A 56,400-nucleotide genomic window follows, 5' to 3' on the forward strand; every position below is an offset into this window, starting at 1 on the left:
GGTGATATGGCTATTTTGCTGGTTGAGCAGTTTTACGATTTTGCCGCTGAACTGGCCGACAGCTATTTACTGATGTCGCGTGGAACCATCATTCAGCGTGGTCGTGGCGAAAATATGGAGCAGGAAGGCGTTCGCGGACTGGTTGCGATTTGAAATGTTATATTATAACATTCTTATTCTTATAAAACGGAGTGAGGGTATTGTTTTGTCTGCACATATTGGAAAATTTGCGATGACTCTGGGGGCGCTGCTGGTCAGCGGCCAGCTTTTTGCTCATTCACATGGTCACCAGATGACGGAAGCTGAACAGAAGGCGGCGAACGGCGTTTTTGCTGACAAAGATGTGAAGGACCGAAAACTGTCCGACTGGGACGGCACCTGGCAGTCTGTCTATCCGTTCCTGCTGGACGGCTCGTTGGATCCGGTCTTTAAACAGAAAGCCGCAAAGGATAAAAGCAAAACGTTTGACCAGGTCAAAGCGTATTACCGCACGGGCTACGCCACGGATGTCGACAGCATCGGCATTGAAAATAACGTCATGGAATTCCACAAAGGCAGAGAGGTCAGCAGCTGTCACTACGACTACAGCGGCTACAAAATCCTGACCTACGCCTCAGGCAAGAAAGGCGTTCGCTATCTGTTTGAGTGTAAGGATGCCAGCAGCAGCGCGCCGAAGTTTGTTCAGTTCAGCGACCACATCATCGGGCCAAAAGCGTCCTCTCATTTCCATATCTTTATGGGCAACACCTCCCACGAGGCGCTGCTGAAAGAGATGGATAACTGGCCAACCTATTATCCTAACGAGATGTACAAAGATCAGGTGGTAGACGAGATGTTGCACCACTGATGCTTTATCGCCGGGTGGCGACTTCGCCTTACCCGGCCTACATAGTTACGCGACTTTTGGCGTTTCGCACCACGCTTTCACGCTCATCCCGCGCAGGATCATCAGCCAGGCCACCACAATCGCGGCCATCATAATGGCAAACAGTGACCAGTGCGGCAGATGGCTCAGGATGATACCGGTGATCATCGGGTTTGCTGCAGCACCCAGCCAGCCCAGCGCCTGAGCCGAGAAATAGCTCGCTTTCATTCCCGGCGGGGCAATGTTATCGATGAGCATGTATTCACCAGGTGCATAAATAATCTCACCGAGCGTAAAGATCCCTGCGGCGATACCCCAGTAAACAAGGTTCTCGCCAGAGAACATAAACCCGCCGAGACCGAGCACAAAAAAGAGCGTGCCAACCGCCATTAAGGGGCGAATGTTCGCCGCGGACAGCTTGCGCCCGATGGCATATTGCAGCGTCACCACCACGGCGGCATTCACCGGTAACACCACCGCAACCACATTCTGCGCAAAATCGCTGTCGGCATTAGCGGCCAGCACGTACTGAGAGATACAGGTAGCGAATGAACCGCCCACGTAGGAGGCGAGCAGACCGGAAAGCGTATACCACATCAGCGCCCGGTCTTTCAGCAGGATCGAGGGTTGCCACGGGGTGGTATCCTGCGGTGTGTCAGAGGCAATGCTCTTCTGGACGTAAAACTGAATAAAGACCAGCGGCAGCGCGGCGCAAATGGCGGCCAGCCAGAACGGCAGTTGCAGGCTGTACATCACAAGCCAGGTACCAATCGGCGGCCCGACCGTCCAGCCGATGTTGAGAAAACTGTAGTTCAGCGAGAAAACGCGGGCCTTTTCGCTCGATGTCAGCACATCGGCAAACCAGGCTTTCAGCACCGTTGAGAATACCGAGTAGGCGCAGTTGATAAGTGAAAAGAACAGCACCACCAGGGTGACGTTATCCACCAGCGGGATCGCCACAAAGCCCACAATAAAGGCCGTAATGGAGATCAACATGTAGCGTTTCTTATCGAATTTATCCGCCAGGATGCCAAATCCCATGCTGAACACCACGCCGATAGTCAGCGCCACGGTCAGTGCATAACCGATATTCTCTACGCTCATGTTATACATACGCGTCAGATAGATGGTCATAAATGGCAGTGTTGCCCCACGACCGATGGTTAATAACAATGACGATGCCAACAGCGCTGCGGTTGAGCGCCTGAGAGATGGTTTCATATTCCTGCCCGACATTAGCTTATGATTTATTGTTGTGTATTATCAGGATTATCACGCCATAAGGGGCTTGTATAGCACCTAATTTATCCGTAAGTGCTTCCACTGACTGCCAGAATTAATGATCTTTTCCTCCGTGCTTTTTTTCGTTACCTTGAATCTGTTTACAAAAATTTAATAATCAGGGGCAGGGTATGACGCGTAAAGACGGGCTACTGGCGTTGCTGGTAGTGGTAGTGTGGGGGCTAAATTTCGTCGTAATCAAAGTCGGTTTGCACAACATGCCGCCATTAATGCTGGCGGGGTTGCGCTTTCTGCTGGTGGCCTTCCCGGCAATCTTCGTTGTTGCCCGTCCTAAAATTCCGTTCACCTTACTGCTGGGTTACGGCCTGACTATCAGCTTTGGTCAGTTCGCCTTTCTGTTCTGCGCCATCAAATTCGGGATGCCCGCCGGACTGGCATCGCTGGTGCTCCAGGCGCAGGCCTTCTTCACCATTATTCTGGGCGCCTTTGTCTTTGGCGAACGTTTGCAGGCCAAGCAACTGGCGGGGATTACCCTTGCCGTGTTTGGTGTACTGGTGCTGGTTGAGGCCAGTCTGAACGGGCAACATGTGGCGTTGCTTGGTTTTATGCTGACCCTGGCGGCGGGGCTGAGCTGGGCCTGCGGTAATATTTTCAACAAGCTGATTATGCAGCACGAGGCGCGCCCGCCGGTGATGTCGCTGGTGGTCTGGAGTGCGCTGATCCCTGTCATTCCGTTTATGGTGGCATCAGCTATTTTTGATGGCCCGGCCGTCATGCTGGACAGCCTGGTGAATATCGACCTGACCACGATTTTGTCGCTGGTTTATCTGGCCTTTGTGGCCACCATTATTGGCTACGGTATCTGGGGATCGTTACTTGGCCGCTATGAAACCTGGCGTGTGGCGCCGCTCTCTTTGCTGGTTCCGGTCGTTGGTATTGCCAGCGCCGCGGTATTGTTGGGGGAGAAACTCAGCGCGTTGCAGTTGCTTGGCGCGGTGCTGATTATGGCCGGACTGTATATCAACGTGTTTGGCTTGCGCTTGCGTCGGGCGACGCAGGTGAGAAATTAAGACAAAAAAAAGCCCCGCATCAGCGGGGCAAAACGAATCAGTGGTCGTGCTGGTTGTAATACGGCACGCCTAATTCGTCGGATTTGTCGCTACCAGCACCCATATGGTTGAAATCGAAAGGTGTCTGATTATTGGCAGAGGGCATGATCATCGCATCGCGATTGTTCTGCTGAGCTGCCTGTGGGGTTTGCTCCGCGAAGGTCTGGCTGGAGACAAGCACCAGCAAGGCGAGGGCGGCGGAGACGGTGAATTTCATGATTTCCTCGGTTACGTCTTAAAGGCGATGTTTAGCTACAGTGATTCAACTGCAATGTTTCAGCGGATACAGGTATCGGGATTCACCCGGCATACTGGTGATTCGGTACTTATGAGGCGGCACGTCGAAGTAGTTCTTAAACGTACGCGTTAAGGTCTGTTGTGATTCAAACCCATACCGCTCCGCCAGATAAAGGATCGGTTCATTGCTTTCTTTGAGCTTCTGGGCAATTTCCGTCAGCTTACGGCTGCGAATGTATTGTCCTAATGAATGACCGGTCTCTTTTTTAAACATCCGTTGCAGGTGCCATTTTGAGTAACCTGAACGCTCTGACACTTTCTCAAGGGAGAGCGGCGATTCCAGGTTATCTTCGATCCAGTCCAAAATGCTATGAATAGTGATAGCGTCAGTATTGCGTCTGGACATCGTCATACCTCTTTCTGTATTACGGCAGTATTTTCTTAAGCAAGTGCTCAAGCGTTGCCACTTCATCCGCCGTTAAGTTTTTTGTTAGTTCCTGGTGCGTTGTTTGTCCTACTAATTGATGACATTGCTCACACATCGCCGCGCCGTCGCTGGTCAGTTTCACCAGTACGCCGCGTTTGTCATTCGGGTTAGGGCTTCGTTCTATCCATCCTTTGCAGACGAGTCGATCCAGCATTCGAGTCAGGGCACCGAGATCTACAGAGAGCACCTTTTTCAGCTCTACCGGCGTGATACACACTTCGCAGCGAATGGAACACAGCACTTTGAACTGTGTTGCGGTGATATCCAGCGGAGACAGGTATTCATTAAGCAGGCGATCTTTTTTCTGATTAACCATATGAATAAGGCGACCCAGCGGAATAATTTCGTTAAAGAGATCACTGGTGCTTTTCACAATGGTTGCCCTGGCAAGTAGTTAGTCACGGCAGATATTATTGCTCAGGCAAGTATAAGTCAACTGAATGAATCAGCCGATGCCACGAATTGCTAAAACGTTTCATGAACTTTTTTTTGTGGCTTTCAAATCAAAAACATAACGGATAGTTATGATTAAGCAGCGAAAATAATCCTTACGTTGTGCTAATGGCTGAAATGCCCTTTTTCACCTTATAATTGCGGTGTTGAATTATGGATAAGGACGACGACGCACGATGTTGGATTTGATTAAAGCAATAAGTCTTGGGCTGGTGGTTTTACTGCCGCTGGCTAACCCGTTGACGACGGTTGCGCTGTTTTTAGGGCTGGCAGGGAATATGAACAGCGCAGAGCGCAATCATCAGTCGATGATGGCTTCTGTGTACGTTTTTGCGATCATGATGGTGGCGTATTACGCCGGACAACTGGTGATGAACACCTTCGGGATCTCGATTCCAGGTCTGCGTATTGCGGGTGGGCTGATTGTTGCGTTTATCGGTTTTCGGATGCTGTTCCCGGCGCAAAAAGCGCATGAGTCGCCGGAAGCAAAAAGTAAATCCGAGGAGATGGAAACGGAGCCTTCCGCCAACATTGCCTTCGTCCCCTTAGCGATGCCAAGCACCGCAGGGCCAGGAACGATAGCGATGATCATCAGTTCTGCCTCAACAGTGCGTGATGGCGGCACGTTCCCGGAGTGGGTTATCACGGTCGCACCGCCCATTATTTTTGCGCTTATCGCAATTATTGTATGGGGATCTTTGCGCAGCTCTGGCGCGATTATGCGTTGGGTGGGCAAGGGCGGTATTGAAGCTATTTCTCGTCTGATGGGCTTCTTACTGGTCTGTATGGGCGTGCAGTTTATTATTAACGGCGTACTGGAAATTATTAAAACCTATCATTGATGTTTTGCCCGGCGGCGCGTTGCTTGCACGGGCCTACGGGTTTTGTAGGCCGGGTAAGGCGAAGCCGCCACCCGGCACAAACAAACGTCACCCATGCTGGCCTTGTTCTTCCATCGCCACCGGCCATTTGCGGAAAATCAGCACCGACCAGATAAACGCCGCCAGCGCCGGGATTGCGCCAATATAACCAATCGATGCCATCGAAAAGTGCAGGCTTATCTGATTGCCCACCAGCGCACCTGCACCGATCCCAATGTTAAATATCCCGGAGAACAACGCCATGGCCACGTCGGTGGCGTCGGGGGCAAGCGCCAGAACTTTAACCTGCATTCCCAGGCCGATAATCATGATCGCCACGCCCCAGAAAATACTCAGCACGGCAAGATACATTTCGCTGTCTGCCGCAGGCATCAGCAGAAGCAGGCACGCCAGCAGCAGGCCAATGGCACTGCTCACCAGCAGCGACGCGTGCTGATTACCCAGTTTCCCGAACAGCACGCTGCCGATGATGCCTGCTCCACCCAGGATCAGCAGTAACACGGTGGCAAAGTTTGCACTAAAACCGGCCACAGTCTGCACAAACGGCTCAATATAGCTGTAGGCCGTATAGTGCGCCGTCACCACCACCACGGTGAGTAGATAGATACTCATCAGCGCAGGACGGCGGAATAGCAGCGGCAGACTTTTCAGTGAACCAGAGTGTTCGCTTGGCATTTTTGGCAGCAGTTTGATCAGGCACAGCAGCGTAACCAGGGCGCCCACGCCAATGGCGAAGAAGGTGGTACGCCAGCCAAAGTATTGCCCCACCACACGACCAATCGGCAAGCCTAAAACCATGGCCAGCGCGGTACCGGTTGCGATCAGGCTTAATGCCTGGGCGCGCTTACCGGCAGGGGCGAGTCGGATGGCTAATGAGGCGGTGATTGACCAGAAGACCGCGTGGGCAAAGGCAATCCCGATGCGGCTTATCACCAGCACGGTAAAGTTCCAGGCCATAAACGACAGCACGTGGCTGGCGATAAATAAGGCGAACAACCCAATCAGCAGTTTGCGCCGCTCCATCTGGCTGGTCAGCAGCATAAACGGCAGCGACATCATGCCTACCACCCAGGCGTAAATGGTCAGCATGATGCCAACCTGAGCGGTCTCCATCTGGAAACTCTCCGCAATGTCGGACAACAGCCCAACAGGGACAAATTCAGTGGTATTGAAGATAAACGCTGCGATGGCAAGCGTGACCACACGTAGCCACGCGACCTTGCGGGAAACTGTGTTTGTTGTCATAGGGATGTCTGGAACCGTTGCCTGGAGGATGTGACGGGGATCTTAAAGCGTTAAATGGCTAAAACTCAATCATTATGTGACTCAGATCTCAAAATTTACCTTATGACAGCGGTAGCGAAGGCGGGTGTTTTCATTGAATATAAAGAACAACACAATAATAACAGGGGGTATGACAATGCAGGAGATTGATTTTTATCTGGTTGATGCGTTCAGTGATACCGCGTTTGGGGGCAATCCGGCGGCAGTCTGCCCGTTAAAGGAGTGGCTACCGGATGAGACGTTACTCAAGATGGCGCAGCAGCATAACCAGTCGGAAACCGCGTTTTTTGTGTGCAGCAAGGGCGGTATCGAACTTCGCTGGTTCACCACCGTAACGGAGGTCAATCTCTGCGGTCATGCAACGCTCGCCAGCGCGTATGTATTGTTTAACGAACTGGGTTACCCCGATTCACGTATTCATTTCGATACCGCCTCTGGCCGTCTGACCGTCAGCCGCGAAGGTGACTGGATGACGCTGGATTTCCCGGCCTGCCCAACCCAGGCACAAACCCCGCCGCCAGAGTTGCTTTCGGCACTTGGGATAAGCCACTATGTTGAAGCGCGCAAAGGCCGGGCCTGGGTTATTGTGCTGGAAAACCAACAGCAGGTGGAAGCGGTCACACCGAACATCTCAGCGATGAAACCAGGTGAACATAAGGTCGCCGTTACTGCACGCGGCAACGGGCAATACGATTTTGTCAGCCGCTTTTTCTCGCCGGGCGTTGCCGTCTGGGAAGATCCCGTCACCGGTTCATCGCACACCATGCTTATCCCATACTGGAGCGAGAAACTGGGGAAATCCTCGCTGTTCGCCCGCCAGATATCAGCCCGCGGCGGTGATGTCCGCTGTGAACTGAATGGGCAACGCGTACTGATGGGTGGCCAGGCGTCGCTCTATCTGAAAGGCACCGTATTTTTGCGCTAAAAACATATAACAACAGAGGAAGAGACAATGCAGGAAATTGATTTTTATCTGGTAGATGCCTTTAGCGACACCTCTTTTGGCGGCAACGCAGCAGCCGTTTGCCCGCTGGAAGCGTGGTTGCCGGACGAAACACTGCTCAAAATGGCGCAACAACACAACCAGTCGGAAACCGCGTACTTTGTGCACACGGATGACGGATTTGAACTGCGCTGGTTCACCACGCTGGACGAGATTAACCTCTGTGGGCATGCTACGCTGGCGGCCGCCCATGTCATTTTTGAATATCTCAACTATCCGCATACAGAAATCAAATTCTCCACCCGTTTTGTTGGCAACCTGACGGTAAAACGTCACGGTGACTGGCTGACACTGAACTTCCCGGCATGGTCTACGGAGGGGGTGGACAACCCTCCGGCATTACTCTTCAGCGCGCTGGGTATCAGCAGTGCAAAAGAGGTGCGTGTAGGGCGTGATTACATGGTGGTGCTGGAAAACCAGCAGCAGGTGGAAGCCATTACGCCGGATATCCCGGCGATGATCCCGCTGGATAAAATGGTCTGCATCACCGCGCCGGGCGACCAGTACGATTTTGTCAGCCGCTTTTTCTGCCCGGGAGAAGGGGTGCCGGAAGATCCGGTGACCGGTTCAGCGCACAGTATGTTAATTCCATACTGGAGCGAGAAACTGGGCAAAACCCAGTTAAACGCCCGCCAGGTATCCCGGCGGGGCGGGGATTTGCGCTGCGAATTGCAGGGCGATCGTGTGTTGATTGGCGGACAAGCCACGCTGTATCTGAAAGGCCGTATTTATCTGCGCTAACTAAGTGATGCTCCGCCGCATATCACCATTTCCTGCCCGGTGATGGCGGCGGCTTCTTCGCTCAGCAAAAAACTCACTAACGCAGCCACTTCTTCAGGTGCTATCAGGCGCCCGATCGGCGGGCATTTCGGGGGCGATGTTTCCCGCCCGGGGGCGCTTAGCATCGGGGTTTGCGTCGCGCCCGGTGCCACCACATTGGCGGTAATGCCGCGAGGTGCAAGTTCTGCCGCCCAACTTTTGACCATCCCGACCATCGCCGCTTTGGTGGCAACATACTGTGAGCGACCAGCCGCGCCGCGGGACGTCCTGCTGCCGATGGCGATAAGCCGACCGCCAGTATCCATCCGGGGCGCGAAATGGTTAAACAGCACTTCACATGCCTGAACATGCAGACGCCACAGGGAATCGCTTACCCCGCTATCAAGACTCCCCAGCGGTGCTGCCGCCATCATACCGGCGGCGTGGATCACCGCCTGTGGCACGGGGAGTTCCTGTAACGCGCCGAGCAGGGCTTCGGTATCGCTGATGTCGACGCTCAGGCTGGTAAATGCCGGGTGATCCCGCAAAATGTGTCTGCGGCTCAGCCCCGTAACCTGCCAGCCCTGTGCCAGAAGCCGGGACACCATGGCTTCACCAATTCCTGAACTGGCACCGGTGACAATCGCATGGCGCATATCATACCTCCAGCATGGCACGCGGAATTTTAAACACCGCTTTGCGAATGGTCATGGGGTTATCTACCGCACACAGCGCCTGATGCGGCTCGCCGGGTAAGAAAATGGCGAACGATCCCGCAGCAAGACGAACGCCAACGCTGTGCCTGGCCTTTGTCGTAATAAAGAGATCCGGTTTGCGCTCCTCATCGTCCGGCCGGGCGACGGATTCGGTACCAGCATGGATAATCTCCTCGCCCGACAACACAATCTGGATATCTGCCCACTGATGATGGTATTCCGTATGACGAAGTGCTTGCGGTTGGGTTTGCACCGGGCCGATATGGCAAAACCAGGTGCAACCTTCAGGCTGCCAGCGTCCGTCATCGCGTGCGCTGAGTGCATCCAACGCGCAGTCCGGGCGAGAGAGTATCGTGTAAAGCGCTGACGGAAGCCCGGCCAGCGGCAGGGTGTTCAGATGTCCAATAATCATACCGACTCCTTGACCCATTCCGGCGTTACGCGCACGTATTTAATAGCCTGGCGAAAATAGGTATAGGCAATATGCAATGCGCCATCCTGACCCTGTTTAATGCTCGGATAGGAGAATTCGCGGTTCAGCTTTTCCAGCGAGTTGTTGGTCATGCAGTAGCCGTCACCTTCATCCAGATGGCGCTGCCACGGCCAGCTTTTGCCGCCGTCTGGCGAGATAGCCACCGTCATTGGTGCACGCGGCGCACCCCAGAAGGCTGCCCGTCCGCTGGTCACTACTGGCTCTTTGCGTCCGTCGCCATCGTCGATCTCATCGTATAAAGAGGCACGTCTTTCCAGCGCACCGGCAGCACTCATGTGGTTAAATACCAGCGCCAGTTCGCCGCTTTCAAGGGTTGTCACCTGAACAGATGAATTGTTGTTTGGCAGCACCGTTGGCTCGGGTACAGACCAGCTCTCGCCATGGTCGACTGACTGGCTGTAGTAAATGTTGTCTGCCCAGCGACTACGGAACAGTGCAACCAGGTTGCCGTTTTTGAGTGGCGTGATGTTCATGTGCACGCAACCCAGGCTTTCAGGTACCTCGACATCACGCCAGGTTTTCCCCTGATCCTCAGAGATTTTTACCGCACTGATATCGTCGTTACCCACCCATTTCTCGCCCGGCTGAGTGCGGCAGTAGAACACCGGCAACAGCCAGTTGCCGTTATTCAGCACGGTGATGGGCTGGCGAATAAAGGTACCCGGCTTGTCGAGCAGGGTGGCAATCTTGCCCCAGCTGTTTCCCAGGTCATGAGACTGACGATAGCGCACAATGGCCGTGTCCTGATTACCCGATACCTGCGCCGTCCATAAAAGCCACAGCACGTTATCCGGGGCCAGGAACAGCACCGGGTTTTGCTCAGAGCGTGTCGCGTCCTCAGACAGTTTGACCGCCTCGCTCCACTGCTGGCTCCCCCGGGCAAGACGCGAGCCCCACACGGAGATATCCGCGATCCCTTCCTGCGTGCCGCCAAACCAGACGCACATCAGTGAGCCATCCGGCAGTGGCAGCAAATTGGCCGCATGGTTTTGTGGGCAGGATGAAGGCAGCATGGCCGTCTCCACTCGAATATCCTGCAGTTGTGGGCGAACAATACCGTCGCGGGTTACGGTTACAGACATATCAGACTCCATTATTTTCAACAGGGGTGGGCGCTTTGGTGCTGGCTTTACCCGGAATTAAGCGGTCGATCACCATAATGACAGCAGGGGTCAGCAGGGCGATGTACATGTTGTTGATACCAAACGGATCGCCCAGCAGATACCACACCGAGGTCACCACGCAGGCACCAATCAGGCCAGCGTTAGCGCCACGGGTGCTGCGGAAGAACGGGGCGTAGAAGGCAATGACTGCGACCACTGAAATCGACAGTCGAATGGCGCGGGTGAAGAATGAGAGTTTGAGAACTTCAGGCACCAGCAGCACAAATATCAGTGGCAGGAAACCAATCAGCAATGACAGCCAGCGCGTTGCCTTAAATTCCTGTTCCGGGGTTGGGTTGCGGTAAGGCACGTAAAAATCTTTCACCACCAGTGAGGCGATAGCCAATGCAACGGTACTCACACTGACGAAAATAGAGGCTACAAGTGACGTTGTCACAAGCCCCGCCAGCCACGGATTCATATCCTGCAAGAAGATAGGCATGGCGTACAGGCTGTTAATTTCCGGGTGCAGGTATTTTGCCGCCACGCCAATTACCGCAATCGCCAGCGCAATCGGCAGGCAGAAGAAGAACGCCACCCAGGTCGAACGTTTCGCAGATTTCACATCTTTGGTCGATGAAATCGCCTGAATGACGAACTGCGTACAGAAGATGGAGCCAATGGTGCCGATAAGCCACGCGAAGATAGTTGTCGCGCCGATATTACCGTCCCAGGTCCAGTAGTAGTGCGGCATTTGTTCGATCATTGGCGTAAAGCCGCCGGTTTTGGACAGCGCAAAGCCCATGATGACCAGGATGCCAAAGTATTTCAGTCCGCTGTGTAGCAGGGTTACCCACGCCACACCTTTCATCCCGCCAAAGGCGAAATAGAAGGTACTGACAATGGCGGTGATAAAGGCCGCAACCGGCAGATTCACCTTCAGCACCGTTGAAATCGCTGCCGCACCGCTAACGTAGTTCCCGACGTTAACCAGCAGCAGAGCGTAGATCATGATGATGGAGATGATGTTTTTGGTACTATTGCCGTACTTCTCGGCAATGGCGCCGGAAATGGTGATTTTCCCGGTGTTATAGATGCGTTTGACCAGCAACAGGCCAAACAGCGGGAAGCCAATGGCCGCGCCAATAACTGACCAGGACGCAGCAAAGCCGTCTTCGAATGCGGCCTGCGCCGTGCCAATCGTGGACTTCGCGCCAATGTATTCCGACATCAGCAAAATCCCGACGATAAAGGCAGGCATTGCACGGGAGCCTTCCATAAAGTCGCCGGAGTTCTTACTGCGCAGACGAAAGGTCAGCCAGGTAGTGAACAGGATGTAGGCAATGACAATGCCAACAATGATGAGGGTATCTTCAGCGGTAAAATTATTCATCTTTGCCTCTCTTCAGGGCGAGTGAATCCTGGGCGCCAGCGGCACCCGGTATTCTTATTGACGAAACCAAACGCCGGTCAGTTAAGTGACGCTGTCACAATTCGGCGTATCTGTTGTAGTTGTTGTTCGTTAAATGCCACGGCGTAACGGCTTTCTCCAACATCTTCACCCATGATCTGCAACGCTTTTTTGACCGCTGCGGGTGAAAAGGCCACGCTGTACAAATCGGTGCGAAGCTGAGTGACGCTTTCCTGCGCCCGGCGTGAACCGTCGATATCACCGGCCTTAAAGCGTGACCAGATGGCGTTAATGGCCACAGGGGCGACGTTTGCCAGCCCGGAAATACAGGTGGAACAGCCGTCTACATACCCCTGATGAATTAGCGAGTCCGGGCCGTTCAGCACATCGAAACCGTCGATATCGCGTACCGCATTAAGAAATCCGCTCAGGCTCTCGTAGCTGCCCGCGCTATCCTTGATGCCGATAATGTTTGGGTGCTCCGCCAGCATCCGGGCGGTGTCGGGTTCAATGGTGTTGCCAGTTCGCGCGGGGATGTTGTACAGAAATACCGGCACGCTCAGGGCATCGGCAATCGCCGTGTAGTGGGTGATAAGTTCGGCCTGTTTTAGCGGTACAAACCAGGGGGTAATGACCGACACGGCATCCACGCCGAGTGCCGCAATCCGTTTCCCCAGGCGCAGGGTTTCGCGGGTGGAGATCTCCCCGATGTGCGCCACCACGGGGGCGCGCCCGGCTACGGTTTCCACGCAGGTACGGGTGACGGACACTTTTTCCTCTTCGTTCAGCACAAAGAACTCGCCGTTTGTTCCCCCGCAAAAAATGCCGTTCCCGGCATCCAGCTGGCGTGTAACCTGGCGCGCCAGACCGGGCAGATTAAGGGCACCTTCAGCGTCAAAGGGGGTGACGATTGCCGTCAGCACACCCTCGATTTTGTTACGCATTATTCACTCCTTCGATTTCAATTTTGCGGAAACAGAGTCCGGTAGATGGCCTGCACCTCGTCGTGGTTAACCTGACAAGGCGCGTTATTCATCAGTCGCTTGACGTTAAGCGCGGCATCGCTCAATGAGGCGATGTCATCTCGCGGTACGCCAAGTGTTTCGAGGTTGTCTGGCAGGTTGAGCCTGCGGACCAACGCCGCAAAGTAGTCCACCAGAGCATGAGATTTTTCCTCTGCCGAAAGGCGGGTATCCGCGCCCGGCACCAGATCCCAGACCTGAGCGAACTTTTCCACGGCGTGAGGGCGGACAACACGCATACACGGTGCCAGCAAAATGGCATTCGCCACCCCATGTGGCAGGTGATATTTGCCCCCGAGAGGATAAGAGAGCGCGTGAACCAGATGTGTCCCTGCATGGGCAATAGCAACGCCGCCGTAGTAAGACGCCCATAGCATCTCCAGCTTCGCTACCAGGTTGCCCGTCTCAGCACAGGCGGTTTCGATATTATTTAGCAGTTTATGCAAGCCAATCAGGGCCGCATTGTCACTCACCGGGTTGGAGACCGTTGCCGTAAAGCATTCAATCAGGTGGCACAGCGCATCAATCCCGGTCGATGAAGCAATGTGCGCCGGCATACTGGTGGTCAGTTCCGGCAGCAAGGCCACGTAGTCCGGCAGCAGCACCGGCGAAATAATTCCGACTTTGGTGTTCTGCTCGGGGATCGCCAGAATGGCATTCGGTGTGGCTTCTGAGCCGGTTCCGGCGGTGGCCGGGATCAGTAAAGAAGTCAGGCGCTCGGTAGGTTTCGTTCCTGCCAGCAAGCTATCAAGCCCAGGAGACTGCGGATGACACAGCACAGAAAGCAGTTTTGCCACATCCAGAACGCTACCGCCGCCAATGCCCACCACCAGATCAAACCCGTTGGTATCGAGTGTGTTCAGCACGTGACTGACATCGTGGTGAGAAGGCTCGGGTGGAACGTTGTCGATAAGGGTGACGCTACGGTTGTCCTCTTTGAGGATTGTCTGGATCTGTTTCGCGGCGTCCAGACGCGCAATATTGCCGTCTGTCACCAGTAAGAGGCGGTGTTTTCCTGCCAGCAGCGGTCTGATAGCAGGAATTGCACCCGCGCCGCTGATGATGGTGCTGTTGATGGTTACCACATTTTTCTCCTGTCGCTGTGTCTGTGATTGATTTCGCTCACTGGTATGCAATCACAGTCATCGTGTGGCTAAATTTATAATTTATTCGCAAACTGAATAACTTGATCTTGCTCACATATAATCAATCATGATTGAATATAATCATTCACAGGAAAAGTAAGCCCGGAGTGGGGATGAAAGAGAACAACCTGTACAGAGAAGTGGTGGTTATCGCCGATGACTTTACCGGTGCCAACGATGCGGGCGTCAGCCTGGCGCTCTGCGGCAAGACGGTGAGTGTGGCGTTTGATACCCCTTTTACGGCCTCAACCGATGTTCTGGTGATCAATACCGATTCCCGGGCATTAAAGGCATCAGATGCGGCTGAAAAAATTACCCGTCTTGCCCTGGATATCGCAGGGGCGCAGTGGCTGGTGAAGAAGATTGATTCCACGCTGCGCGGCAACGTTGCGGCGGAAACCACAGCCCTGCTGGCAATTAGCGGTAAACGACAGGTGATTGTCGCGCCGGCGTATCCCGCGGCCGGGCGCACCACACAGCAGGGGAAGTGTCTGGTAAAGGGGATCCCGGTCAATGAAACCGAATTTGCCAGCGACCCGAAAACGCCGGTGCCGCGTGCAGATATTGGCGGCCTTTTCGGCGAAAGCCACGCCGCCGTGGTGACGGTCGATACGCTGACCACCGCGCTGGCGCAAGGCACTGAACTGCTGATTGTGGACGCCGCGAGTGATGACGAGCTGAATAGCATCATTGCCGCTGCACAGCATTGCGACCCGATGCCGCTGCTGGTGGGCTCGGCAGGGTTATGTGATGCCCTGGCGCGTCATCTGTCACCGGTGCGCCGTAAACAGGTGCTGGCGGTGGTGGGTTCGATGAGCGAAGTTGCTCAACAGCAAATCGCACTGGCGACCAGCCAGCCGGGCGTGTCGTCCGTTTTCATTGACGTGAGTGATGTTTTTACCGGGTTGACGGCGGGATATCTCGCGCGGATCACCCAGGCGCTGGAGGCGGGCAATCACTGCATTGTCCACACCAGTGCGACAGAGGCGGCACGGCATCAGGTTGAAACGCTGTGCCAGCAGCAACAGTTAACCCGCGCCCAGCTTGGCGAAACGATCTGCGCGTTTCTGGGCGAACTGACTCGCCAGGCACTCGCGGCACGCGCACCGGATGCGTTGTATGTCTCGGGGGGCGATGTGGCCATCGCGGTCGCCAGGGCACTTGGGGCGAAAGGGTTTGAAATCACAGGGCGCGTCGCACAGTGCGTGCCGTACGGCAAATTTCTGGGTTGTGCCTGGCTCCGGCCGGTAATGACCAAAGCAGGGGGCTTCGGAAAGGAAGAGACGCTGCGTGAGGTTTTGCATTTTATCGAGGAGAGACTGAGTGACTAATATTATTGCTGTAACCATGGGTGACCCGGCTGGCATTGGCCCGGAAATCATTATCAAATCCCTGACGGAGGGTGAGCTGTCAGGCTCGCCGGTGGTGGTGGTGGGCTGTGCCCGCACGCTGCAACGGGTACTGGAAAAAGGGATCACGACTCAGGCCGACATTCGTATTATCGAAAAGGTCAGTGACGCGCAATTTGCACCGAAGGTCATTAACGTACTGGATGAACCACTGGCAGAACCGGATGCGCTAAAGCCTGGCGTTGTTCAGGCTCAGGCTGGCGATCTGGCTTATCGCTGCGTGCGTCGTGCCACCGAGCTTGCGATGGCTGGGGACGTAAAAGCCATCGCCACGGCACCGCTGAACAAAGAGGCGCTGCATCTGGCGGGGCACCACTATCCGGGGCACACCGAATTGCTGGCGCATCTGACTGACAGCAAAGATTACGCCATGGTGCTGTATACCGACAAACTGAAGGTCATTCATATCACCACGCACATTGCCCTGCGTAAATTCCTTGATACCCTCAATCAGGATCGGGTAAAAACCGTGATTGGTATTGCCGATACCTTCCTGAAACGCGTCGGGTTTTCAAACCCGCGCATCGCCGTTGCCGGGGTTAATCCACATGCGGGCGAAAACGGGTTATTTGGCGATGAAGAAATCAAGATAGTCGGCCCGGCGGTAGAAGCCATGAAGGCGCAGGGGCTGAACGTCAGCGGACCGTGCCCGCCGGATACGGTATTTATGCAGTGTCACGAAGGAATGTACGATATGGTCGTTGCGATGTATCACGATCAGGGGCATATTCCATTAAAATTACTCGGTTTTTATGACGGGGTGAATATCACCGCCGGATTACCGTTTATCCGAACCTCTGCTGACCACGGGACGGCGTTCGACATTGCCTGGACTGGCAAAGCGAAGTCCGAAAGCATGACGGTATCTATCCAGTTAGCTATGCAAATCACACGGGAATAATATGAAGGGATATAACCGGTTAGAGCAGATAATGGATTACCTGAAAGGGCACAATCTGGTGACGGTCGATCAACTGGTGGCGGTCACGGATGCCTCCCCGGCGACCATTCGCCGCGATCTGATTAAGCTCGATCAGGAGGGCGTCATCAGCCGCACTCACGGCGGCGTCACGCTAAACCGGTTTATCCCCTCGCAGCCAACCACGCACGAGAAAATGCAGCGAAGTCTCGCCGAGAAACACGCCATCGCCAGTGCGGCTGCGGGTTTTGTCAAAGCGGGCGATGCCATTGTGCTGGATGCGGGAACCACGATGATTGAACTCGCGCGTCAGTTAACACATCTGCCGCTGCGCGTGATTACCAGCGATCTGCACATTGCGCTGTTTCTTTCCGAGTTTAAGCAGATTGAAGTGACGATTATCGGCGGGCGTATTGATGATTCCAGTCAGTCCTGTATTGGCGAGCACGGGCGTCGTTTATTGCAGAACGTCTGGCCTGATGTGGCGTTTGTCAGCTGTAACGGCTGGGACATTACCCGGGGAATTACCTCGCCAACGGAAGAGAAAGCCGCGCTGAAACGCGATCTGATTGCCAACGCCCGACGCCGCGTGTTGCTGGCAGACAGCTCTAAGTACGGCGCCTGGTCGTTGTTTAACGTTGCCCACCTCAATACCCTGACAGATATCGTGACGGATAACCGGCTTGATGACGATATTCAGCAACAACTGGGCCAGCTCGATACCCGGCTGACCCTCGCGCCGTAATGCCCGCTATGGAAGACGGGCGATATTGTTTTTAATCACCTCAACAGAGTGGCGGAATTTGGTCTGTTCTTCTTCCGCCAGCTGCAATTCAATAATCTGCTGCACGCCACCCTGCGCCAGTACCGCAGGCACACCAATCGCCACGCCATCTACGCCGTACTCACCGTCCAGAATGCAGGAAATCGCCAGCGCGCGGTGGCTGCCGGTAAAAATGTTGCGGCAAATCTCGGCAATGGTCCCGGCGATCCCGTATTCCGTGCAGCCCTTGCGGTTGTAAATCTCAAACCCCAGCTTGCGGACTTTCTCCGCCAGTTGCTCTTTATCGAGTACTTTCCCGGTATGGCGCTGGTAGACCCCGGCAATGGGGGAACCGTAAACCGACGAGTGCGACCAGACCGGGAACTGGGTATCCCCATGCTCGCCCAGAATAAAGGCATCAATACTTTGCGCGCCAATATCCAGTTCCTGCGCCAGCGTGCGGCGAAGACGAGTGGTATCAAGCCACACGCCGGTACCGATCACCTGGTTGCGCGGCAGGCCAGACAGCTTCCACACCTGCCAGGTAATGATGTCACACGGGTTGGTGGCAATCAGGAAAATCCCCTTAAAGCCGTTTTCCATCATCTGCGGGACAATGTTTTTCACAATACGCGCGGTACTGTTCAGTTCATCAAGACGGGTTTGCCCTGGCTTTAATGCGCCGCCAGAAACGGTGATCACCGCGATATCGACATCGGCACACTCGCTGGCATCACGGGTTGAAATCGTCATCATCCCTGGCATATAGGCGGCCGCATCGCTGAGATCCTGTGCATGGCCCTGGGCCCGCTCGCGGTTTAAGTCTACAAGTATCAGCTCTTCACAAATGTTCTGGTTGAGCAGGGCATAAGCGGCAGAAGCGCCGACATTGCCTGCGCCAATAATCATCACTTTACGGGCTTTGGTGTTCATTCGTTTTCCACTGTGATTAAACGGCTTCTGTACACAAAATTACTGCCGGACGGGGTGGCGTGCAACAGGTGAAGAGACGCATAAGTTAATCCTATGAAGCACCCTTAAGTGGCTGCGCTATTTTGAAATAAAGATGAAATAAAAAGATAAGGATCCTGCCATGTACTCTATTACCTCTGAATCGTCACACCACCCTGACATCATCAATCTGATTGCGGCGCTTGATCGTTATCAGAGCGAACTCTATCCGGCGGAAAGCAACCATCTGCTTGATTTATCAGAACTGACAGAAGAGAACCTGATCCTGATGGTCATTCGCGACCAGCAGCTGACGGCTGTGGGTTGCGGCGCGGTGGTGCTGAACGGTGACGGCACCGGCGAAATGAAGCGGGTGTACATTGATCCAACCCATCGCGGGCAACATCTGGGGGAAACGCTGTTAGCCGCGCTGGAAGATGAAGCGTTGAGCCGCCACTGCCATACCGTGCGGCTGGAAACGGGGATCAAACAACTTGCGGCGGTGCGGCTTTATGAGCGCTGCGGCTACGAAATGCGCCCGCCGTTTGCCCCGTATACTGCCGATCCCCTGAGCCTGTTTATGGAGAAGGCGCTGGTGGTTGACGTTCGCTTAGCAGCGCTATAAACGCCTCCAGTTGGCGGGTCATTGCACCGCGTCGCCACACCAGCCAGGTGGTGAGCCAGCGCCAGTTTTCCGCCAGCGGCCACGCCTCAACCTGATGATGCCCCGGCATACTTTCCAGCATTGAACGGGGCATCAGTGCAATACCTGCGCCAGCGATAACGCAGGCCAGCATCCCGTGATAGGACTCCATCTCATGAATACGCCCGGGCATTGCCCGGTCAGCATGGAACCAGCTTTCCAGATGTCGCCTGTAAGAGCAGTTGGCGCGAAATGCATACACATCACGGCCGCTCACCTCTGTGGCCCGCGAAACCTCAGGATGTCCTGCCGCGGCAACCAGCATCATCTCTTCCCGGTAGACCGGCATTCCTTCCAGCTCCGGGTGCGATAACGGCCCGTCGACAAAGGCGGCGCTGAGCGTACCCTCCAGAACACCGTCAATCATGGTTCCGGATGGCCCGGTAGAGAGGGCAAACTGAATGCGCGGGTAGCGTTGGTTAAACTGGGCCAGACTTTCAGGAATACGCACGGCGGCGGTGCTTTCCAGTGCGCCGAGCGCAAATAATCCCTGGGGCTCATCGCCCGCCACGACCATGCGTGCTTCGTCAACCAGCGCCAGGATCTGCTTGCTGTAGCGCAGGAAGTTGTGCCCGGCGGGCGAAAGCCGCAGGCGCTGGTTCTCACGAATAAACAGCTCAACGCCCAGATCCGCTTCAAGCTGACGGATACGGGTGGTGAGGTTAGACGGTACGCGATGCACCTTTTGCGCGGCCTGGGTAATGCTGCCGGTCTGCGCAACGGCGTTAAACATTTCAAGCTGAGTTAAGTCCATGCCATTCTCGATTCGTGAATAAGGTGGTTAGTATTATTCATTTTTAAGAAATAGCAGAGTGGGCCACAATGAATCAACTGTTATTGCATGGAGATAATCATGACACATTCACCTGCCACACATGCGCTGTCTGTAAACCCGGCCACCGGCGAAACCCTGGCGACTTATCTCTGGGCATCGCAAGACGACGTCGATCAGGCGATTGCGCTGGCCGATGCGGGTTTCCGTCAATGGCGCAACGAAACGGTCGCTCACCGTGCGCAAAAACTGCGTGACTTAGGTGCCGCACTTCGCCAGCGCGCCGAAGAGATGGCGCAAATGATGTCCCGCGAGATGGGTAAGCCCATTGCTCAGGCTCGCGGTGAGGTGACCAAATCCGCCAACCTTTGTGACTGGTATGCCGAACATGGCCCGGCAATGCTGAAAGCGGAAGCCACTCAGGTCGAAAACCACAACGCGGTCATTGAGTATCGTCCGCTGGGGCCGATCCTGGCCGTGATGCCGTGGAACTTCCCGCTCTGGCAGGTTCTGCGTGGCGCAGTACCCATTCTGCTTGCCGGTAACAGCTATCTGCTAAAACACGCGCCGAACGTGCTCGGCTCGGCTTCGCTTATTGGCGAAATTTTTGCCGATGCCCGCTTCCCGCAGGGTGTGTTTGGCTGGGTTAATGCGACCAATGAGGGAGTAAGCCAGGCGATTAACGATCGTCGTATTGCTGCCGTCACCGTGACCGGCAGCGTGCGTGCCGGGGCGGCGATTGGTGCGCAGGCAGGGGCGGCACTGAAAAAATGCGTGCTGGAGCTGGGGGGATCGGATCCCTTTATCGTCCTGAACGACGCGGATATGGATCTGGCAGTGAAAGCGGCAGTGGCCGGGCGGTATCAAAATACCGGGCAGGTGTGCGCGGCGGCGAAGCGCTTTATCGTGGAAGAGGGCATTGCCGATGCCTTTACCCAACGTTTTGTTGCAGCCACGGCTGCGCTGAAGATGGGCGCACCGGATCAAGAAGAAAACTATGTCGGCCCGATGGCGCGTTACGATCTGCGTGATGAGCTGCATCAGCAGGTTCTGGCGTCCCTTGCCGAAGGCGCAACCCTTCTGCTGGGCGGTGAGAAAATCGCGGGTGAGGGTAACTATTACGCCCCGACCGTGCTGGGCAATGTCACCCCTGAAATGACTGCGTTTCGTCAGGAGCTGTTTGGCCCGGTGGCCGCCATTACGGTCGCGAAAGATCCTGCTCATGCCCTGGCGCTCGCCAATGACAGCGATTTTGGTTTGTCGGCGACGGTATTTACCGCAAGCGATACTCTGGCTGAGACATTCTCCCGGGAACTGGAGTGTGGCGGCGTGTTTATCAATGGTTATAGCGCCAGCGATGCCCGTGTGGCCTTTGGCGGCGTGAAGAAAAGCGGTTTCGGGCGTGAGCTTTCTCACTTCGGTTTGCACGAATTTTGTAATGTGCAGACAGTGTGGAAGGATCGCGTCTAATTTAATCAATACCTTATCAAGCCGGGCAGGCATTATCGCCGCCCGGCAATTCCTGTCCTCTGTCATTTTACTGCAATGGTTCTGTCATTTTCGTTTCGTAGACTCCTTCGCGTCTAAGGTATTGTTACAGAAGAAAATTATGAACCTAACGCAAATTTCTCGCCGTATTGCGCAGCGCATCATTCCACGTCAGTTTGGATTGCTGGCCGGCATCTTTTGTATTATTGGGCTTTTCTCCGCACTGCAACTTTCCTCTTCATTCTTGCTTACCGCCTCTCTTCGCGAAGCACAACGCAACGAACAGCATAATCAGCTGGCCTACCAGCAACAGGGAAAGCTGGATCAGGCGCGCGTGTCATTGCTGGCCGCCAGCGATTTACTGAACCGCTCGGGTGTGTACTTTATGCAGGATAAAGAGACGGGCTCTGACGGCAGCTGGCACAGCCTGATGGATGAAGCGCAAAAGGCGCTCGATGCATCGCAGCAGGCGTGGAAAGCATGGCTGGCGATGAGCCCGCCGAAAGATGAAGCGCTGGTGAACAGCTACCAGCTTTTCTATGGCGCCATCAAAGAGCAGGCCGAAGGGCTTATCAAAACCAATTCCATCGATGCCTTTTTCGCGGTACCCGCACAGGCTTTTCAGACCGATTTCAACGATAACTATGCCCGCTTCCAGCAGATAAGCGAAAAGCAGGCCACAGAGGGGCGACAATCCTTAATGGAGCGCCTGTCCGGGTTACAAACGTTGTTCCTGTTTGCCCCGCTGGTGCTGCTGGCGATTGTGATTGTGGTCTGGTTTGGTATGGCCAAGTGGGTCATTACCCCGCTGCGTCGTCTGATTGGCCATATTAATCAGCTTGCGGCGGGGGATTTGTCTGCCAGTTCGCCGGATGTGACACACTTTAACCGTGAAATAGGGCAACTGAGCGACAGCATTTTCACCATGCAGCAGGGATTACAGCAACTGGTTACCCAGGTGAGTGAGGCAACCACCTCAATGGTTGAGAATATTGGTTCGCTTGCGCAGGGTAATCAGAAGCTGTATCAGCAGTCGGCGCGCCAGGCAAAAGAGCTGGAAGAGGTGACGGCGCATATTGCCTCGCTAGAAACTCATGTCGAGGGCAATACCGGTTATGCAAAGCTTGCCAGTTCACGGGCTGATGAAGCGCGGGAAGCGGCAGCCGGTGGCGATCAGATGATGTCCACGGTTAATGCCTCAATGCAGGCGATCGTTGAGCGATCGTCAGAAATGCGCGGGATCGTCTCTATGATCGACAACGTGGCGTTTCAGACCAACATTCTGGCGCTGAATGCGGCCATTGAGGCGGCTCATGCAGGTAATCAGGGGCGGGGCTTTGCGGTGGTTGCCAGAGAAGTAGGATTACTGGCGCGTAAAAGCAGCCATTCGACCCAAACGATTCAGGAGCTGATTAATCACTCCTTGCAGGGGATAGAAGACGGATCGAAAGCGGTGACCCGTCTTGAGGATAATCTGCAACAGGTGACCGGACTGGTGGGGAATTTAAGCAGTTTACTGAATGATATCTCGGTGGCCACCATGAGCCAGGGGGAGAGTATTCATCTGATGACCCGTCAGCTTCAGGCGCTAAACCAGGTATCACGTCAGACGGATGTGCTGGTGTCTGGCGCGTCACAGGCTTCCGATCGTTTGCATCAGGAGTCCGACATTTTACTCCAGGCGGTATCGCGTTTTCGACTTCCCGCCTGACGTGATAGATAAGCCTCTGTTATACTCGCAGCCCGTTTTAGCCTGAGGGCAAGGAGCAAAGTGTGGCTGCGGTCATCCATAATGAGATGCTGGAAGAGATTCTGGCGCAGGTTCGTCCATTACTGGGACAGGGGAAGGTTGCCGACTATATTCCGGCGCTGGCATCGGTCAGCGGCAATAAACTCGGCATCGCCATTTGTACGGTGGATGGACAGCGCTATCAGGCAGGAGACGCCACAGAACGCTTTTCTATTCAGTCGATTTCGAAAGTGCTGAGTCTGGTGGCGGCAATGCGCCAGTACGACGAAGATGAGATCTGGCAGCGCGTGGGTAAGGATCCGTCCGGACAGTCCTTTAACTCACTGCTTCAGCTGGAAATTGAACACGGCAAACCGCGTAACCCCTTTATTAATGCCGGGGCGCTGGTGGTGTGCGATATGCTGCAAAGCCGCCTGAGTGCGCCGCGTCAGCGAATGCTCGAAATTGTCCGTTTGCTCTGCGGTGTGCCGGATATTACCTACGATCCCGTTGTGGCCCGCTCTGAGTTTGAGCACTCTGCCCGCAACGCCGCCATTGCCTGGCTGATGAAATCCTTCGGCAATTTTCATAATGATGTTGCAATGGTTCTGCAAAATTACTTTCATTATTGTGCGTTGAAAATGAGCTGTGTCGAACTGGCCCAGACGTTTTTGTTCCTGGCGCATCAGGGTTACGCATCGCACCTGACTCAGGAAGTGGTTTCGCCAATGCAGGCGCGTCAGATTAATGCCTTGATGGCGACCAGTGGTATGTATCAGAACGCGGGGGAATTCGCCTGGCGCGTTGGCCTGCCGGCAAAATCCGGCGTGGGCGGTGGCGTAGTGGCGATTGTGCCGCATGAGATGGCGATTGCCGTCTGGAGCCCGGAACTGGATGAAACGGGTAACTCGCTGGCGGGAGTGGCGGTACTGGAGCAACTCACGCAGCGACTGGGGCGTTCCGTGTACTGATGTCGACACTTAATCCGTTATTTACCCGACTGGCGCGTTCCACATTTCGTTCGCGCTTTCGCCTGGGACCTAAAGAGCGGCAATACTGTTGGGATAAAGGTGCTGACACCATTGACCAGCACGCCGCGGACTTCGTCGCTAAAAGACTGGCGCCTGCTTATCCGGCGAATGACGGAAAACAAACGCCCATGCGCGGCCATCCGGTATTTATCGCACAACATGCTACTGCAACCTGTTGTCGGGGGTGCCTGGAAAAATGGCACCATATCCCGCAGGGCGAAGTGCTTGATGCACAGCAACAACAATATATTGTTGGCGTAATACATCACTGGCTGGTATTGCAGATGAACCCCCAAAATTGACGAGTTATTATCCGGTTCTATATGTGCTATAGATGGATGTTAGGTTATTCCCATTCATGCTGATGACCACAAATAATTGCGACAAGCAATTATATGGATTGATATTTAATGTCTTCTGCAATCGCGTCGTTCAAGCTTTTTCTTCCAGATAGCCCTCTGCGAAATGCGGTGGGGATATTCGTGCTCACCACGTTGTTTTATTTTGTGGGGGCTGAGTTGCGCCTGGTGGAAGCGTTATCTCTCTTCTGGCCGCTGAATGGCGTAATGGCGGGGGTATTTGCCCGTTACACGTATCTTAATCGTCTGCATTATTACGCGGTGTCGTATGTCGCCATGCTGATGTACGACGCGGTCACCACCAGTTGGGGGATCGCGTCGGTAGTGATCAACCTGTCGAATATGGTCTTTATTGTGATCGTGGCCTTGCTGGTCATGCGTGACAAGCGGCTGCTGAAGGGCAGACCAGACCCGATTAATGCGCTGCGATTGTTTAATTACTGCCTGATCGCGGCCGTGTTCTGCGCATTGCTGGGGGCGTTTGGTTCGGTCGGGATTGACAGTAAAACCTTCTGGCCACTGTTTGCGGACTGGTTTAGCGAGCAGTTCTCAACCGGGGTGTTGATTGTGCCTTGTATGCTGACGGTGAAAATGCCGCAGCGGTTTATTCCGTCCTTGCCTGCACCGGAAAAATGCTTACCGGTTCTGGCGTTGATTATTTCGGTTGTGGCATCGGTTGTCATTGGTGGCGCCGGTAGCCTGGCTTTTCCGCTGCCTGCGCTTATCTGGTGTGCCGTGCGCTATTCGCTGCCCGCGACCTGTCTGCTGACCTTCCTGACGGGCGCCGTCGAAGTGATCCTGGTGGCGAACTCAATTATCAATATTGCCGTTGCAACGCCGCTTTCCACGCCACTGATGTTTTCTGCTCGTCTTGGTATTGCGACGATGGCTATCTGCCCGGTGATGGTTTCCGTCAGTGTGGCTGCTATTAACTCGCTGATTAAACAAGTTTCGCTACGTGCCGATTTCGATTTTCTGACCCATGTCTATTCCCGTTCGGGCCTGTATGAAGCGCTTAAGCGTGAAGAGGCTCATCGCCATCCTCGTTACCTGACGGTGATGCTGCTGGATATCGATTACTTCAAGAGTATTAACGATAACTACGGTCATGAGTGCGGGGACCGGGTACTGGCGACCTTTGCCCAGAAAGTGCAAAAGGTGGTGGGTGAAGAAGGGATGGTGGCACGCATGGGCGGCGAAGAGTTCGCGGTTGTGGTGAATTCCGGCGACGCCCGTAAAGGCATTGAACTGGCCGAACGTATTAGAGTTTCGATAGCGAACCATCCGTTTATCTGGCGGCAACAAACGCTGTTTATTACCGTGAGCATCGGTCTGGGGAGCGGTAAGTCGGAATCCTGGCAGCTGACAGAGGTCTTTACCCGGCTGATGGCCGAGGCGGACGATTATCTGTATCGTTCGAAAAAAGCAGGGCGAAATCGTACCAGTGCACGTTTGTCAGACGATTTGATCGTGGCGGAACCTGAGAGTGGAACATAACCGGTGTAAGCGTAACCACATTAGGTAGAATGCGACATTGATGTTAACGATTCGCTGATAAATTGCTTGCTACGCATTTTTAAGCTCAATAAGATACCGCAAGAAATATATCGGAAAAATCGTGGCATGAACGGAACTGACAAACTCAGTAACAATCCTCGCTTACCAGGAAGTCGGTTTGTCAAACGTATGTACCTGATGCGTATTCTCGGGACATTGCTCTGTTTTATTCCGATCCTCTGCGTCTTGATCGAACATCAACGTTCAGTCTGGCTAATGATTCTGCTGGGGGCTAATGCCTTTATCTGGCCGACGCTTGCCTGGTTTCGTTCACGAAAATCACTGATGCCTCTGGAGACGGAACATCAAAATCTGGTGTTTGATGCCGGCGCGGGGGGCTTCTGGATTGCCATGATGGCGGTCAACCCGCTGCCCTCGGTGGTGATTGCCACCATTTTGCTTGCCGACCGGCTTTCTGCGGGCGGTTTTACGCTGATGAAAAGAGCCGCCGCTGCGATGCTGGGCGTGTTTCTTGTGAGCTGGCTGACCCAGGGAATGGCGGTCGATATGTTTGTCTCCCAGCGAACTATGTTCGCGACCTTGCCCCTGATTGCCATTTACCTTATCGCCCTGAGCGTGCTCACCGACAGTATCGCGCTGCGTCTACGGATTAAAAGCCGCGAGCTTGAGCGCATCGCGATGATGGATCCGCTGCTGGATATCGCTAACCGACGTTTGCTCGAAAAACGTATTGATAATGAGCTGAAGAAGCTTCAGCAGGCGTGCCGTGAATCGGCACTGATGTTTATCGACATCGACAATTTTAAGGAAGTGAACGACCGGTTTGGCCACAAGGTGGGAGATGCCATGCTGGCGACCGTTTCACAAATATTGCATCTGGCGACACGACCCGCCGACACCCCGGCGCGACTGGGGGGCGACGAGTTTGTTATCCTGCTGCCGGATACCACCATCGATGAGGCCCATATTGTGGCAACACGCATTATGGAAGCCGCCGCGATAATGAAAGATGTGGCGCAAGAGGCCGTGCATTGCACGCTCAGTATTGGTATAGCGTGCGCCACGCGCGACATGAGAAGCGTTACCGACTGGCTACAGGCCGCAGATAGCGCGCTTTATCAGGCCAAGCGTGAAGGCAAGAACAGAATATTCGCACACTGAAAATGTCTCTGTTTAGGCTACGCTTTTAAGAGAACTAAGCGTCAGGAGACAGTATGAAAGCACCTGAATTCCCTGCAAATGAAACGGAACGTCTGAACTCTCTGCGAGAGTCAGGGCTTCTTGATATTGATGGCTCAGAAGCCTTTGACCGGTTAACCCGGCTGGCAAAGCGTTTCTTCCAGGTCCCGCTGGTGATGGTCAACGTGGTGGCCGAACACGAGCTGGTGGCCAGATCTATCGATGGCACTGCCAACTGCACCTATCCCCGCAATATCTCATTTTGCGGTCACACCATTCTGCACTCTGCAGCGCTGGTGGTGGCTGATACCCATCAGGATGAGCGCTTTGCCGACAATCCTCTGGTAGTCGGGCAGCCGGGTATCCGGTTTTATGCCGGGATGCCACTGCGTCTTCGCGATGGCGCCAGTGTGGGATCGCTATGTCTTATCGATTACACGCCGCGCGAATTTTCAGATACCGATCTTTCCGTATTGAGCGATCTCAGTGCGCTGGTGGAGGATGAATTTGCGGCCATCAGTGCGGCAACAACCGATGAACTGACCGGGTTATATAACCGGCGCGGGTTTAATCAGTTCGCAAATTTTGCGCTTTCTGTTGCCCGCCGCCGTGCAGAGCCGGTGACGCTGGGATGGATAGATCTGGATCAGTTCAAACAGATTAACGCTCGGTTTGGGCATGAAGAGGGTGATAAAGCGTTGACCGCGATGGCTGAACTTTTACGGGCGTCGTTCCGCGAAGCTGATCTGCTGGTGCGTTTTGGCGGCGATGAGTTCGCCGTGCTGTTTGCCGATACGGATGAGCAGGGGGCGTGGATTGCCATGCAGTATCTTACTGAGCAGGTTGACCTGTATAACGACCGCAAGTTGCATCCGTGGCAGCTGAAGTTCTCATGGGGCGTTAGCGAATTTGATCATAACCGCAACGATCAGCAGCAGTGGCTGAAAGATGCCGACGACAAGATGTTCACCATGAAGCGTCAGCGGGGGCAATCCCGCTAACATAACAAAAGCCTATGCTTGCGCGCATTGCGTTAAATTATTGTTAAATGCAAAGTGAGGGGACTCAACACAAGGATATACAATGACAACCTCACTGACTCTCCACACTCTCTCCCGGGATGACGTGCTCACGCATATTGATGAGCTGGCCGACATTCTCGAAAACTGCGTTAACGGCGGTGCCTCCGTCAGCTTTATGCTGCCATTTACCCACGAAAAAGCGTGCGCATTCTGGCTTGGCGTCGCGGAAAGCGTTGGCCGCCGGGAGCGCACCGTGCTGGCCTGTGCCGATGAACTGGGTGAACTGATCGGTACGGTACAGCTGATAACCGATCAACCTGAAAACCAGCCTCACCGTGCGGATGTCGCAAAACTACTGGTGCATGAGAAAGCGCGGCGTAAGGGCGCAGCGATGGCCCTGATGGAGGCCCTGGAAGCCGAAGCCAGAAAGCATGGCGTATCGGTACTGGTTTTGGATACCTCTACAGGTAGCGGCGCAGAGACGTTTTACCAGCGTGCAGGCTGGCAAAAAGTGGGTGAAATCCCACGCTATGCTTTAATGCCTGACGGCGCGATGACGGCGACTTCGGTGTTCTATAAATTCTTGTGATTATTTTTCACAATTGCTTCATGAATTGATCAAAACAGGGGTCATGGTCGAAAAGTTTTGATAAGTTATTACACCAATCTTATCGGGCTGTATGACTAATCAAAAAAGGACCCCATTGTGAACACACTCAACCGTCGTGATTTCCCCGGTGCTCTCTACCCAGAACGTATCATTCAGTTTGGTGAAGGCAACTTCCTGCGCGCCTTCGTGGACTGGCAAATCGACCTGCTTAACGAACATACCGATCTTAACTCTGGTGTGGTCATTGTCCGCCCAATCAAGAGCGATTTCCCGCCGTCACTGAGCACTCAGGATGGCCTGTACACCACCATTATTCGTGGCCTGAACGAGCAGGGCGAAGCCGTTAGCGATGCGCGTCTTATCCGCTCTGTTAACCGCGAAATCAGCGTTTATGACCAGTACGATGAGTTTCTGAAGCTGGCGCACAACCCGGACATGCGTTTCGTGTTCTCGAACACCACGGAAGCGGGCATCAGCTACCATGCGGACGACAAGTTCGACGATGCTCCGGCCGTGAGCTATCCGGCGAAGCTGACGCGTTTGCTGTTCGAACGATTCAGCCACTTTAACGGTGCGGCGGATAAAGGCTGGATCATCATTCCGTGTGAGTTGATTGATTACAACGGTGACGCATTGCGTGAACTGGTACTGCGCTATGCGCAAGAGTGGGCATTACCGGCGGCATTTACCCAATGGCTGAATGATGCAAACAGCTTCTGCTCCACGCTGGTTGACCGTATCGTGACCGGTTATCCGCGTGATGAAGTGGCCGCACTGGAAGCGCAACTGGGTTATCACGATGGTTTCCTTGATACCGCTGAGCACTTCTATCTGTTTGTTATTCAGGGCCCGAAATCACTTGCCAGCGAACTGCGTCTGGACAAACTGCCGCTTAACGTACTGATTGTTGACGACATCAAACCGTACAAAGAGCGTAAGGTCGCTATCCTGAACGGTGCTCACACGGCGCTGGTTCCGGTTGCATTCCAGGCCGGTCTGGATACGGTGGGTGAAGCAATGAACGACGCTGAAGTGTGTGCGTTTGTTGAAAAAGCCATTTACGAAGAGATTATTCCGGTGCTGGATCTGCCACGTGATGAGCTGGAATCTTTCGCCAGCGCGGTAACCGGTCGTTTCCGTAACCCATACATTAAGCACCAGTTGCTGTCTATCGCGCTGAACGGCATGACGAAATTCCGTACCCGTATTCTTCCCCAGCTGCTGGCAGGGCAGAAAGTCAGCGGTAAATTGCCTGCGCGTCTGACGTTTGCTCTGGCGGCACTGATTGCGTTTTACCGCGCTGAACGTCAGGGCGAAAGCTACCCGGTTCAGGACGATGCTCACTGGCTGGAACGCTATCAACAACTGTGGACTCAGCATCACGACAAACAGATCAGCACCAGTGAACTGGTGAAATCTGTACTCAGCGTCAGCGAACACTGGGAGCAAGATCTCACTCAGGTTAGCGGATTGGTAGAACAAGTTACGCTGGATCTGGATGCCATTCTGCATCAAGGGATGCGTGACGCGGTCAAACCGCTCTGCTAAGGCCTGAAATGCGCTTATTCTGAGCGGACAGACACGAGGGGAACAGCACGTTTGGGCCTTCCCCTTTATTTGAATAAATTATTAGTTACAACATACTATTTACTGCCTTTTTAAAAAACAAACTTCAGCACCGTGCGGCCTGGGCTAACCAGTACAGGAAAAGCAATGTTCTATTAACATGCTTGCAACCGTGAAGGGGATCACGTTTAATAGCCGCGCTCTTTACCTTTCTGAAGCTGACTATGATTGTTCGTCCTCAACAGCACTGGCTGCGTCTTATTTTTGTCTGGCATGGCTCTGTACTGCCTAAAATCTACACCCGGTTGTTTCTTAACTTCCTGCTTTCCATCGCCGTGATCCTGATGCTGCCGTGGTATACCTCGCTTGGCATCAAATTCACCGTTGCGCCATTCAGTATCCTGGGTGTGGCCATCGCCATATTTCTGGGTTTCAAAAATAATGCCTGTTATTCACGCTATGTAGAGGCTCGCCTGCTTTGGGGGCAACTGATGATAGCGGCACGCTCGCTGTTTCGCGAGGTAAAAAACACCTTGCCGGACGATCCGCATCTGGGGGAATTTGTCCGCCTGCAAATTGCCTTTGCGCATTGTTTAAGGATGACCCTGCGACGTCAACCGCAGGCAGAGCAGCTCGCAGGTTATATGTCCGCTGACAATCTGCGTCGGGTGATGGATTCCAGTTCTCCGGCGAACCGCATTCTGCTGTTGATGGGGGAATGGCTTGCCGTAAGGCGCCGGGAAGGGCAGCTTTCCGACATTCTGTTCCACAGCCTGAATAACCGTCTCAACGACATGTCGGTTGTGCTTTCCGGCTGCGAGCGTATCGCCACCACGCCCGTGCCGTTTGCCTATACGCTTATCTTGCACCGCACGGTGTACCTGTTCTGCATTATGCTGCCGTTCGCGCTGGTTGTGGACCTGCACTATATGACTCCGTTCGTCTCCGCGCTGATTTCATACACTTTTATCTCGCTGGATACGCTGGCAGAAGAGCTGGAAGATCCGTTTGGCACCGAAGACAACGATTTGCCGTTAGACGCCATCTGTAACGCGATGGAACGTGATCTGTTACAGATGAACGATGAAGAGGCGATACCAGAAAGACTGCTGCCGGATAAGCACTATCAGCTGACGTAACGAGCATTCCACTCGTCCCGGGTGATCTCCCACAGCTCAGAGTCCAGCAGGCCGCTGACGTACTCTTTCTTTTCTGTTCTGATAAGTCTCATGCCGCTACTGGCAGAAATTCGCTGAGAGCGGCTGTTTTCCGCCGCTTTCGGCGCCCGCAGCACTGGCTTATTCAGGGTGTTAAACCAGAAATCCGTAGCGGCAATGCTGGCTTCACGCATATAACCCTGACCTTGCCATTCTGGAGCCAGCCAAAAGCCACGGTTGTTATCTTCGACGTCATACAGGCAGATAAGCCCCATCAGCTCGTCAGGGGCTTCCTGGCGGCGAAGCGTCCAGAACCAGGCCACGCCTTTCTCCACATCCGGCAAGGCAACATTGTTCACGTAATTTTCCGCACCGTTATCCGGGTAAGGCCAGGGGACCGTGGCCACCATATAACGCACAATTTCCCAGCGCGGATAGAGCCGCTGGATTTGCGGCGCATCCTCCGCCGTCAGCGGTTTCAGCAACAAACGTTCCGTCTTTAATGTGGGTGTCGTCATCCGTTGATCTCCTTTTTTAAGCGTTATGCTTTTGTTTGCCTTCTGGTATTTTCATCTTTACCACATTCCATCATGGCGTGCTGTGTTTCATTCACTACTACTCTTTGCAGGGGGCGCAATGACGTTAAGACAGGCAGAGCCGAAAGAGGCTGAAATACTCTGGAACATTCGCAATCAGGCGATCCGTTTTGGCTGTAAATCAAGTTACGATGCGGACGTGATCGCACGCTGGACGCCGGAAGTGATGCCAGAACAGTACCGACACATGGTGGTGGCTAACCCGTTTTATGTGGTTGAGGATGACAACGGGCAAATTGTGGCCACGGGATATCTGGACCTGGAAACCCAGAGCGTCGAGGCGATATTCACCTTGCCTTCGGCATCAGGAAAAGGGCTGGCAACACAGATTATCCATGCCCTAATCTCAGAGGCCAGAACGCGCGGGATGGCACGTATAAGCCTCTCGTCAACGCCAAACGCGCACACCTTTTACCAAAAGCATGGCTTCGTCACGCTCAGGGAAAGTCGTCATCTTTCCCGCATGGCGGAAGCGGAATTACGCTGTTTTGAAATGGTTTTAGATCTGTAATGTGAGGAAAACATGGCAGTAACAGTAAGAGCTTTACGTGCAGAAGATTATCCGCAGTGGCGTCCGCTCTGGGACGGTTACACGCATTTTTATGACTGTGTACTGGATGAGTCGGTCACCGCATCCACCTGGGAACGGGCACTGAACCCGCACTCATCGATGTTTTGCCGGGTGGCTGAAAGCGAAGGGCGCGTGATTGGGTTTGCAATGTGTGTCCTGCACGAAGGCACATGGTCGACGGCACCCATTTGCTATCTCGAAGATCTGTTTGTGGATGCCGCGCTGCGTGGCGCCGGAACCGGCCAGGCGCTGATCGATGCGCTGATGGAAGAGGGTAAGCGCGAAGGATGGTCAAAACTCTACTGGGTAACACGCCAGAACAACCCAGCGCGGAAACTGTATGACCGTTTCGGCGAAGCCGATGACTATGTTCGCTACCGTATTTCACTGTAACGCACCATAGAATTAGCCTGTGTTTGTATCACACTGTATCTGATGTTGAGATACATACACAGGCTTGCAAAAAAGCCGCTTCTACACACATCCGCTATACATAAATTTGTTGTGATATCCCCGTCAAACTTACTTAAACGGAGATACCAACATGTTTACTCAATTCACTTCCTCAGCATTAGCATTGACCGTTTCACTTGGCACCGTGATGTCCTGCCAGGCCGAAGTCACCGGCAAAGATTACACCGCCGCGTTTAACCAGGTTCATCAGATTAACGCAGGCGATCTGAACGTGGGTTATGTGGATATCGGCCCGAAAGATGGCCAGCCCGTTATCCTGTTGCACGGCTGGCCGTACGACATTCACAGTTATGCCGATGTTGCGCCGGCGCTGGCGGCGAAAGGCTATCGCGTTATTGTGCCTTCTCTGCGTGGTTATGGCACAACACGTTTTCTGTCAGACAAAACGCCGCGTAACGGCCAGCCTTCCGCCCTGGCAAAAGACATTGTGAATCTGATGGACGCGCTGAATATCAAACAGGCTGTTTTCGCTGGTTACGACTGGGGTGCTCGCACCGCAGATATCGTGGCCGCACTGTGGCCAGAACGCGTGAAATCGCTGGTTTCCGTCAGTGGCTATCTGATTGGCAGCCAGGCAGTCGGTAAACAGCCGCTGCCACCGAAAGCCGAACTGCAATGGTGGTATCAGTTTTACTTTGCAACCGAGCGCGGTGCGCAGGGTTATGCCAAAAACACCCACGACTTCGCCCGTTTAATCTGGTCTCAGGCATCACCTGACTGGAAATTTAGCGATGCCACATTTAATGCCAGCGCCAAATCACTGGACAACCCGGACCATGTCGCCGTCACCCTCAGTAACTACCGCTGGCGCTTGGACCTGGAAAAAGGCGAACACAAATACGACAGCTACGAACAAAAACTGGCGACATTACCGACCATCAGCGTACCGACCATCACCATTGAAGGCGGTAACAACGGCGCGCCACACCCGGCACCTGAAGCGTACGCCAGTAAATTTACCGGCAAATATGAACACCGCACCTTTGGGGCAACCGTTGGTCACAATCCTCCGCAGGAAGATCCGCAAGATTTCGTGAAAGCGGTCGTCGACGCGGACAAGCTCTGAAATGTGCTATTTTCAATACGTTACCCTTCATTCAGGAGCGTTCGGTGGAGCATATTGATCATATCCTTGTCGTCGATGACGACAGGGATATTCGTGAGTTAATCGTCGATTATCTTGTGAAGTCTGGTTATCACGCGTCTGGTGCCGCCAACGGCAAAGAGATGCGTGTGATTCTGGATAAACAGCATGTCGATTTGTTGGTACTGGATGTGATGATGCCCGGCGATGACGGGCTCACGCTTTGCCGCCAGTTGCGCAGCAGTAAGCATAAAGATCTGCCGATTTTGATGCTGACCGCGCGTAACGAAGATACCGACCGCATCCTCGGGCTGGAAATGGGGGCGGACGACTATGTGGTGAAGCCCTTCGTTGCCCGAGAGTTGCTGGCGCGGATCAAAGCCATTTTGCGCCGTTTCCGCACCATGCCGCCCAATCTACAGGTGACGGAAGCCGGGCGGTTAGTGATGTTTGGTGAATGGCAACTGGATACCGTTGCCCGCCATCTGATTGATAACGAAGGCATGATTGTGGCGTTAAGCGGGGCGGAATACCGGTTATTACGCGTGTTCCTTGACCACCCCCAGCGCGTGCTGACGCGGGATCAACTGCTGAATCTGACCCAGGGGCGCGATGCCGAACTGTTTGAACGTTCAATCGATCTTCTGGTCAGCCGTGTGCGCCAGCGTCTTAACGAAGACGCCCGGACACCGGCCTACATCAAAACCGTGCGCAGCGAAGGTTACGTGTTTACGATGCCAGTCACCATCAAAGAGGCCAATGAATGAGGCTCTGGCCGCGCTCGTTACTTGCGCGTCTGCTGATCATTGTCCTGGCGGGGCTTTTGCTGGCCAACTCGCTCAGCCTGACGCTGGTTATGTATGAGCGAATGCGCAGTGCCCGCACCGTGATGCTCGGCAACCTGGAATACGATGTGGCGACCAGCGTGGCAATCCTCGACCGGCTACCGGCGAACGAACGCGCGGCCTGGCTACCCCGGCTCGAACGCGGCAATTATCGTTATATCCTGGGTGAGGGAGAGGCAGGTGCAGCCCCGCAGGATAAACGCTCTCAGGATGCGATCCGTACATTAACCGATACACTTGCTGCCCAATACCCGCTGCGCTTCACTGCCGTCCCCGGGCCGGTTTCGCATATTCAGGCTCATCTGCAACTGCACGACGGCGCACCGCTGACCATTGACCTGATCCCACGAATGCCACCGGTTGCCAGCTGGCTGCCGGTGGTACTGGTTCTGCAACTGCTGCTTGTTGCGTTGTGCTCCTGGATTGCGGTACGCCAGGTGGTGCGGCCATTTTCGCTGTTCACCCGTGCGGTTGATACGCTTGATCCTTCGGCCAACACCCCGATGACGGAGCAGGGGCCCGTTGAAGTTCACCGGGCAGCGCACGCCTTTAATGCCATGCAATCCCGTATTCAGGTTTATCTGCGCGAGCGCACGCAAATTCTGGCCTCGATTTCACACGACCTCCAGACGCCAATCACCCGAATGAAGCTGCGCGTTGAAATGGCGGACCAACCTGAACTGCGTGATAAATTATTAAATGATTTAGATAATATGTCGCGCCTGGTACGGGAAGGTATTGCCTATGCCCGGTCATCAGAACCGCTGGAAGAAACCTCGTTAAAACTGGAGTTGAACGCCTGGATTAACAGCATCGTGTGCGACTACCAGGATATCGGTAAAAACGTGCAGTTTCAGGCAACAGACACCCGCCTGCCGCTGACGACACGCCCGCAGGCCTTGCGTCGTGTGCTGACTAACTTGCTGGATAATGCGCTAAAGTTTGGCAATCGTGCCGCTATTACTCTTAATGACCGTGGATCTGAACATATTGTCATTCATATCAGTGATAACGGGCCCGGCATTCCTGAGGCCGAGCTGGAAGCCGTATTGCAGCCCTTTTACCGGGTCGAAACATCGCGCAATCGCGATACCGGCGGCACCGGATTAGGGCTGGCCATTGCCGCACAGCTCACCGTCCAGCTTAATGGCACGCTGCAACTGAACAACCGCACGGAAGGCGGGCTGGACGTGGTTATCACCTTACCCCGCAGTTAATTGTACGGCTTTGTATCAAACAGGGAGCGGGATACAGAGCCTCACAAAACGCGTTGTTTTGCACATCGTCCGAACACATCAACACGCTGAAATGTCCTCACTGCAACGTCGCAGATAATTTGTCCTGTGAGGTCATTATGTTTCTGATTATCGCTTTTCTGGGCGGGATGATAAGCCTGCTCAGCCCATGTACGCTTCCCGTGATCCCGCTGCTGTTTGCCGGGCTTCAGGGGCAATGCCGTCATCTTTTTGCGCTATTTGCCGGTATGATCGTGATGTTCACTCTGGTTGCCATGCTGGTGACGGCGGCAAGCGAGTGGATTGTGAACGCCACCCTGGTTGGGCGCTGGGTCGCGCTGCTGGTTCTGGCGATTGCGGCTTTGGCGTTAATCTTCCCGCAGTTCGCCCAACGTATTGCCGGGCCCGCGGTCAGCGCAGGGAATGCCCTGAATAACCGCAGCACACAGACGCGCGGGATGTTATCTGCATTTCTGGCCGGGCTTGCGGTTGGCCTGCTTTGGTCGCCCTGCGCCGGGCCGATACTGGGGGCGATTTTCAGCATTAATATCGCCGGACATTCGTCCATTACGACCGGCGCGCTGTTGATTGCGTACGGCGGTGGGTGCGCTCTGATGCTGGCTCTGCTGGCAGCCGGAGGTCGTACGCTGATGGCGCCGCTGAGAGCAAAATCGGCGCTGATGGCACGGTTACGCCAGGGGGCGGGCGTTGTGATGCTGGCGGCCGTTGTGTTCAATGCCACGGGTCTTACCTCAACATTAAAAGGGGCAAATGGCCTTGCCGACAGCCTGGAAAATTCGCTGCTGAGCCTGGCTAAACCGGCAACCGCGCAGCCGAAATTACAGCCTGTAGTGCAGGAGACACCGCGTAGCGACCTGCCTTCGTTGAGTGGCGGAACTGGATGGATAAATGGCGACCCGGTCACCCCTGAATCTTTAAAAGGGAAGGTGGTGCTGATCGATTTCTGGACGTGGGATTGCATCAACTGCCAGCATACGCTGCCATATGTCCGTGACTGGGCGAACAAATACCAGTCTCAGGGCCTGGTGGTTATTGGGGTGCACACGCCGGAATATCCCTGGGAGAAACCGCTCTCTTCGGTGAAAGATGCGGTGAATAAATGGCAGCTTCCGTACCGCGTTGTGGCGGACAACAACTACCAGATCTGGAACGCATTTGGGAACCAGTACTGGCCGGCACATTACTATTTCGATGCCAAAGGCCAGCTGCGTTATACCTCATTTGGCGAAGGGAATTATGACAAGCAAGAACAGGTGATTCAGCAACTGCTGAAAGAGGCCAGAACATAAAGTGATGGCGTGTCGCCTTAATATCTTTTTTTAAAGCGACACGCCTTAACAATATGTGCTTTTTAAATATTGGTTTTATTTTATTCATTCTTGGCGATTCGTGCGCTAATGATTTAATCGTTTTACATAGATTTACAACGATGGTAACTATATTGCCCTGCAACTGCTTTTGGCGTTGCAACAAATATAATAAGTGGCATATGACAGGGTATATAAAATGAAAATTAATCAACTGAGCGTGCTGATTGGCGCAGCGCTGCTCGCGACAACCGCACACGCAGCCGAAATTTATAATAAAGACGGTAATAAACTGGATCTGTATGGTTTAGTTTCTGCCGAACATTATTTCTCCGATAATGACAGCAGCGACTGGAATGGCGATCAGACCTATATGCGTCTTGGTTTCCGTGGTGAAACCCAGGTTAACGATCAAATCACCGGCTATGGCCAGTGGCAGATGCATATTAATGCTAACGGTGCGGAATCAGAAAGCAACAACCCACGTACTCGTTACGCGTTTGCTGGCCTGAAGGTGAAAGATTACGGCTCCATCGATTACGGCCGTAACAAGGGCGTGCTGTACGATTCCCTTGGTTATACCGACATGCAGCCTGAGTTCGATGGCATGACCTATGGCTCAGACCAGTTCATGTTTAGCCGTGCCAACGGTCTGCTGACCTACCGTAATACCGATTTCTTCGGTGCCGTAGATGGTCTGGATTTTGCTCTGCAATATCAGGGTAAAAATGACGGTGGCGGCGAGCCTGGCGTGCGCGACGTGTTACGTCAGAATGGTGATGGTTTTGGCGCATCTATTACTTATGATATCGGCGCTGGTTTCAGCATTGCCGGTTCCATGATGAGTGCTGACCGCTCTAACGAGCAAAATAACACCAGCGGTATTATGGGGCAGGGTAAACGCGCGGAAGCTTATTCCGGTGCTATTAAATATGATGCCAATAATATCTATCTGGCCGCTATGTTTACCCAGGCATATAACGCATCACGCTTTGGTTCGCATTCCAGCGATAGCGCCTATGGTTATGCGAATAAATCGCAAATCATGGAATTTTACGCAGGTTATCAATTTGATTTCGGTCTGCAACCATTTGTGGCGTATGACGTCCTGAAAGGTAAAAACCTGGGCAAAGCAGCCACAGGAAATACTTATGGTGACGAAGATCTCATCAAATATGTTGATTTCGGTGCAACGTATAACTTCAACAAAAACATTAATGTGTTTGTTGATTATATGGTTAACCTCGTCGATGAAGATAAATTTACCCGTGAAGCCGGGATCAATACCGACGATGTTGTTGCTGTAGGCGTCGTTTATCAGTTCTGATAAACGCCTCAGGGCACACGTTTAGCGACAATAAACAGTCGTGGAAAAGCCAGCAGTATCTGCCCGTTTTCCTGGAGCGGATACTGCTCTTCCAGCAGCTGATGGTAACGCTTCAGGAAATTCTTCTGCTCACTCTCGTTTAACTCCTGCAACCACGGGCGCAACCCGGTGGCGCTCACCCAGTCAATAATCGCCTGGTGCGAACTCATTTTGTGAAAGTAGGTTGTCCGCCAGATATCCACCTCACACCCGGCATCGGTCAAAATATCGTAATACGCATGTACGCCTGGCAAAGGTTCGCGGCCACGATCAGGGTAACCTTGTTCGTACGCCACTTCGCGCATCGAGACGTGCGTTGGTTCAAGCCAGTTGTCAGGCATCTGAATCGCCAGGACACCGTTTAAACGCAGCAGCGAAACAAGATGCGGTAACAGTGTGTAATGGTCCGGGATCCACTGCAAAGACGCATTGGCGTAAATCAGGCTCAGCGGCTGAGCGGGTTTGTATTGGCGGATATCGGATTCAACAAAATGGCATTCAGGCAGGGTGTTACGTGCTTCTTCCAGCATTGCTGGCGAATTATCCACGCCGGTAATGTCGGCCGTAGGCCAGCGCTGTTTTAACAGCGCCGTGCTATTACCCGGCCCGCAACCGAGATCAACGATTGCCGTGACATCGTCAAGGGGGACTCTGGCGAGCAGCTCAGCGGCGGGGCGTGTGCGTTCTGCTCCGTATTGCAGATAAAGCGAAGGGTTCCAGTCGGCCATTTGCGCATCTCCTGTTTTATTCTTCAGCAAGAATAGCATAGGCAGATACCTGCGCGGCGGCAGGTATCTATCGTGCACGATGTTATAAAATGCCTTTCAGGGCAACGTGGTAGAGCAGCATGATGGTTTTACCATCGACGATAAGCCCGGTTTCGATTCCGTGTAACGCCTCTTCAAGCGTCAGCTCCAGCACTTCGATATCTTCACCTTCTGCCTTTATACCGCCACCAGCACTTGCCCGGTCGCGGGGCTGATACTCAGCAAGATAGAAATAGAGTTTTTCAGTAACTGAGCCCGGGCTCATGTACGCCTCGAAAACCTTCTGCACGCTGGATACACGAAAGCCGGTCTCTTCCTCTGCTTCGGCTTTGATTCTGCTTTCGGGATCCATGTTATCCAAAAGGCCTGCCGCAGATTCAATCAGATAGCCATTATGTCCGTTGATAAACACCGGGAAACGGAACTGGCGGGTCAGGATCACCGTTTTTTTATCGCGGTTGTAGAGCAGGATCGTTGCGCCATTTCCCCGGTCATAGACTTCGCGCTGCTGTCTTTGCCATTCACCGTCGTGGCGTTGCAGGTCAAATGTGTATTTTTTCAGGATGTACCAGTTATCGGACAACGTCTTTGTTTCGATAATGCGTATTTCTGCATGTTTGGTCTGCACGATTGTATCTCCTCGCGTTGAGCTGTTATCATAATCAGCAGAAATACGCACTTTCAAGACAAATCGTGCAACATCAGGAAAAAAACGATGCTAACCAGCCAGCGAAAGCAATTGATCCTTGAAAAACTCGGTGCGGAGGGACAGGTTCTCTCAAGGGAACTGAGCCTCCATTTTGATGTGTCCGAAGATACCATCCGCCGCGACCTGCGTGAGCTGGCCGCGGAAGGGCGCCTGCAACGCGTTCACGGCGGTGCATTGCCATCTTCCACCGCAATTGCGCCGTTTGCTGAACGTAAGACACTGAAAATTGGCGCTAAAAAGAGTGTCGCCCGAAAAGGGGCACAGTTGATTTCGGCGGGGCAAGTGGTGATTGTGGATGGCGGAACAACCACCGCTGAACTGCTGACTTTTTTACCGCAGGATCTGCGCATTACCGTGGTGACGCATAGCCCGGGGATTGCGCTGGGTCTGGTCGATCATCCGTGGATTGAGGTTATTCTGATTGGCGGGCGTCTGTATAAGCACTCGATTGTTACCGTGGGTGCCGCAGCCATTGAGGGCATTGGTAACATTCATGCCGATCTGTTCTTTATGGGCGTCACCGGTATTCACCCGGAAGCTGGCCTGACGACGGGTGATTATGAAGAAGCGTGCATCAAACGTGCATTTTCCGGCAGAGCGGCAGAAACCATCGTTCTGGCTTCACCCGAGAAAATCAATACCGCATCGTCTTTTGTGATTGGTGACCTGTCGCTTATCAACACCGTCGTGGTGGAAAGCGACACCGATAAGGCCTGGATGAAGGCAGTCAGGGAAAAGGGCGTTTCCGTGATTACGACGGCTGATCCTGATAACGAATGATGTTGAATCCTTCCTGTTCTTCCGGGGCGACAAAGTAACGGGTGATCAGGTCGAATTGCTCATCGGTGGCCGCAAAATCATGCTCGCCAGAGGCATTTCTGGCGCGCAGCCGCGCTTTACAGATATCGTCTGCCACATCCAGAAAATGCAGCTGATGTGGAACCCCGGATTCGCGGATAACCGTCATCATCCACCGGCGGTTAGCAACCGTGTTGGCCGGGAAATCGAGCACCACTGAGACGCCCGCCTTCAGTAACGCCACAAGATGCGGAGAGAGTGCCAGGCGTAATTTCCCCGCGCAACGGACATAGTCTGCCACGCTTGTCATCTGGTCGGCGTAAAGCTCTGCAAGCCAGGAGTCCTCACTTATCACCACCGTACCAGGCGTTTTGCTCAGGCTCGCGGCCAGCGTGGATTTTCCACTGGCGATTTTCCCGCAAAGAAGATGCAGTGTTGGCATCATATGCTCCGCTATGGACATGAAAATTCAGGATAGCGTGACTACGCTTAGGTGGAAACTGCCAAAAACGGTGAGCCTATTTTCCGCTTAAGGAACAGACCATGTTTCAGAAGATGTGTGTAGCAACCCTGGCTTGTTTTGCCGTGGTGAGTTGCTCGTCTCAGGGTTATCTCTCCCCCCAGGAAAAGAAATACCAGCGGGTTGATGCGGCGGCACATCAGTGTTCGGAAGAGGTCAAAGAGAAAACGATCGACCTGGTGGCTAAGGGGAAATCAACCCACAGTCGCTGGACGACAGTGAAATATGTTCTTCCGCCGGATGAGGAATTCACCACCCAGCGGGTACGCGTTGTTGAATACAGAACATCCACAATTTTAGATAACGGCGACCCGGGGCGAGCATGGAAGGCGTGTATGCACAGTAAAGATGCTCTGGTGCCTGAACTCGCTTTCTGAACGGGCCTCGCATTCACCGTTCGTTCCATTGAAAACATTACCGTATTTTTGCCAGCTTTCACCGTGGGGTGTCGGTGACAAAAAGGTTATGCCTGTGGCGGCTACGTATACTCATGATTTTTATCCGAATCAGGAAAGAACATGACGGAACGTAATGTGTGTGATTTTGGGGCAGATCCCAGCGGGCGACAGGTATCAACGGCCGCCATTCAGCGGGCAATTGCCAAGACGGGCCATAACGATACTCTGGTGATCCCGGCAGGCCGCTTCCTTACCGGCTCCCTTTTCCTGAAAAGTGGGATGACCCTGCACCTGGAGGCTGGCGCGCAGCTTCTTGGTAGCCAGAGTCTGGATGACTATCCGCTGATTGATACCCGAGTGGCGGGCATTGATATGCGCTGGCCGGCGGCGATTATCAATATTATTAATTGCCATGATGTCAGTATCACCGGCGGCGGCACCATCGACGGGCAGGGGCTTGTCTGGTGGCAGCGCTTCTGGGGAGATGACGAGCAGGGTGGCATGCTGGGCGATTACAGCGCCAGAGGCCTGCGCTGGGTGGTGGATTATGACTGTCAGCGACCGCGTAACATTCTGGTGTATGAAAGTGAGCGCATCACGCTGCGTGATTTCACTAGCCGCGAGTCGGGCTTCTGGAATGTGCATCTTTGCTATTCACGGCATATTACGCTCGACAGCGTTCAAATAAGCAATTCAGCAGGGCCAAGCACCGACGGCATTGATATCGATTCCTGCGAACAGGTACGGGTGGAGCGCTGTGTCGTCTCCTGTAATGACGACAATATTTGTATCAAAGCGGGGCGTGGACAGGAGGCGGCGTCAAAAGCCCGCAGCGCACGGGATATTGTCATTCGTGACTGTACGCCGAACAGTGGTTCCGGTATTACCCTTGGCAGTGAAACCTCTGGCGGGATTGAACGGGTGTTGATTGAACATAATCGCTTCAACGGCACGGGCGTGGGGTTTCGCATTAAGTCTGCCCGTAATCGCGGCGGCTTTATTCGCGATATCAAAGTTCGCCATTTGCAACTCGTTGATGTGCGTTTCCCGGTGATGATCCAGCTGAACTGGTTTGCACAATACAGTTATGGCGAGCGAGGGGATCTCACGGATAAACCCGACCACTGGCGCAAACTGGCGGATGATGTTCAGGGGGAGGCTGGCCTGACTCACGTCAGCAATCTGACGCTGGAGAATATCTCTGCGCGCCGCTCAGAAAGCAGCGTGTTTTCCCGCGCCTTCTTTATTGAGGGTTATCCCGACCGTCCAGTCTCGGCGTTAACGCTGGCATCCGTTGTGATAGACGCCAGCGAGTTCGGCAAAATATCCGGCGTGAATGGCCTTGTGTTACACGATGTCCAGGTAACGGCCACAGACACCACGCAGGATGTTAACGACACTTATGAACGATAACCACGACCTCTTTGATTGTATCTGATTTATCCCCGATAAGGGATAAAAACCGTGATATCCCTTGAAGGGGATAAAATATTGACAATATCCCTTATAAGGGATAATACTGGCAATATCCCTTTGAGGGGATAAACCACGGGCGCGAACAGATGAAACCACCAATGATTTATAGTCCTGTCCAGCTGGCGAATACCATGAGACTGGTGCGTCAGAAAAATAACTGGACGCAAAGCGACCTGGCCAAAAGAATCGGCATTAAGCAGGCCACCATCTCGAATTTTGAAAACAACCCGGATAACACCACGCTGACGACGTTCTTCAGGATCTTGCAATCCCTTGGAATGACCATGGCGTTGTATGAAAAAGACGATGCGGCGTCGGGGTCAGACAATAACATTCAACAGGGCCTGGACTGGTAATGCCAAAATTAGTGACGTGGATGAATAACGAACGGGTCGGCGAACTGACAAAACTGACCAATGGGGCACATACGTTTAAATACGCCAATGAATGGCTACTTAACCGGTATGCCCGGCCATTGTCGTTATCGCTTCCGCTACAATATGGCGAAATTACCTCCGATGCGGTGTTCAATTTCTTCGACAACCTGCTCCCGGATAGCCCGGCGGTCAGGGATCGTATTGTTAAGCGCTACCATGCCCGTTCCAGGCAACCCTTTGATTTACTGGCAGAGGTAGGGCGTGACAGCGTCGGCGCGGTGACGTTATTACCCGCTAATGAAAACAGCACGACACCGGAAATGATGTGGGAGACTCTGAGCGAAGAGAAACTCGAGAAGGTGTTGACGGCTTATCAGTCAGACATCCCACTGGGGATGATTAATGAGGAAAATGATTTCCGCATTTCCGTTGCTGGCGCTCAGGAAAAAACAGCGCTCCTTAAAGCCGGTGACGACTGGTGTATTCCGAAAGGTATCACGCCCACCACCCATATCATCAAGCTGCCGATTGGCGAGATAAAACAGCCCAATGCCACGCTGGATTTGAGCGATAGTGTGGATAATGAATACTTCTGTTTGCAGCTGGCCAGAGCGCTGGGAATTGACGTGCCGAATGCGGAAATCATCAGAGCGGGCAGGGTGCGGGCACTTGCCGTCGAGCGTTTTGACCGCCGATGGAACGCAAGCCGATCTGTTTTATTGCGCTTACCGCAGGAAGATATGTGCCAGACTTTTGGGCTTCCTTCGTCCGTGAAGTATGAGTCTGATGGCGGCCCCGGTATTCCACATATCATGGCATTTTTACTGGGTTCCAGCGAAGCGCTTACCGATCGTTATAATTTCATGAAATTCCAGCTATTTCAGTGGATAACAGGCGCAACCGATGGACATGCCAAGAACTTCTCAATATTCATCCAGCCTGGCGGAAGCTATCGACTGACCCCGTTCTACGACATCATTTCGGCGTTTCCTGTGCTGGGCGGCGCCGGGATCCACATCAGCGATCTGAAACTGGCCATGAGCCTGAATGCCTCAAAAGGCCGTAAAAACGATATCGACAAGATCTATCCGAGACATTTTATGGCAACAGCCAGGGCCGTCAGGTTTCCTGAAAACCAGATGACCGAGATTATGCAGGAATTTATCAGCGATGTGCCGCAGGCACTGGATGCAGTGATGAAGTCTTTACCCACGGACTTTTCGCAAAAAGTCGCGACCTCGATATCCAGGAATGTGCTCAGGCTGCATGGCCGACTGAGCAAAAGTGCAGGGGGCTGAACCAGAAACCTGCCTGAAAATACAGGCAGGTTTGCGACTCCTTTGAGTATTTTCTTTTTTGTTCAGGTTTCGATAACACAAAAGCATGAAGCAATCAGGGCCTTGTAATCTAAACCACGGTAAATGACGATGACTGGTATCAGGTCGGATAAACACTGGATTCTTCCTGACCTCATACTAGTGCGCATAATGTATATTATGTTAAATGAGATATTGCCAACCGTACTGTACCGACTCCTGAGCCATACCTTGCCGTTTTTGCTATCTGAACAGCTCCGATTTTCATTCTTACTCCATAAGATGCGGTTCTGGTGATTCACAACCATGAGTGACCAACAAACGCTTTTTCATCGCTGAGAGAGCTTGTATTTAATACGCCATTTCATTGCCGCCTTCCCCGCTTTCTTGTAACCTTTTATCGTTCATCCCTACCCGTATATATGAGACAACATGACTGCACACACCTCTAAAGACCCTTTGCATGGCGTAACGCTAGAAATGCAAGTCAATGCACTGGTTGCCCGCTACGGCTGGAATGAGTTGAGCAAAATCATCAAAATTAACTGTTTTAAAAACGATCCAAGTGTCAAATCGAGTTTAAAATTTCTGCGCAGAACCCCGTGGGCGCGCGCAGAAGTTGAAGCCCTGTATCTCGATTCTCTCAGTGATGATGCCACCGAAGAACCGGATGTTCTCGACGTTAACCCTTGGGCAAATAGTCGGATTACTAAGAGCTAAAAGTAAATGTCGCTACACGTAAAACGGATTGGTGCGCTTATTGGCTGCGCACTTTTACTTGTTAGTTGCTCCTCAAAACCACCAAAATCGCTCGTGACTCCCCTTTCTCCGGTGAGTAAACCGGGTCAGCAGGCAAACGAGCCGATGCGCGGCATCTGGCTGGCCACCGTTTCACGTCTGGACTGGCCGCCGGTGGCATCGGTAAATGTCAGCAGCGCAGACCGACGCATTGATATGCAAAAGCAAGCGCTCAAAGACAAGCTGGATAAGCTGAAAAGCCTCGGTATCAACACCGTGTTTTTCCAGGTTAAACCCGACAGCACCGCGCTTTGGTCATCTAAAATCCTCCCCTGGTCAGATATGATGACCGGGAATATTGGCGAATACCCGGGTTACGATCCGCTGCAATTTATGCTCGATGAAGCGCATAAACGCGGGATGAAAGTCCATGCCTGGTTTAACCCGTACCGGGTATCCACTAACACAAAACCGTCTACCGTTGCTGCGCTCAACAGAACCGCATCGCAAAGCCCTGCCAGCGTGTTTGTGCAGCATCCTGACTGGATCCGGACTGCCGGCGATCGCTTTGTGCTCGACCCGGGTATCCCGGCGGTGCGCGACTGGATAACTGCGGTGGTGGCTGAAGTTGTCGCAAACTACGCGATAGACGGCGTGCAATTCGATGACTATTTCTACACCGAAACACCGGGTTCCGCGCTGAATGACAGCCAGACCTTCCGGCAATACGGCCAGGGTTTTGCTTCCAAAGCAGACTGGCGCAGACACAATACGCAGCAGCTGATTGCGCAGGTGTCTAAAGCCATCAAACAGCAGAAACCTGATGTCGCGTTTGGCGTTAGCCCTGCCGGGGTCTGGCGTAACCGTTCGTTCGATCCTGCGGGTTCAGACACCCGTGGAGCCGCCGCTTATGATGAGTCTTACGCTGACACGCGTCTTTGGGTGCAGCAAGGTTTGCTGGATTACATCGCGCCACAGATTTACTGGCCGTTCTCCCGCAGCGCGGCACGCTATGATGTGCTGACGAAATGGTGGGCTAACGTCGTCAAACCTACCCATACGCGACTGTACATCGGTATCGCATTCTATAAAGTGGGCGAGCCATCCAGAAATGAGCCGGACTGGACAGTGAATGGCGGTGTACCGGAGCTGAAAAAACAGCTCGATTTGAACGAATCTTTGCCTAACGTCAGCGGTACGATCCTCTTCAGGGAGGATTATCTCAACCAGCCTCAGACTCAGGACGCGGTCAGCTACCTCAGAACCCGCTGGGGAAGTTAATCCATCAGGCAGAAACCGGGGGTTTCTGCCTGTTTACCTGCACTCACCAAATATCTAAAAAACAAGACCGGCTGTTGGGTTACTGGGGTTTCGGCCCAAACATCTCCAGCAGTTGTTTTTCGTCTGGCATCCCGACCACTTGCTGAAGCTCATTTTTTGCATTCAGATAATAAATGGCTGGCGTGGCATTGGCCCCCAGCGAGTCCATAAGCTTCTGATGCTGTTGCAGGATATTAAAGGTCGCGTGCGAGGTATCGCCTTGTGTTTTCGGCAGCGTTTTACCTCCGGAAAGCTCATAGTCCCGCCAGGCGCTGACAGGATCTTCCGCATTGAGAATGGCGGAGGCATTACGCCCACTGTTCGGATTGAGAAACGCCACCAGCAGTGTATTCAGCTGGACCTTGCCCGCTTTCACCCAGGGCTGAGCCTCAGACCAGAACGCCTTGCAATACGGACAGAACGGATCGGCAAAGACGAACACCTTACGCGGGGCGGTATCGGCGCCCTCTTTCAGCGGATGCGCCGCGTTGAGCGTTTTCCACATCTCTTTGCCCAGTGGAATGTAGATTTCCTTCTGGAAGTATTCTTCGCTCAGATTTTTTCCTTTATCATCATAAAGATAACCAGAGATCACATGCTTACCGTCCGGCGTTAAAAAAAGCGTGACGCCCATGTCCTGATATTGCCCCAGCCAGCCGGGTGCCCCGCCAGGTGCATCTATTTTCTTAATGATTTTAATACCTTGCTGCTCACTGAAGTTCTTCACCACGTCAGGAACGGCATCTGTTGCGTGTGCCAGCCCGGAAACCGCCAGCACTGAAAGTAACAGTAATTTCTTCATTCTCTTCTCCGGCATTATCGGGGGCCGCCGTAGACCCCTTTAGCTTAGGGTTATCCAGCGCGTACTGTTCCGTAAAAGTGCGACGGAATCAACCCGCCATAATGGAAGTGTGAGGTTGAAATTGAAAGAAATTTTATAGCAGCGCCTGCCCGGCGAAATGACCAATGCCTATCGATACCGCCATTGCCATGGCGCTCCAGAAGGTAATACGGATGATGGGTTTGACGGGAGACGCTTTACTGACAATCGAAGAAATATAGCCAAGTGCTGCCAGTGAAAAAAGGGTGGAAAGAATAATAGACAAATAAACCAGCTTTGCCGGAGCAAGCCATGCCACGATTACCGGCAGCACCGCACCGGCGGAAAAACTCAGTGCTGAAAAGAGCGCGGCCTGAAGCGGTTGGGCGGCATTTGTCCCGGTCAGCCCGAGCTCTTCCCGGGCATGAGCATCCAGCGCATCTTTTACCATGAGCTGCTCTGCAACCTGGCGGGCGAGCCCTGGCTCCAGACCACGTTGTATATACAGTGCGGTCAGCTCCCGCACTTCTCCGTGATAATCAGTTTCCAGTTCCCTTCTTTCCTGCGCGAGTGCTGCGTCCTCTGTGTCTGACTGCGATGACACTGAAACATATTCCCCGGTGGCCATCGACATCGCGCCTGCAACCAGGCCAGCTACCCCGGCCAGTAAAACCCCTGAGGGGACCGTATTTGCCGACGCGACGCCCAGAACCAGGCTCGCCGTTGACACAATGCCGTCATTGGCCCCCAGAACAGCAGCCCTTAGCCATCCAACGCTCTCGATACTGTGTCGTTCAGGATGCATATTTCTGGTTTCCTGTATTCAGGCAAAGTGCACTGCGGATAGTTGAAAATGATTGAATAAGTATAATCAACATAGACGCTTTACCCGGTAACAGAATTTTTCCTTTGGCTGCGAACAGTGAGAAATATATGAATCAGCCCCATCGCACCATGCGCCCAGAAATAAGTCTCAATAAATACCGTCAGGAATTTATGAAAATGCAGCACGCTTTCTGCCAGCGCTGATGACGGCCCGTAAAAGGAATTAAGTGCAAACCAGAGTCCACCACACAGGGCAACGCCCAGCAGTGCCAGCACGCCAAGTCCCTGAATTAAGGCCGCAATCCCGCCAGCATGAGCTTCAGGAAGACGGAATGAAAAAAGCACCTTAACGTCTTCAATTACCCCTTTAAAATCAAGGGACAGCCAGGCGAAATAGTAACGAAACCCCCGCTGTTTCAGCATCCAGCCCAGCATAACGATACCAAGAACAATCAGTGCAAGGCCGGATATAACATGGAACCATGTGACGATACCGGTCAGTGAAAAACCGCTCAGTGCCTCGCTTTCGGTTAGGTTTGAATTCACTATCTGCAACAAAACCAATACGGCCACAATAATATGTAGCACGCGGAAAAAAGGCGTGTCCTGGTGCGGAAGTGCATTGCGTAATTGTTCGTTCATCATTCAGCCATTCGGTCAGGGATTAACCTTTCCAGTATTGCGCCTATTAATTAACGAAACCTTAACGTCTGAACACCGTAAACAACGAAATAACGATCCATTTTCTCTGACGCATTCACTCCCCGGTCAGGGCATCATAAATGTCCCGCAGCCGGGTACGCAGATACTGCACGGCTTTATGTTTGCGGGATAAAAGCGTCTGTACGCTGACCCCCGACTCCTCCGCTAGCGCTTTCATGCTATAGCTCTGAAGCTCCGTTTTTTCGAATACTTCTCGCTGAAGCGGCGGCAGTTCAGACAATGCCTGCCCAAGTTCTTCCCACAGCAGCGTTTTTAGGTACTCCTCTTCCGGTGTATTCGGCACGCCAAAGAGCGTTTCTGCAATCTCATCTTCGGCGAAATCCCCGTCGTCATCGGCCGTGAAATAGCCGGAAAGTGGTAATTCCCGTTTCTTGCGCGCCCTGTCGATCATTTCATTGCGCGCCGCACGAAACAGCCATGCGGCGACGTTCTCGACCGGCTGTTCAACGTTCATCAGCTGGTAAGTCACTTCCTGCACAATATCGTCGGCATCATCACGTACGGTACTTCGCCCGCGAATAAATGCTTTCAACCGGGCACGACAGGCATTGAGCGCCGACACCAGCATTGATTCGCCTGCCATCGCGGTTTTCATCTCACTCACTCGGCTTCCGGCGCTTTTGCCGCGCTGTCATCTCGTTTGTCTTCACGATGACCGCGCCAGCTGCAGTGACCGTGGCGGCCAAAACCGTCGCGACGTTGCTGGATAAAGGCTTCACGCTGCTCAGGCGTCATTTTCATCCAGCGCTCGTGCATCCGGCGATGCGCACCAAACATCCCGGGGCGGAAACCAAGGCCACCAAACAGAATACGGCACAGAACCAGTAATCCCAGCGCCTGCCAGAATCCAATGGCTTTAACACCCAGAATGGCTGGCAGAAGCGCGTTCCACAGGGACATCACCAGCAGGCCAAGTACCACAAACAGCACCGCGCCAATCACCAGGGCTTTGCCCATACGATGACGACCAAAACCGCGCCCGTGGCCTCTTGTGTGCATATCAAAATCTCTCATTGTTTTTACCTCATTACAGTAACTGATTATGGCTTGTGATGAGGTAGACGAATCAGCGAGAAGAATATTGCTAAAAAAATGGAAAAAATATCTGAGGGTGTGTTCAGGGGGATTGCTCCCCCCGACAGGAGAGTTACGCCCGCGCAGGCAGGCTAAAGCTTGAAATGCTGTGTGACAGATGTTGCGCCTGTTCTTCCAGAGACGCCGCCGCGGCGGCGGATTCCTGTACCAGCGCGGCGTTTTGCTGCGTGACGCCATCCATCTCGGTCACGGCCTGGCCCACCTGGCCAATACCCCGGCTCTGCTCTTCAGAAGCCACGGAGATCTGCTCCATCAGCGTATTCACTTTATTCACCGACGTGATAATCGAGTCGATCACTTCACCTGAGCGGTTCACCAGCTCTGCGCCATTTTTGACGCTGGCAACTGACTGGGCAATCAAGCTTTCGATATCCTTCGCAGCAACCGCGCTCTTCTGGGCAAGCGTACGGACTTCACTGGCGACAACCGCAAATCCACGCCCCTGCGTTCCGGCGCGCGCCGCTTCAACCGCCGCATTCAGCGCCAGGATGTTGGTCTGGAACGCGATGCTGTTAATGACGCTGGTAATATCTTCAATACGTTTTGAATTGGCCGCGATGGTGTTCATCGTTTCGATAACTTCACGCGTGACGGCTTCACCGGTATGGGCATTTTTCACCGCGTCCTGCACCAGCTTGCCTGCCTGATTGACGTTTTCAGTGTTATTGGCCACGGTCGCGCTCAGCTCTTCCATGCTGGCAGCGGTCTGGGTCAGGGCGGAAGCTTGCTGTTCGGTACGTGAAGCCAGGTCGATATTCCCGGAGGCAATTTCCTGCGCGGCATGGGTTACCGTATGGCTGGCATCGCGAACCTGAGAGATGGTATCAAGCAGCGCGAGACGCATCTGCTCCATCGAGCCCATCAGGTTGTCGATTTCATTGCTGGAGTTGGCTTTCACCGGCACAGGCTGAGTCAGCTCCCCGGCGGCAATCTGGCTACAGTGCTCGCGGGCCAGGTTTACTGGGGCAAAAATAACGCGTTTCATCAGCAGGCTGACCGCAATAATTACCGCCACAAACAGAATGGCAAACGTGGCGATAAGCCACAGACCCGAAACAAAATTGCTGCGCGCATTTTCGTTCAGGTTTTTGGCGTATTTCTGGTGAACCGACAGCACCTGATCAAGCACGATTTCGTATTTACGGTCTAACTGAGAAACCGTGGTGATGAGTGCATTGAATTTCACCACATCATGCGCTTGCGCGGCGTTAATCAGCGGCTCCAGCCCCTGATTACGATAGTTTTGCCAGGCATCCTGATACGCGCTGACCAGCGGGGCTTCATCCTGCAGACGCGGTGCGGCCATAAAGGCGGCAAAGGCGCTATCGGCTTTTTCCAGCGCCGCTTTAACAGAGGACAGCTTCTCAGCCTGATCGGCTGAATCCCCTGCTTCCACCATTTTCACGTACTCCATAACCCTTACGCGCAACGTGCGGCTATGGTTGATGGGGTCAATAATAGATAACACGACCTGGATTTCTTTGTTCACATCATCCAGTGAGTTATTACTTTTAATGATGAGCCCGACGCTGGTGAACGTGCTGGCAACAAAGAAAAACAGCAAGGAGAAAAGGATAATGAGGGACGATTTTTTCAACGACATGGACAGATACCTTAGGGATAGAGATTACCTATGGTTATCGGCTTTTTCATAACTTTATTTAATTAAAATTATTGCATTATTAACTAAAGTCACCACACCGCCGCTCTTTTTAATATCAATGATTTAGTGATAAATTCGTGCGGCAAAAGCATTTATTTTAGTGTCCGAAATTAATCTGTTTGTTGGCTAAGGAATTAGCAGGCAACCCGCGGCCAGTGAATATCGCCGACACCATTAAGCTGTGGTCGCGCAAACAAGAATCCCTGGAAACGACGGATACCGGCTGACTCAAGCCAGCACCACTCTTCTATCTTCTCGATCCCTTCCGCCACCAGCGAAATTTCCATGTCGGTACAGCAGCTGACAATCGATTTCACAATCGCCTGCTTCGGCCCGCTTAAATGAATATTGCTGACGATCTCCCGGTCGATCTTGATCTTGTCCGGCTGGAACCGGGTCAACAGAGAAAGCCCGGCATAGCCGGAGCCAAAATCATCAATTGCCAGGCCAATACCTTCGGCACGCAGCTGTTTAATGGCACTGTTAAACTGATTAAAGCCGGAGATCATCTCATTTTCCGTGACCTCGATAACCACCTGCTCGGGCTGGAGTCCGTGAAGCTTGATTTGATCCACTAAAAACTCCACCGCACCCGGGACATTCACCAGCGACATTGGCAGAAGGTTAACCGCGATTTTATGGCCGCCAATGCCAATTTTTTCGGCCAGCGCGAACGCATACGCCTTGGTCTGAAGGTCCACTTCATAGACTTTATCCTGATCGAGCGCCTTGAAGAAATGCTCGGGGCTACCGCCGTCATTGCTGCGGATCAGGGCTTCAAGTGAGGAGATTTTACCTTCGCCGGGTTCGACAATGGGTTGCAACGCAAACTGGCAAAATTGATTCGCTATCGGCACGCCAACACTCTCGCTAAAACGGGTACTTTCTTTTGTGAGTGTCCAATTGTCGGCTTTTAACGCAGCGGATGAATGTGCGGTCTTTTTCCGGGTAATAAACGACTGGATAAATTTAAACACCCGATCATCAGATGCCAGATAACTTTCCAGTTTGCTGTAATGCAGGACAGATTCCAGCACGGCACTGGGGGATTCAATACGCAGGTCAAAAAGCAACATACCGACATTTTCGAAGCGTCTGCGCGGGCCGTAGTCCCGCATCAGCTCAACCACATCGTTGTGTCGTTTATCATCACGGATCCGATGAAACAGCTTAACGACGTTCTCTTCAGCGCCTTCCAGAATTTGCAGAATGTCACGTCCGTTGAACAGCAAAATCCCGGTGATGTTCAGCAACGCATTGCGATGTCTGGCTTTTTTGACCAGAGCGCTAAGCTGAATAGATTTACAGGATGAATTTAACTGGCTTCGATAAATGAGTGTAGTAAGCACAGAAACTGTTCCCGATGTAATTTTTACGTCTGTAACCTCTTGTTTAGCATACTTTCTCAATGCCGACTAATTATATTCTTTCTATAAATAGTTTTAAGATTTTCCTGGTTAAACATAAGTTAAATTAATTAAATTGTTGCTTATTTCGTCGCCTGCTAAGTCCGGGTTACTTTGTCTCTCCCCCACCAATATGCCTGTCGATCCGCTCCTGCATATAGTCATAAAAAGGATTCGATGTGACACGCATCAGCGTATCTTTACCAACGCTCAGTACTGATGTCTCACCCCACAGCGAAACGGTTCCCAGACTGACGCCATACTGGTTTTTCACCTTCGGACGACTGCCATACAGCGAGTCATCGGGCGGGAATGGCACCGCGATATGCGACAGCGAATACACATCCTGCGGATACGGCGTGTTCAAGGGGATAACCTGCGCCTCCAGGCTCCCGGGTGGCGTGGTTCTGGCGATGGTGTCGAACGTATGGGCGTTGGCATTGGTAATAACGGTGACACTGTAACGCCTTACGGCAGTGGGCAGCAGCTCAGAGACAGCCGTCCATGACGATGCCCTGAACAGTGGGCGGAAAATAGCGGCCTGATTGACATCAAACATCACAAGCTCGCTGCCGTTTGCAGGAAGTTGGTCGAACAGCTCGGTGACCACAGCTCGGGTACTGACCGTTGAATCCATCACTGACTGAAATGCCATAACGGGCGCTAACGCGGCTAGCCTGTTCTCTCTTGCATCGCGGCTGAGCTGTTGTTGCAGCGCCTGGGTCAGTAACCAGGACTGACGTGCGGCGTTAACCGGGAACGAATTGTATTTATAGGGGTTATACTCCGGGGCGATATTCAGCCATGCTGCTTTTGCAAATGCCGGGAGCATCGCGGGTAAACCAGCAAACCCGGCAAAACGCGCAAACGCCGTGACGCCAATCATCGGGGAAAGTAATACCAGTTGCTGCGGTTTGCGAAGCTGCGGGGAATCCAGGCTATCGAGCGCATATTTCATGGCCAGCGCCCCGCCGTTGGAATAGCCCACCAGATGCAGCGGCACGTTATCACCCGCCAGACGTGTCGCTTCTCTCACCGCAAGCCGTGTCACGGCAAGCCAGGTTTCCCAGTCGACATCGGTGAGTGAGCCCGGTGCCGTTCCGTGCCCTGGCAGGCGTGGGGCCACCGCCACAAATCCCCGCTGCTGATAATCAACCGCAAGATGCCGGACGCTATACGGCGAATCCGTCAGCCCATGCAACAGCACTACCGCCCCGCGTGGCTTTCCGGCGGGCATCAGAACAAACGAACGGTTGACATCAGGCGAAAACTGACCAGGCCACACCAGGCTGTGACGGTAAAAACGGTTAAGCGGCGTACGTTCGCTCGCCTCGGTTTTGTCCGTCACCTGACTGCGCAGGTCACTAAAAATGGCATTTTCCCGAGTGAGGTATTGCGCAAAGCTGGCGCGGTCAATCTCTGCGACCGACATCTCATCTGCGGTCCAGGTATGCCATACATGCAGTGCCGGCCCTTTTTGCGAGGCATAAATGCGGATCGCGAGCAGCACAATCAACACGACACCGATCACCAGCGCTATTTTCTTTGCAAGTACCATCAGACGCATACTGATGCGCCACGGCAGGTTAGCCATGCCGATATCCCTTTCCTGTTCACGATACCTTTTATCTTAACAAAAATGTGAAGGCACTGACGTATTCACCAAAATCATACCCGGCCATCCGCTCACTGCACCAAAAGTGAACTACGCTGCACAAATGTTGATCATTGGTTAAACAAATATTGCATTAACTTTGCAGCGCAGGCGGAAAACCGCGCCATGCGAACATGGCACGCGCCGTGCATTGTTAATCAGATAACAACAAACCGGCGTTTGACAGCCTGTTAACAGCGAGGCGGCATGACGACAAAACCAGAGATGATGAGCCGCATTGAAGCGACCTTCAGCCAGCTCACGCCCAGTGAAAAACGCGTGGCGAGCTGGATGCTGGCGCATGGTGCGCAAATTCCGTTTGAAACAGCGGAAAGCGTTGCCCTGGCGACCGGAACCAGCGGCATCACCGTGGGCCGCTTCTTGCGTAAGCTCGGCTATCGCAATCTGGAAGACGCCAAAAAAAGTCTGCGCGATCCTTATCAGCCCTGGGGAATGAACGATCGCCTCGACTCCTGGCAACAGCAGCGCCCGCTTTCTGACCGGGTTCAGCATTCGTTATCGCTCGAAGTGGACGCCATTACCCAGGTTTATCAGCTGGCGCAAAGTGAAACCTTTAAACAGGTCGTTCACCGTTTAACCCATGCCGATGCGGTATTCGTGCTGGGGATCCAGTCGACACGCGGGATAGCAAACGCCTTCTTCAGTCATCTGGAATATCTGCGCCCGCGCGTCAGCTATTCGGAAGGTTTATCCGGCAGCTGGGTTGAATCGCTGAACTCCGGATTTATGCACCCCTATATCGTGCTGACCGATACCCGCGCCTACTCGGCTATCGCCCGTCAGTACTGCCGCGTGGCGAGTGAAAAGAACATTCCCATGGCGCTTATCACCGACATCTGGTGCCCGTGGGCGCGGGATTACCCTGTGGACCTGCTCCAGGTGAAAACCG

The 56,400-nt window shown here is 53.4% G+C and carries 60 protein-coding genes (2 of these 60 running past the window's edge); 35 read left to right on the plus strand and 25 right to left on the minus strand.

Annotation, left to right across the window (positions count from 1 at the left end):
• Both urtE and zinT read left to right on the plus strand, forming a co-directional pair.
• A protein-coding gene (urtE, locus tag M987_RS16630) for an urea ABC transporter ATP-binding subunit UrtE (protein WP_014070268.1) crosses the window boundary here: on the plus strand, positions 1 to 153 show its 3' portion. The gene continues 546 nt to the left of window position 1, outside the view; only the last 153 of its 699 coding nucleotides appear in the window; its start codon lies beyond the left edge, outside the window; it ends in the stop codon at positions 151 to 153.
• A gap of 52 nt (positions 154 to 205) precedes the next feature.
• Positions 206 to 847, plus strand: coding sequence for a metal-binding protein ZinT (gene zinT, locus M987_RS16635; protein WP_014070269.1), 642 nt, complete (start codon positions 206 to 208; stop codon positions 845 to 847).
• Positions 848 to 892: 45 nt separating this feature from the next.
• On the opposite strand, the gene ydeE is transcribed toward zinT, so the two are convergent.
• Positions 893 to 2,086, minus strand: a complete 1,194-nt coding sequence (gene ydeE, locus M987_RS16640) for an efflux MFS transporter YdeE (protein ID WP_014070270.1) — start codon at positions 2,084 to 2,086, stop codon at positions 893 to 895.
• A 191-nt stretch (positions 2,087 to 2,277) separates the two neighbouring features.
• Here ydeE and eamA point away from each other — a divergent pair, with 191 nt between their 5' ends.
• Positions 2,278 to 3,177: an O-acetylserine/cysteine exporter gene (gene eamA, locus M987_RS16645; protein WP_014070271.1), complete on the plus strand. Its 900-nt coding sequence runs from the start codon at positions 2,278 to 2,280 to the stop codon at positions 3,175 to 3,177.
• A gap of 37 nt (positions 3,178 to 3,214) precedes the next feature.
• On the opposite strand, the gene marB is transcribed toward eamA, so the two are convergent.
• Genes marB through marR form a run of 3 tightly spaced genes read right to left on the minus strand, consistent with a single transcriptional unit; the run spans position 3,215 to position 4,313 of the window.
• Positions 3,215 to 3,433 (minus strand): multiple antibiotic resistance protein MarB, encoded by a 219-nt coding sequence (gene marB / locus M987_RS16650; RefSeq protein ID WP_014070272.1) that lies wholly within the window; start codon positions 3,431 to 3,433, stop codon positions 3,215 to 3,217.
• Between the two features lie 45 nt (positions 3,434 to 3,478).
• On the minus strand, positions 3,479 to 3,859 hold the full coding sequence (marA, locus tag M987_RS16655; RefSeq protein ID WP_001303241.1) for an MDR efflux pump AcrAB transcriptional activator MarA: 381 nt from the start codon (positions 3,857 to 3,859) through the stop codon (positions 3,479 to 3,481).
• A 19-nt stretch (positions 3,860 to 3,878) separates the two neighbouring features.
• Complete coding sequence (marR, locus tag M987_RS16660) at positions 3,879 to 4,313, minus strand: multiple antibiotic resistance transcriptional regulator MarR (protein WP_014070273.1); 435 nt, start codon at positions 4,311 to 4,313, stop codon at positions 3,879 to 3,881.
• Positions 4,314 to 4,569: 256 nt separating this feature from the next.
• Here marR and M987_RS16665 point away from each other — a divergent pair, with 256 nt between their 5' ends.
• Positions 4,570 to 5,235 (plus strand): MarC family NAAT transporter, encoded by a 666-nt coding sequence (locus M987_RS16665; RefSeq protein WP_014070274.1) that lies wholly within the window; start codon positions 4,570 to 4,572, stop codon positions 5,233 to 5,235.
• A gap of 87 nt (positions 5,236 to 5,322) precedes the next feature.
• On the opposite strand, the gene M987_RS16670 is transcribed toward M987_RS16665, so the two are convergent.
• Positions 5,323 to 6,519, minus strand: a complete 1,197-nt coding sequence (locus M987_RS16670; protein ID WP_014070275.1) for a sugar transporter — start codon at positions 6,517 to 6,519, stop codon at positions 5,323 to 5,325.
• A gap of 175 nt (positions 6,520 to 6,694) precedes the next feature.
• Here M987_RS16670 and M987_RS16675 point away from each other — a divergent pair, with 175 nt between their 5' ends.
• Together M987_RS16675 and M987_RS16680 are read left to right on the plus strand one after the other, a co-directional pair.
• The gene (locus M987_RS16675) at positions 6,695 to 7,483 is read left to right on the plus strand and encodes a PhzF family phenazine biosynthesis protein (RefSeq protein WP_014070276.1); all 789 of its coding nucleotides are present in this window, start codon (positions 6,695 to 6,697) and stop codon (positions 7,481 to 7,483) included.
• A 27-nt stretch (positions 7,484 to 7,510) separates the two neighbouring features.
• Positions 7,511 to 8,302 carry a PhzF family phenazine biosynthesis protein gene (locus M987_RS16680; RefSeq protein WP_014070277.1) on the plus strand — a complete coding sequence of 264 codons (792 nt, stop codon included), beginning with the start codon at positions 7,511 to 7,513 and terminating at the stop codon, positions 8,300 to 8,302.
• On the opposite strand, the gene M987_RS16685 is transcribed toward M987_RS16680, so the two are convergent.
• From M987_RS16685 to M987_RS16710, 6 genes are all read right to left on the minus strand, one after another.
• Positions 8,299 to 8,976 carry an SDR family NAD(P)-dependent oxidoreductase gene (locus M987_RS16685; RefSeq protein WP_014070278.1) on the minus strand — a complete coding sequence of 226 codons (678 nt, stop codon included), beginning with the start codon at positions 8,974 to 8,976 and terminating at the stop codon, positions 8,299 to 8,301. The two genes, M987_RS16680 and M987_RS16685, sit on opposite strands and share 4 nt — an antisense overlap.
• 1 nt (position 8,977) lies before the next feature.
• Positions 8,978 to 9,448 (minus strand): NanQ anomerase/TabA/YiaL family protein, encoded by a 471-nt coding sequence (locus tag M987_RS16690; RefSeq protein ID WP_014070279.1) that lies wholly within the window; start codon positions 9,446 to 9,448, stop codon positions 8,978 to 8,980.
• A complete protein-coding gene (locus tag M987_RS16695; RefSeq protein ID WP_014070280.1) occupies positions 9,445 to 10,611 on the minus strand; it encodes a sialidase family protein in 1,167 nt (388 codons plus the stop codon). The genes M987_RS16690 and M987_RS16695 overlap by 4 nt, the downstream gene beginning before the upstream one ends.
• A 1-nt stretch (position 10,612) precedes the next feature.
• Entirely contained in the window at positions 10,613 to 12,025 is a 1,413-nt protein-coding gene (locus tag M987_RS16700; protein WP_014070281.1) for a sodium:solute symporter family protein, read from the minus strand.
• Between the two features lie 77 nt (positions 12,026 to 12,102).
• Positions 12,103 to 12,987 carry a dihydrodipicolinate synthase family protein gene (locus M987_RS16705; protein WP_014070282.1) on the minus strand — a complete coding sequence of 295 codons (885 nt, stop codon included), beginning with the start codon at positions 12,985 to 12,987 and terminating at the stop codon, positions 12,103 to 12,105.
• A gap of 17 nt (positions 12,988 to 13,004) precedes the next feature.
• A complete protein-coding gene (locus M987_RS16710) occupies positions 13,005 to 14,150 on the minus strand; it encodes an iron-containing alcohol dehydrogenase (protein WP_014070283.1) in 1,146 nt (381 codons plus the stop codon).
• 173 nt (positions 14,151 to 14,323) lie between these two features.
• On the opposite strand from M987_RS16710, the gene dtnK reads away from it, so the two are divergent.
• From dtnK to M987_RS16725, 3 genes are read left to right on the plus strand one after another with little or no spacing between them, the layout of a single operon-like run.
• Positions 14,324 to 15,541: a D-threonate kinase gene (gene dtnK / locus M987_RS16715; RefSeq protein ID WP_014070284.1), complete on the plus strand. Its 1,218-nt coding sequence runs from the start codon at positions 14,324 to 14,326 to the stop codon at positions 15,539 to 15,541.
• Entirely contained in the window at positions 15,534 to 16,520 is a 987-nt protein-coding gene (locus M987_RS16720) for a D-threonate 4-phosphate dehydrogenase (RefSeq protein ID WP_014070285.1), read from the plus strand. Before dtnK ends, M987_RS16720 begins: the two co-directional genes overlap by 8 nt.
• 1 nt (position 16,521) lies before the next feature.
• Positions 16,522 to 17,283 carry a DeoR/GlpR family DNA-binding transcription regulator gene (locus M987_RS16725; protein ID WP_014070286.1) on the plus strand — a complete coding sequence of 254 codons (762 nt, stop codon included), beginning with the start codon at positions 16,522 to 16,524 and terminating at the stop codon, positions 17,281 to 17,283.
• A gap of 6 nt (positions 17,284 to 17,289) precedes the next feature.
• Here the strand turns inward: M987_RS16725 and M987_RS16730 are convergent, their stop codons facing one another.
• Positions 17,290 to 18,234 (minus strand): L-lactate dehydrogenase, encoded by a 945-nt coding sequence (locus M987_RS16730; RefSeq protein ID WP_014070287.1) that lies wholly within the window; start codon positions 18,232 to 18,234, stop codon positions 17,290 to 17,292.
• 160 nt (positions 18,235 to 18,394) lie between these two features.
• On the opposite strand from M987_RS16730, the gene M987_RS16735 reads away from it, so the two are divergent.
• Positions 18,395 to 18,877 (plus strand): GNAT family N-acetyltransferase, encoded by a 483-nt coding sequence (locus M987_RS16735; RefSeq protein WP_014070288.1) that lies wholly within the window; start codon positions 18,395 to 18,397, stop codon positions 18,875 to 18,877.
• On the opposite strand, the gene ptrR is transcribed toward M987_RS16735, so the two are convergent.
• Positions 18,831 to 19,709 (minus strand): putrescine utilization regulator PtrR, encoded by an 879-nt coding sequence (gene ptrR / locus M987_RS16740; protein WP_014070289.1) that lies wholly within the window; start codon positions 19,707 to 19,709, stop codon positions 18,831 to 18,833. The genes M987_RS16735 and ptrR overlap by 47 nt on opposite strands.
• Positions 19,710 to 19,808: 99 nt before the next feature.
• On the opposite strand from ptrR, the gene sad reads away from it, so the two are divergent.
• The 10 genes from sad (at position 19,809) to M987_RS16790 (ending at position 31,368) form a co-directional block, all read left to right on the plus strand.
• Entirely contained in the window at positions 19,809 to 21,197 is a 1,389-nt protein-coding gene (sad, locus tag M987_RS16745; RefSeq protein ID WP_014070290.1) for a succinate-semialdehyde dehydrogenase, read from the plus strand.
• A gap of 139 nt (positions 21,198 to 21,336) precedes the next feature.
• Positions 21,337 to 22,926 carry a methyl-accepting chemotaxis protein gene (locus tag M987_RS16750; RefSeq protein ID WP_041162063.1) on the plus strand — a complete coding sequence of 530 codons (1,590 nt, stop codon included), beginning with the start codon at positions 21,337 to 21,339 and terminating at the stop codon, positions 22,924 to 22,926.
• 62 nt (positions 22,927 to 22,988) lie between these two features.
• Positions 22,989 to 23,915: a glutaminase B gene (gene glsB / locus M987_RS16755; protein WP_014070292.1), complete on the plus strand. Its 927-nt coding sequence runs from the start codon at positions 22,989 to 22,991 to the stop codon at positions 23,913 to 23,915.
• Entirely contained in the window at positions 23,915 to 24,277 is a 363-nt protein-coding gene (locus tag M987_RS16760) for a DUF4186 domain-containing protein (protein WP_014070293.1), read from the plus strand. Before glsB ends, M987_RS16760 begins: the two co-directional genes overlap by 1 nt.
• A gap of 108 nt (positions 24,278 to 24,385) precedes the next feature.
• Entirely contained in the window at positions 24,386 to 25,831 is a 1,446-nt protein-coding gene (locus M987_RS16765; RefSeq protein WP_014070294.1) for a GGDEF domain-containing protein, read from the plus strand.
• A gap of 189 nt (positions 25,832 to 26,020) precedes the next feature.
• Positions 26,021 to 27,013 (plus strand): sensor domain-containing diguanylate cyclase, encoded by a 993-nt coding sequence (locus M987_RS16770; RefSeq protein ID WP_041162064.1) that lies wholly within the window; start codon positions 26,021 to 26,023, stop codon positions 27,011 to 27,013.
• A 53-nt stretch (positions 27,014 to 27,066) separates the two neighbouring features.
• Entirely contained in the window at positions 27,067 to 28,032 is a 966-nt protein-coding gene (locus M987_RS16775; RefSeq protein WP_014070296.1) for a GGDEF domain-containing protein, read from the plus strand.
• An 82-nt stretch (positions 28,033 to 28,114) separates the two neighbouring features.
• Complete coding sequence (locus tag M987_RS16780) at positions 28,115 to 28,642, plus strand: GNAT family N-acetyltransferase (protein ID WP_014070297.1); 528 nt, start codon at positions 28,115 to 28,117, stop codon at positions 28,640 to 28,642.
• A gap of 117 nt (positions 28,643 to 28,759) precedes the next feature.
• Positions 28,760 to 30,211, plus strand: a complete 1,452-nt coding sequence (locus tag M987_RS16785; RefSeq protein ID WP_014070298.1) for a tagaturonate reductase — start codon at positions 28,760 to 28,762, stop codon at positions 30,209 to 30,211.
• Between the two features lie 242 nt (positions 30,212 to 30,453).
• Complete coding sequence (locus tag M987_RS16790; protein ID WP_014070299.1) at positions 30,454 to 31,368, plus strand: bestrophin family protein; 915 nt, start codon at positions 30,454 to 30,456, stop codon at positions 31,366 to 31,368.
• On the opposite strand, the gene M987_RS16795 is transcribed toward M987_RS16790, so the two are convergent.
• Positions 31,356 to 31,904, minus strand: a complete 549-nt coding sequence (locus M987_RS16795) for a GNAT family N-acetyltransferase (RefSeq protein ID WP_014070300.1) — start codon at positions 31,902 to 31,904, stop codon at positions 31,356 to 31,358. The two genes, M987_RS16790 and M987_RS16795, sit on opposite strands and share 13 nt — an antisense overlap.
• 118 nt (positions 31,905 to 32,022) lie before the next feature.
• Here M987_RS16795 and M987_RS16800 point away from each other — a divergent pair, with 118 nt between their 5' ends.
• The 7 genes from M987_RS16800 (at position 32,023) to ompC (ending at position 38,846) form a co-directional block, all read left to right on the plus strand.
• Positions 32,023 to 32,493 carry a GNAT family N-acetyltransferase gene (locus M987_RS16800; RefSeq protein WP_014070301.1) on the plus strand — a complete coding sequence of 157 codons (471 nt, stop codon included), beginning with the start codon at positions 32,023 to 32,025 and terminating at the stop codon, positions 32,491 to 32,493.
• Positions 32,494 to 32,505: 12 nt separating this feature from the next.
• A complete protein-coding gene (locus M987_RS16805; RefSeq protein ID WP_014070302.1) occupies positions 32,506 to 32,946 on the plus strand; it encodes a GNAT family N-acetyltransferase in 441 nt (146 codons plus the stop codon).
• Between the two features lie 151 nt (positions 32,947 to 33,097).
• On the plus strand, positions 33,098 to 34,093 hold the full coding sequence (locus tag M987_RS16810; RefSeq protein ID WP_014070303.1) for an alpha/beta fold hydrolase: 996 nt from the start codon (positions 33,098 to 33,100) through the stop codon (positions 34,091 to 34,093).
• 44 nt (positions 34,094 to 34,137) lie between these two features.
• Positions 34,138 to 34,878 (plus strand): response regulator, encoded by a 741-nt coding sequence (locus M987_RS16815; RefSeq protein ID WP_014070304.1) that lies wholly within the window; start codon positions 34,138 to 34,140, stop codon positions 34,876 to 34,878.
• Positions 34,875 to 36,173: an ATP-binding protein gene (locus tag M987_RS16820; protein ID WP_014070305.1), complete on the plus strand. Its 1,299-nt coding sequence runs from the start codon at positions 34,875 to 34,877 to the stop codon at positions 36,171 to 36,173. Before M987_RS16815 ends, M987_RS16820 begins: the two co-directional genes overlap by 4 nt.
• 137 nt (positions 36,174 to 36,310) lie before the next feature.
• Positions 36,311 to 37,501 carry a cytochrome c biogenesis protein/redoxin gene (locus M987_RS16825; protein ID WP_014070306.1) on the plus strand — a complete coding sequence of 397 codons (1,191 nt, stop codon included), beginning with the start codon at positions 36,311 to 36,313 and terminating at the stop codon, positions 37,499 to 37,501.
• A 217-nt stretch (positions 37,502 to 37,718) separates the two neighbouring features.
• Complete coding sequence (ompC, locus tag M987_RS16830) at positions 37,719 to 38,846, plus strand: porin OmpC (protein ID WP_014070307.1); 1,128 nt, start codon at positions 37,719 to 37,721, stop codon at positions 38,844 to 38,846.
• A gap of 8 nt (positions 38,847 to 38,854) precedes the next feature.
• On the opposite strand, the gene tam is transcribed toward ompC, so the two are convergent.
• Together tam and M987_RS16840 are read right to left on the minus strand one after the other, a co-directional pair.
• Positions 38,855 to 39,613: a trans-aconitate 2-methyltransferase gene (gene tam / locus M987_RS16835; protein ID WP_014070308.1), complete on the minus strand. Its 759-nt coding sequence runs from the start codon at positions 39,611 to 39,613 to the stop codon at positions 38,855 to 38,857.
• Positions 39,614 to 39,695: 82 nt separating this feature from the next.
• Complete coding sequence (locus M987_RS16840) at positions 39,696 to 40,280, minus strand: NUDIX hydrolase (protein WP_014070309.1); 585 nt, start codon at positions 40,278 to 40,280, stop codon at positions 39,696 to 39,698.
• An 87-nt stretch (positions 40,281 to 40,367) separates the two neighbouring features.
• On the opposite strand from M987_RS16840, the gene M987_RS16845 reads away from it, so the two are divergent.
• Positions 40,368 to 41,141, plus strand: coding sequence for a DeoR/GlpR family DNA-binding transcription regulator (locus M987_RS16845; protein WP_014070310.1), 774 nt, complete (start codon positions 40,368 to 40,370; stop codon positions 41,139 to 41,141).
• On the opposite strand, the gene M987_RS16850 is transcribed toward M987_RS16845, so the two are convergent.
• The gene (locus tag M987_RS16850) at positions 41,113 to 41,601 is read right to left on the minus strand and encodes a P-loop nucleotide/nucleoside kinase family protein (RefSeq protein WP_014070311.1); all 489 of its coding nucleotides are present in this window, start codon (positions 41,599 to 41,601) and stop codon (positions 41,113 to 41,115) included. The two genes, M987_RS16845 and M987_RS16850, sit on opposite strands and share 29 nt — an antisense overlap.
• Positions 41,602 to 41,702: 101 nt before the next feature.
• On the opposite strand from M987_RS16850, the gene M987_RS16855 reads away from it, so the two are divergent.
• From M987_RS16855 to M987_RS16880, 6 genes are all read left to right on the plus strand, one after another.
• On the plus strand, positions 41,703 to 42,056 hold the full coding sequence (locus tag M987_RS16855) for a hypothetical protein (protein WP_014070312.1): 354 nt from the start codon (positions 41,703 to 41,705) through the stop codon (positions 42,054 to 42,056).
• Positions 42,057 to 42,197: 141 nt separating this feature from the next.
• A complete protein-coding gene (locus tag M987_RS16860) occupies positions 42,198 to 43,490 on the plus strand; it encodes a glycoside hydrolase family 28 protein (RefSeq protein WP_014070313.1) in 1,293 nt (430 codons plus the stop codon).
• A gap of 161 nt (positions 43,491 to 43,651) precedes the next feature.
• Positions 43,652 to 43,909 (plus strand): type II toxin-antitoxin system antitoxin HipB, encoded by a 258-nt coding sequence (hipB, locus tag M987_RS16865; protein WP_373371568.1) that lies wholly within the window; start codon positions 43,652 to 43,654, stop codon positions 43,907 to 43,909.
• The gene (locus M987_RS16870; RefSeq protein ID WP_014070315.1) at positions 43,909 to 45,228 is read left to right on the plus strand and encodes a type II toxin-antitoxin system HipA family toxin; all 1,320 of its coding nucleotides are present in this window, start codon (positions 43,909 to 43,911) and stop codon (positions 45,226 to 45,228) included. The genes hipB and M987_RS16870 overlap by 1 nt, the downstream gene beginning before the upstream one ends.
• A 450-nt stretch (positions 45,229 to 45,678) precedes the next feature.
• Positions 45,679 to 45,966: a VF530 family protein gene (locus M987_RS16875; protein ID WP_014070316.1), complete on the plus strand. Its 288-nt coding sequence runs from the start codon at positions 45,679 to 45,681 to the stop codon at positions 45,964 to 45,966.
• A 6-nt stretch (positions 45,967 to 45,972) separates the two neighbouring features.
• Positions 45,973 to 47,265: a glycoside hydrolase family 10-like protein gene (locus M987_RS16880; RefSeq protein WP_014070317.1), complete on the plus strand. Its 1,293-nt coding sequence runs from the start codon at positions 45,973 to 45,975 to the stop codon at positions 47,263 to 47,265.
• A 79-nt stretch (positions 47,266 to 47,344) separates the two neighbouring features.
• Here M987_RS16880 and dsbG read toward each other — a convergent pair whose 3' ends face one another.
• From dsbG to M987_RS16920, 8 genes are all read right to left on the minus strand, one after another.
• Entirely contained in the window at positions 47,345 to 48,106 is a 762-nt protein-coding gene (dsbG, locus tag M987_RS16885; protein WP_014070318.1) for a thiol:disulfide interchange protein DsbG, read from the minus strand.
• A 133-nt stretch (positions 48,107 to 48,239) separates the two neighbouring features.
• Positions 48,240 to 48,929, minus strand: coding sequence for a VIT1/CCC1 transporter family protein (locus M987_RS16890; protein WP_014070319.1), 690 nt, complete (start codon positions 48,927 to 48,929; stop codon positions 48,240 to 48,242).
• Between the two features lie 80 nt (positions 48,930 to 49,009).
• Positions 49,010 to 49,591, minus strand: coding sequence for a cytochrome b/b6 domain-containing protein (locus M987_RS16895; protein ID WP_041162230.1), 582 nt, complete (start codon positions 49,589 to 49,591; stop codon positions 49,010 to 49,012).
• 115 nt (positions 49,592 to 49,706) lie between these two features.
• Positions 49,707 to 50,267 carry an RNA polymerase sigma factor gene (locus tag M987_RS16900; protein ID WP_014070321.1) on the minus strand — a complete coding sequence of 187 codons (561 nt, stop codon included), beginning with the start codon at positions 50,265 to 50,267 and terminating at the stop codon, positions 49,707 to 49,709.
• Positions 50,268 to 50,272: 5 nt separating this feature from the next.
• On the minus strand, positions 50,273 to 50,686 hold the full coding sequence (locus M987_RS16905) for a hypothetical protein (RefSeq protein ID WP_014070322.1): 414 nt from the start codon (positions 50,684 to 50,686) through the stop codon (positions 50,273 to 50,275).
• A 133-nt stretch (positions 50,687 to 50,819) separates the two neighbouring features.
• Positions 50,820 to 52,370, minus strand: coding sequence for a methyl-accepting chemotaxis protein (locus tag M987_RS16910; RefSeq protein ID WP_014070323.1), 1,551 nt, complete (start codon positions 52,368 to 52,370; stop codon positions 50,820 to 50,822).
• 194 nt (positions 52,371 to 52,564) lie between these two features.
• The gene (locus M987_RS16915) at positions 52,565 to 53,779 is read right to left on the minus strand and encodes a diguanylate phosphodiesterase (RefSeq protein ID WP_014070324.1); all 1,215 of its coding nucleotides are present in this window, start codon (positions 53,777 to 53,779) and stop codon (positions 52,565 to 52,567) included.
• A 166-nt stretch (positions 53,780 to 53,945) separates the two neighbouring features.
• Complete coding sequence (locus M987_RS16920; RefSeq protein ID WP_014070325.1) at positions 53,946 to 55,430, minus strand: alpha/beta hydrolase; 1,485 nt, start codon at positions 55,428 to 55,430, stop codon at positions 53,946 to 53,948.
• A gap of 267 nt (positions 55,431 to 55,697) precedes the next feature.
• Here M987_RS16920 and M987_RS16925 point away from each other — a divergent pair, with 267 nt between their 5' ends.
• Positions 55,698 to 56,400: the 5' portion of a MurR/RpiR family transcriptional regulator gene (locus M987_RS16925; RefSeq protein ID WP_014070326.1), read on the plus strand. The gene runs 152 nt beyond the window's last position; 703 of the gene's 855 nt are visible here — the first part of the coding sequence; its start codon is at positions 55,698 to 55,700; its stop codon lies beyond the right edge, outside the window.

Origin of the sequence: Enterobacter soli ATCC BAA-2102 (assembly GCF_001654845.1) — a bacterium.
GTDB lineage: Bacteria > Pseudomonadota > Gammaproteobacteria > Enterobacterales > Enterobacteriaceae > Enterobacter > Enterobacter soli.

Excerpts from the sequence above, each read along its gene's own strand:
- ydeE (WP_014070270.1), bottom strand. The coding sequence starts at position 2,086 with ATGAAACCATCTCTCAGGCGCTCAACCGCAGCGCTGTTGGCATCGTCA.
- eamA (WP_014070271.1), top strand. The coding sequence starts at position 2,278 with ATGACGCGTAAAGACGGGCTACTGGCGTTGCTGGTAGTGGTAGTGTGG.
- marB (WP_014070272.1), bottom strand. The coding sequence starts at position 3,433 with ATGAAATTCACCGTCTCCGCCGCCCTCGCCTTGCTGGTGCTTGTCTCC.
- marA (WP_001303241.1), bottom strand. The coding sequence starts at position 3,859 with ATGTCCAGACGCAATACTGACGCTATCACTATTCATAGCATTTTGGAC.
- M987_RS16665 (WP_014070274.1), top strand. The coding sequence starts at position 4,570 with ATGTTGGATTTGATTAAAGCAATAAGTCTTGGGCTGGTGGTTTTACTG.
- M987_RS16670 (WP_014070275.1), bottom strand. The coding sequence starts at position 6,519 with ATGACAACAAACACAGTTTCCCGCAAGGTCGCGTGGCTACGTGTGGTC.
- M987_RS16675 (WP_014070276.1), top strand. The coding sequence starts at position 6,695 with ATGCAGGAGATTGATTTTTATCTGGTTGATGCGTTCAGTGATACCGCG.
- M987_RS16680 (WP_014070277.1), top strand. The coding sequence starts at position 7,511 with ATGCAGGAAATTGATTTTTATCTGGTAGATGCCTTTAGCGACACCTCT.
- M987_RS16685 (WP_014070278.1), bottom strand. The coding sequence starts at position 8,976 with ATGCGCCATGCGATTGTCACCGGTGCCAGTTCAGGAATTGGTGAAGCC.
- M987_RS16690 (WP_014070279.1), bottom strand. The coding sequence starts at position 9,448 with ATGATTATTGGACATCTGAACACCCTGCCGCTGGCCGGGCTTCCGTCA.
- M987_RS16695 (WP_014070280.1), bottom strand. The coding sequence starts at position 10,611 with ATGTCTGTAACCGTAACCCGCGACGGTATTGTTCGCCCACAACTGCAG.
- M987_RS16700 (WP_014070281.1), bottom strand. The coding sequence starts at position 12,025 with ATGAATAATTTTACCGCTGAAGATACCCTCATCATTGTTGGCATTGTC.
- M987_RS16705 (WP_014070282.1), bottom strand. The coding sequence starts at position 12,987 with ATGCGTAACAAAATCGAGGGTGTGCTGACGGCAATCGTCACCCCCTTT.
- dtnK (WP_014070284.1), top strand. The coding sequence starts at position 14,324 with ATGAAAGAGAACAACCTGTACAGAGAAGTGGTGGTTATCGCCGATGAC.
- M987_RS16725 (WP_014070286.1), top strand. The coding sequence starts at position 16,522 with ATGAAGGGATATAACCGGTTAGAGCAGATAATGGATTACCTGAAAGGG.
- M987_RS16730 (WP_014070287.1), bottom strand. The coding sequence starts at position 18,234 with ATGAACACCAAAGCCCGTAAAGTGATGATTATTGGCGCAGGCAATGTC.
- M987_RS16735 (WP_014070288.1), top strand. The coding sequence starts at position 18,395 with ATGTACTCTATTACCTCTGAATCGTCACACCACCCTGACATCATCAAT.
- ptrR (WP_014070289.1), bottom strand. The coding sequence starts at position 19,709 with ATGGACTTAACTCAGCTTGAAATGTTTAACGCCGTTGCGCAGACCGGC.
- sad (WP_014070290.1), top strand. The coding sequence starts at position 19,809 with ATGACACATTCACCTGCCACACATGCGCTGTCTGTAAACCCGGCCACC.
- M987_RS16750 (WP_041162063.1), top strand. The coding sequence starts at position 21,337 with ATGAACCTAACGCAAATTTCTCGCCGTATTGCGCAGCGCATCATTCCA.
- M987_RS16760 (WP_014070293.1), top strand. The coding sequence starts at position 23,915 with ATGTCGACACTTAATCCGTTATTTACCCGACTGGCGCGTTCCACATTT.
- M987_RS16765 (WP_014070294.1), top strand. The coding sequence starts at position 24,386 with ATGTCTTCTGCAATCGCGTCGTTCAAGCTTTTTCTTCCAGATAGCCCT.
- M987_RS16770 (WP_041162064.1), top strand. The coding sequence starts at position 26,021 with ATGTACCTGATGCGTATTCTCGGGACATTGCTCTGTTTTATTCCGATC.
- M987_RS16775 (WP_014070296.1), top strand. The coding sequence starts at position 27,067 with ATGAAAGCACCTGAATTCCCTGCAAATGAAACGGAACGTCTGAACTCT.
- M987_RS16780 (WP_014070297.1), top strand. The coding sequence starts at position 28,115 with ATGACAACCTCACTGACTCTCCACACTCTCTCCCGGGATGACGTGCTC.
- M987_RS16790 (WP_014070299.1), top strand. The coding sequence starts at position 30,454 with ATGATTGTTCGTCCTCAACAGCACTGGCTGCGTCTTATTTTTGTCTGG.
- M987_RS16795 (WP_014070300.1), bottom strand. The coding sequence starts at position 31,904 with ATGACGACACCCACATTAAAGACGGAACGTTTGTTGCTGAAACCGCTG.
- M987_RS16800 (WP_014070301.1), top strand. The coding sequence starts at position 32,023 with ATGACGTTAAGACAGGCAGAGCCGAAAGAGGCTGAAATACTCTGGAAC.
- M987_RS16805 (WP_014070302.1), top strand. The coding sequence starts at position 32,506 with ATGGCAGTAACAGTAAGAGCTTTACGTGCAGAAGATTATCCGCAGTGG.
- M987_RS16810 (WP_014070303.1), top strand. The coding sequence starts at position 33,098 with ATGTTTACTCAATTCACTTCCTCAGCATTAGCATTGACCGTTTCACTT.
- M987_RS16820 (WP_014070305.1), top strand. The coding sequence starts at position 34,875 with ATGAGGCTCTGGCCGCGCTCGTTACTTGCGCGTCTGCTGATCATTGTC.
- M987_RS16825 (WP_014070306.1), top strand. The coding sequence starts at position 36,311 with ATGTTTCTGATTATCGCTTTTCTGGGCGGGATGATAAGCCTGCTCAGC.
- ompC (WP_014070307.1), top strand. The coding sequence starts at position 37,719 with ATGAAAATTAATCAACTGAGCGTGCTGATTGGCGCAGCGCTGCTCGCG.
- tam (WP_014070308.1), bottom strand. The coding sequence starts at position 39,613 with ATGGCCGACTGGAACCCTTCGCTTTATCTGCAATACGGAGCAGAACGC.
- M987_RS16845 (WP_014070310.1), top strand. The coding sequence starts at position 40,368 with ATGCTAACCAGCCAGCGAAAGCAATTGATCCTTGAAAAACTCGGTGCG.
- M987_RS16850 (WP_014070311.1), bottom strand. The coding sequence starts at position 41,601 with ATGCCAACACTGCATCTTCTTTGCGGGAAAATCGCCAGTGGAAAATCC.
- M987_RS16855 (WP_014070312.1), top strand. The coding sequence starts at position 41,703 with ATGTTTCAGAAGATGTGTGTAGCAACCCTGGCTTGTTTTGCCGTGGTG.
- M987_RS16860 (WP_014070313.1), top strand. The coding sequence starts at position 42,198 with ATGACGGAACGTAATGTGTGTGATTTTGGGGCAGATCCCAGCGGGCGA.
- hipB (WP_373371568.1), top strand. The coding sequence starts at position 43,652 with ATGATTTATAGTCCTGTCCAGCTGGCGAATACCATGAGACTGGTGCGT.
- M987_RS16870 (WP_014070315.1), top strand. The coding sequence starts at position 43,909 with ATGCCAAAATTAGTGACGTGGATGAATAACGAACGGGTCGGCGAACTG.
- M987_RS16875 (WP_014070316.1), top strand. The coding sequence starts at position 45,679 with ATGACTGCACACACCTCTAAAGACCCTTTGCATGGCGTAACGCTAGAA.
- M987_RS16880 (WP_014070317.1), top strand. The coding sequence starts at position 45,973 with ATGTCGCTACACGTAAAACGGATTGGTGCGCTTATTGGCTGCGCACTT.
- dsbG (WP_014070318.1), bottom strand. The coding sequence starts at position 48,106 with ATGAAGAAATTACTGTTACTTTCAGTGCTGGCGGTTTCCGGGCTGGCA.
- M987_RS16890 (WP_014070319.1), bottom strand. The coding sequence starts at position 48,929 with ATGCATCCTGAACGACACAGTATCGAGAGCGTTGGATGGCTAAGGGCT.
- M987_RS16895 (WP_041162230.1), bottom strand. The coding sequence starts at position 49,591 with ATGAACGAACAATTACGCAATGCACTTCCGCACCAGGACACGCCTTTT.
- M987_RS16900 (WP_014070321.1), bottom strand. The coding sequence starts at position 50,267 with ATGAAAACCGCGATGGCAGGCGAATCAATGCTGGTGTCGGCGCTCAAT.
- M987_RS16905 (WP_014070322.1), bottom strand. The coding sequence starts at position 50,686 with ATGAGAGATTTTGATATGCACACAAGAGGCCACGGGCGCGGTTTTGGT.
- M987_RS16910 (WP_014070323.1), bottom strand. The coding sequence starts at position 52,370 with ATGTCGTTGAAAAAATCGTCCCTCATTATCCTTTTCTCCTTGCTGTTT.
- M987_RS16920 (WP_014070325.1), bottom strand. The coding sequence starts at position 55,430 with ATGGCTAACCTGCCGTGGCGCATCAGTATGCGTCTGATGGTACTTGCA.